At 45.9% G+C, this 57,671-nt stretch carries 53 protein-coding genes, 4 tRNA genes and 1 pseudogene (2 of these 58 cut by a window edge); 25 read left to right on the forward strand and 33 right to left on the reverse strand.

Annotated features, from left to right (window positions below):
* A protein-coding gene (locus DN599_RS03610; protein WP_110456264.1) for an MATE family efflux transporter crosses the window boundary here: on the reverse strand, nt 1–439 show its beginning. Its footprint begins 1,073 nt before the window's first position; 439 of the gene's 1,512 nt are visible here — the first part of the coding sequence; its start codon is at nt 437–439; its stop codon lies beyond the left edge, outside the window.
* A gap of 40 nt (nt 440–479) precedes the next feature.
* The gene (locus DN599_RS03615; protein WP_110456265.1) at nt 480–1,307 is read right to left on the reverse strand and encodes an ion transporter; all 828 of its coding nucleotides are present in this window, start codon (nt 1,305–1,307) and stop codon (nt 480–482) included.
* A 138-nt stretch (nt 1,308–1,445) separates the two neighbouring features.
* On the opposite strand from DN599_RS03615, the gene DN599_RS03620 reads away from it, so the two are divergent.
* Nucleotides 1,446–1,997: a L,D-transpeptidase family protein gene (locus tag DN599_RS03620; RefSeq protein ID WP_110456781.1), complete on the forward strand. Its 552-nt coding sequence runs from the start codon at nt 1,446–1,448 to the stop codon at nt 1,995–1,997.
* A 117-nt stretch (nt 1,998–2,114) separates the two neighbouring features.
* Nucleotides 2,115–2,690, forward strand: coding sequence for a VOC family protein (locus DN599_RS03625; RefSeq protein WP_239473213.1), 576 nt, complete (start codon nt 2,115–2,117; stop codon nt 2,688–2,690).
* Nucleotides 2,691–2,999: 309 nt separating this feature from the next.
* Here the strand turns inward: DN599_RS03625 and DN599_RS03630 are convergent, their stop codons facing one another.
* The 16 genes from DN599_RS03630 to yejK all read right to left on the reverse strand — a co-directional run bounded on the left by DN599_RS03630 (nt 3,000) and on the right by yejK (nt 16,712).
* The gene (locus DN599_RS03630; protein WP_110456266.1) at nt 3,000–3,521 is read right to left on the reverse strand and encodes a DUF3833 domain-containing protein; all 522 of its coding nucleotides are present in this window, start codon (nt 3,519–3,521) and stop codon (nt 3,000–3,002) included.
* The gene (locus DN599_RS03635; RefSeq protein WP_110456267.1) at nt 3,518–4,018 is read right to left on the reverse strand and encodes a chalcone isomerase family protein; all 501 of its coding nucleotides are present in this window, start codon (nt 4,016–4,018) and stop codon (nt 3,518–3,520) included. Before DN599_RS03635 ends, DN599_RS03630 begins: the two co-directional genes overlap by 4 nt.
* A 3-nt stretch (nt 4,019–4,021) precedes the next feature.
* Nucleotides 4,022–4,531: a DUF2878 domain-containing protein gene (locus DN599_RS03640; RefSeq protein WP_110456268.1), complete on the reverse strand. Its 510-nt coding sequence runs from the start codon at nt 4,529–4,531 to the stop codon at nt 4,022–4,024.
* Nucleotides 4,509–5,789, reverse strand: coding sequence for an SAM-dependent methyltransferase (locus DN599_RS03645; protein ID WP_110456269.1), 1,281 nt, complete (start codon nt 5,787–5,789; stop codon nt 4,509–4,511). The genes DN599_RS03640 and DN599_RS03645 overlap by 23 nt, the downstream gene beginning before the upstream one ends.
* 33 nt (nt 5,790–5,822) lie before the next feature.
* Entirely contained in the window at nt 5,823–6,578 is a 756-nt protein-coding gene (locus DN599_RS03650) for a DUF1365 domain-containing protein (RefSeq protein ID WP_110456270.1), read from the reverse strand.
* Entirely contained in the window at nt 6,575–7,828 is a 1,254-nt protein-coding gene (locus DN599_RS03655) for an NAD(P)/FAD-dependent oxidoreductase (RefSeq protein WP_110456271.1), read from the reverse strand. The genes DN599_RS03650 and DN599_RS03655 overlap by 4 nt, the downstream gene beginning before the upstream one ends.
* On the reverse strand, nt 7,828–8,547 hold the full coding sequence (locus tag DN599_RS03660) for an SDR family NAD(P)-dependent oxidoreductase (protein ID WP_110456272.1): 720 nt from the start codon (nt 8,545–8,547) through the stop codon (nt 7,828–7,830). The genes DN599_RS03655 and DN599_RS03660 overlap by 1 nt, the downstream gene beginning before the upstream one ends.
* Before the next feature lie 29 nt (nt 8,548–8,576).
* Nucleotides 8,577–9,011, reverse strand: coding sequence for a nuclear transport factor 2 family protein (locus DN599_RS03665; RefSeq protein ID WP_308444048.1), 435 nt, complete (start codon nt 9,009–9,011; stop codon nt 8,577–8,579).
* A 9-nt stretch (nt 9,012–9,020) separates the two neighbouring features.
* A complete protein-coding gene (gene phrB / locus DN599_RS03670) occupies nt 9,021–10,415 on the reverse strand; it encodes a deoxyribodipyrimidine photo-lyase (protein WP_110456273.1) in 1,395 nt (464 codons plus the stop codon).
* Nucleotides 10,412–11,356: a YbgA family protein gene (locus DN599_RS03675; protein WP_110456274.1), complete on the reverse strand. Its 945-nt coding sequence runs from the start codon at nt 11,354–11,356 to the stop codon at nt 10,412–10,414. The genes phrB and DN599_RS03675 overlap by 4 nt, the downstream gene beginning before the upstream one ends.
* Nucleotides 11,357–11,380: 24 nt before the next feature.
* A complete protein-coding gene (locus tag DN599_RS03680; protein WP_110456275.1) occupies nt 11,381–12,124 on the reverse strand; it encodes a ChrR family anti-sigma-E factor in 744 nt (247 codons plus the stop codon).
* A complete protein-coding gene (locus tag DN599_RS03685; RefSeq protein WP_110456276.1) occupies nt 12,117–12,755 on the reverse strand; it encodes a sigma-70 family RNA polymerase sigma factor in 639 nt (212 codons plus the stop codon). Before DN599_RS03685 ends, DN599_RS03680 begins: the two co-directional genes overlap by 8 nt.
* Before the next feature lie 57 nt (nt 12,756–12,812).
* The gene (locus tag DN599_RS03690) at nt 12,813–13,436 is read right to left on the reverse strand and encodes an LON peptidase substrate-binding domain-containing protein (RefSeq protein ID WP_110456277.1); all 624 of its coding nucleotides are present in this window, start codon (nt 13,434–13,436) and stop codon (nt 12,813–12,815) included.
* Between the two features lie 235 nt (nt 13,437–13,671).
* A complete protein-coding gene (locus DN599_RS03695) occupies nt 13,672–14,460 on the reverse strand; it encodes a M23 family metallopeptidase (RefSeq protein WP_110456784.1) in 789 nt (262 codons plus the stop codon).
* A gap of 102 nt (nt 14,461–14,562) precedes the next feature.
* Nucleotides 14,563–15,444 carry a 6-carboxytetrahydropterin synthase gene (locus tag DN599_RS03700; protein ID WP_110456278.1) on the reverse strand — a complete coding sequence of 294 codons (882 nt, stop codon included), beginning with the start codon at nt 15,442–15,444 and terminating at the stop codon, nt 14,563–14,565.
* 236 nt (nt 15,445–15,680) lie between these two features.
* Complete coding sequence (gene yejK / locus DN599_RS03705; protein ID WP_110456279.1) at nt 15,681–16,712, reverse strand: nucleoid-associated protein YejK; 1,032 nt, start codon at nt 16,710–16,712, stop codon at nt 15,681–15,683.
* Nucleotides 16,713–16,789: 77 nt separating this feature from the next.
* Here yejK and DN599_RS03710 point away from each other — a divergent pair, with 77 nt between their 5' ends.
* The 13 genes from DN599_RS03710 to DN599_RS03775 all read left to right on the forward strand — a co-directional run bounded on the left by DN599_RS03710 (nt 16,790) and on the right by DN599_RS03775 (nt 30,080).
* Nucleotides 16,790–17,005, forward strand: a complete 216-nt coding sequence (locus DN599_RS03710) for a YejL family protein (protein WP_110456785.1) — start codon at nt 16,790–16,792, stop codon at nt 17,003–17,005.
* A 113-nt stretch (nt 17,006–17,118) separates the two neighbouring features.
* Nucleotides 17,119–18,903, forward strand: coding sequence for a DUF3413 domain-containing protein (locus DN599_RS03715; protein WP_110456280.1), 1,785 nt, complete (start codon nt 17,119–17,121; stop codon nt 18,901–18,903).
* 138 nt (nt 18,904–19,041) lie between these two features.
* Nucleotides 19,042–19,118, forward strand: a tRNA-Pro gene (locus tag DN599_RS03720).
* A gap of 228 nt (nt 19,119–19,346) precedes the next feature.
* Nucleotides 19,347–21,509 carry a diguanylate cyclase gene (locus DN599_RS03725; protein ID WP_204165091.1) on the forward strand — a complete coding sequence of 721 codons (2,163 nt, stop codon included), beginning with the start codon at nt 19,347–19,349 and terminating at the stop codon, nt 21,507–21,509.
* Nucleotides 21,510–22,339: 830 nt separating this feature from the next.
* A tRNA-Val gene (locus DN599_RS03735) sits at nt 22,340–22,415 on the forward strand.
* Nucleotides 22,416–22,452: 37 nt separating this feature from the next.
* Nucleotides 22,453–22,528: transfer RNA gene (locus DN599_RS03740), tRNA-Val, on the forward strand.
* Nucleotides 22,529–22,565: 37 nt separating this feature from the next.
* A tRNA-Val gene (locus tag DN599_RS03745) sits at nt 22,566–22,641 on the forward strand.
* Nucleotides 22,642–22,791: 150 nt separating this feature from the next.
* Nucleotides 22,792–23,019, forward strand: a complete 228-nt coding sequence (locus DN599_RS03750) for a hypothetical protein (protein WP_110456281.1) — start codon at nt 22,792–22,794, stop codon at nt 23,017–23,019.
* A gap of 636 nt (nt 23,020–23,655) precedes the next feature.
* A complete protein-coding gene (locus tag DN599_RS03755; protein WP_110456282.1) occupies nt 23,656–24,675 on the forward strand; it encodes a TRAP transporter substrate-binding protein in 1,020 nt (339 codons plus the stop codon).
* 89 nt (nt 24,676–24,764) lie between these two features.
* Complete coding sequence (locus tag DN599_RS03760; RefSeq protein ID WP_110456283.1) at nt 24,765–25,403, forward strand: TRAP transporter small permease; 639 nt, start codon at nt 24,765–24,767, stop codon at nt 25,401–25,403.
* Nucleotides 25,403–26,800: a TRAP transporter large permease gene (locus DN599_RS03765; RefSeq protein ID WP_110456284.1), complete on the forward strand. Its 1,398-nt coding sequence runs from the start codon at nt 25,403–25,405 to the stop codon at nt 26,798–26,800. Before DN599_RS03760 ends, DN599_RS03765 begins: the two co-directional genes overlap by 1 nt.
* Before the next feature lie 89 nt (nt 26,801–26,889).
* On the forward strand, nt 26,890–28,713 hold the full coding sequence (locus DN599_RS03770) for an ATP-binding protein (RefSeq protein WP_420820844.1): 1,824 nt from the start codon (nt 26,890–26,892) through the stop codon (nt 28,711–28,713).
* Entirely contained in the window at nt 28,710–30,080 is a 1,371-nt protein-coding gene (locus DN599_RS03775; RefSeq protein ID WP_110456286.1) for a sigma-54-dependent transcriptional regulator, read from the forward strand. Before DN599_RS03770 ends, DN599_RS03775 begins: the two co-directional genes overlap by 4 nt.
* Nucleotides 30,081–30,122: 42 nt before the next feature.
* On the opposite strand, the gene DN599_RS03780 is transcribed toward DN599_RS03775, so the two are convergent.
* Complete coding sequence (locus tag DN599_RS03780; protein ID WP_110456287.1) at nt 30,123–31,340, reverse strand: MFS transporter; 1,218 nt, start codon at nt 31,338–31,340, stop codon at nt 30,123–30,125.
* A gap of 289 nt (nt 31,341–31,629) precedes the next feature.
* Here DN599_RS03780 and DN599_RS03785 point away from each other — a divergent pair, with 289 nt between their 5' ends.
* Nucleotides 31,630–32,520 carry a LysR family transcriptional regulator gene (locus DN599_RS03785; RefSeq protein ID WP_110456288.1) on the forward strand — a complete coding sequence of 297 codons (891 nt, stop codon included), beginning with the start codon at nt 31,630–31,632 and terminating at the stop codon, nt 32,518–32,520.
* 57 nt (nt 32,521–32,577) lie between these two features.
* On the opposite strand, the gene maiA is transcribed toward DN599_RS03785, so the two are convergent.
* A complete protein-coding gene (maiA, locus tag DN599_RS03790) occupies nt 32,578–33,222 on the reverse strand; it encodes a maleylacetoacetate isomerase (protein WP_110456289.1) in 645 nt (214 codons plus the stop codon).
* An 80-nt stretch (nt 33,223–33,302) separates the two neighbouring features.
* On the reverse strand, nt 33,303–34,289 hold the full coding sequence (locus DN599_RS03795; RefSeq protein WP_110456290.1) for a fumarylacetoacetate hydrolase family protein: 987 nt from the start codon (nt 34,287–34,289) through the stop codon (nt 33,303–33,305).
* Between the two features lie 411 nt (nt 34,290–34,700).
* Between DN599_RS03795 and DN599_RS03800 the strand changes: the two genes are divergently transcribed.
* On the forward strand, nt 34,701–35,756 hold the full coding sequence (locus DN599_RS03800; RefSeq protein ID WP_110456291.1) for a hypothetical protein: 1,056 nt from the start codon (nt 34,701–34,703) through the stop codon (nt 35,754–35,756).
* A gap of 139 nt (nt 35,757–35,895) precedes the next feature.
* Nucleotides 35,896–36,000, forward strand: a pseudogene (locus DN599_RS18830) (IS5 family transposase); the annotation flags it as partial.
* 426 nt (nt 36,001–36,426) lie between these two features.
* On the opposite strand, the gene tyrR reads toward DN599_RS18830, so the two are convergent.
* The 3 genes from tyrR to phhA form a co-directional block, all read right to left on the reverse strand.
* The gene (gene tyrR, locus DN599_RS03805; protein ID WP_110456292.1) at nt 36,427–37,971 is read right to left on the reverse strand and encodes a transcriptional regulator TyrR; all 1,545 of its coding nucleotides are present in this window, start codon (nt 37,969–37,971) and stop codon (nt 36,427–36,429) included.
* Between the two features lie 230 nt (nt 37,972–38,201).
* A complete protein-coding gene (locus tag DN599_RS03810) occupies nt 38,202–38,540 on the reverse strand; it encodes a 4a-hydroxytetrahydrobiopterin dehydratase (RefSeq protein WP_110456293.1) in 339 nt (112 codons plus the stop codon).
* A 40-nt stretch (nt 38,541–38,580) separates the two neighbouring features.
* Nucleotides 38,581–39,378 (reverse strand): phenylalanine 4-monooxygenase, encoded by a 798-nt coding sequence (gene phhA, locus DN599_RS03815; RefSeq protein ID WP_110456294.1) that lies wholly within the window; start codon nt 39,376–39,378, stop codon nt 38,581–38,583.
* A gap of 295 nt (nt 39,379–39,673) precedes the next feature.
* On the opposite strand from phhA, the gene galU reads away from it, so the two are divergent.
* From galU to DN599_RS03835, 4 genes are all read left to right on the forward strand, one after another.
* Nucleotides 39,674–40,597 (forward strand): UTP--glucose-1-phosphate uridylyltransferase GalU, encoded by a 924-nt coding sequence (galU, locus tag DN599_RS03820; protein ID WP_110456295.1) that lies wholly within the window; start codon nt 39,674–39,676, stop codon nt 40,595–40,597.
* The gene (gene galE / locus DN599_RS03825) at nt 40,594–41,607 is read left to right on the forward strand and encodes a UDP-glucose 4-epimerase GalE (protein ID WP_110456296.1); all 1,014 of its coding nucleotides are present in this window, start codon (nt 40,594–40,596) and stop codon (nt 41,605–41,607) included. Before galU ends, galE begins: the two co-directional genes overlap by 4 nt.
* Nucleotides 41,608–41,684: 77 nt before the next feature.
* Nucleotides 41,685–42,176, forward strand: coding sequence for a ferredoxin-type protein NapF (gene napF / locus DN599_RS03830; protein ID WP_110456297.1), 492 nt, complete (start codon nt 41,685–41,687; stop codon nt 42,174–42,176).
* Nucleotides 42,177–42,274: 98 nt separating this feature from the next.
* Entirely contained in the window at nt 42,275–42,694 is a 420-nt protein-coding gene (locus DN599_RS03835) for a bactofilin family protein (protein WP_110456298.1), read from the forward strand.
* A gap of 89 nt (nt 42,695–42,783) precedes the next feature.
* Here DN599_RS03835 and DN599_RS03840 read toward each other — a convergent pair whose 3' ends face one another.
* The 8 genes from DN599_RS03840 to DN599_RS03875 form a co-directional block, all read right to left on the reverse strand.
* A complete protein-coding gene (locus tag DN599_RS03840; protein WP_239473215.1) occupies nt 42,784–43,458 on the reverse strand; it encodes a DUF2982 domain-containing protein in 675 nt (224 codons plus the stop codon).
* Between the two features lie 135 nt (nt 43,459–43,593).
* Entirely contained in the window at nt 43,594–44,340 is a 747-nt protein-coding gene (locus DN599_RS03845; RefSeq protein WP_110456299.1) for an ElyC/SanA/YdcF family protein, read from the reverse strand.
* 93 nt (nt 44,341–44,433) lie between these two features.
* Complete coding sequence (gene mak / locus DN599_RS03850) at nt 44,434–45,339, reverse strand: fructokinase (RefSeq protein WP_110456300.1); 906 nt, start codon at nt 45,337–45,339, stop codon at nt 44,434–44,436.
* Nucleotides 45,340–45,368: 29 nt separating this feature from the next.
* Nucleotides 45,369–46,163 carry a 3'(2'),5'-bisphosphate nucleotidase CysQ gene (gene cysQ, locus DN599_RS03855; RefSeq protein ID WP_110456301.1) on the reverse strand — a complete coding sequence of 265 codons (795 nt, stop codon included), beginning with the start codon at nt 46,161–46,163 and terminating at the stop codon, nt 45,369–45,371.
* 58 nt (nt 46,164–46,221) lie between these two features.
* Nucleotides 46,222–46,857, reverse strand: coding sequence for an adenylyl-sulfate kinase (cysC, locus tag DN599_RS03860; protein ID WP_110456302.1), 636 nt, complete (start codon nt 46,855–46,857; stop codon nt 46,222–46,224).
* Nucleotides 46,858–47,019: 162 nt separating this feature from the next.
* Nucleotides 47,020–48,429, reverse strand: coding sequence for a sulfate adenylyltransferase subunit CysN (gene cysN / locus DN599_RS03865; RefSeq protein WP_110456303.1), 1,410 nt, complete (start codon nt 48,427–48,429; stop codon nt 47,020–47,022).
* Nucleotides 48,430–48,495: 66 nt separating this feature from the next.
* On the reverse strand, nt 48,496–49,401 hold the full coding sequence (gene cysD / locus DN599_RS03870; protein ID WP_110456304.1) for a sulfate adenylyltransferase subunit CysD: 906 nt from the start codon (nt 49,399–49,401) through the stop codon (nt 48,496–48,498).
* 618 nt (nt 49,402–50,019) lie between these two features.
* Nucleotides 50,020–50,766 carry a phosphatase gene (locus DN599_RS03875; protein WP_110456305.1) on the reverse strand — a complete coding sequence of 249 codons (747 nt, stop codon included), beginning with the start codon at nt 50,764–50,766 and terminating at the stop codon, nt 50,020–50,022.
* Between the two features lie 497 nt (nt 50,767–51,263).
* Here DN599_RS03875 and DN599_RS03880 point away from each other — a divergent pair, with 497 nt between their 5' ends.
* The 3 genes from DN599_RS03880 to DN599_RS03890 are packed head-to-tail and all read left to right on the forward strand — an operon-like array spanning nt 51,264 to nt 57,066.
* Nucleotides 51,264–52,694 carry a glycerophosphodiester phosphodiesterase gene (locus DN599_RS03880; protein ID WP_239473216.1) on the forward strand — a complete coding sequence of 477 codons (1,431 nt, stop codon included), beginning with the start codon at nt 51,264–51,266 and terminating at the stop codon, nt 52,692–52,694.
* Nucleotides 52,684–55,149 (forward strand): peptidase associated/transthyretin-like domain-containing protein, encoded by a 2,466-nt coding sequence (locus tag DN599_RS03885; RefSeq protein ID WP_110456307.1) that lies wholly within the window; start codon nt 52,684–52,686, stop codon nt 55,147–55,149. Before DN599_RS03880 ends, DN599_RS03885 begins: the two co-directional genes overlap by 11 nt.
* Before the next feature lie 24 nt (nt 55,150–55,173).
* Nucleotides 55,174–57,066: a DnaJ-like cysteine-rich domain-containing protein gene (locus tag DN599_RS03890; RefSeq protein ID WP_110456308.1), complete on the forward strand. Its 1,893-nt coding sequence runs from the start codon at nt 55,174–55,176 to the stop codon at nt 57,064–57,066.
* Between the two features lie 342 nt (nt 57,067–57,408).
* Here DN599_RS03890 and rfbC read toward each other — a convergent pair whose 3' ends face one another.
* On the reverse strand, nt 57,409–57,671 hold the 3' end of the coding sequence (gene rfbC / locus DN599_RS03895; protein WP_110456309.1) for a dTDP-4-dehydrorhamnose 3,5-epimerase. It continues 292 nt past the right edge of the window; only the last 263 of its 555 coding nucleotides appear in the window; its start codon lies off the right edge, out of view — the gene reads right to left on this strand; the stop codon is at nt 57,409–57,411.

Below are 57,671 nucleotides of genomic sequence, written 5' to 3' on the forward strand. Positions count from 1 at the left end.
AAATTAGTGGCATCGAAGGCACCAAGATATACAGGTAATCGGCAGCTAACTGCGCGGTGCGACCACTGGCACCCACTAAGGCAATAAGCTCGGGAATAAAATAGGTCACCACCATGGCCACCACTATGGCCACAAGCAGTGTCACCACCGCGCTGTTAAGTAGCAATCGCTTAGCTTGAGCAAACTGTTTGGCCCCTATGGCTCTTGACACTAACGCCCCTAATGCGATGGATAGCCCGATACCGATAGAGGTGGTAAAAAATGAGATGGTACCGGCATACCCGACAGCGGCAGCCAGCTCTTGCTCCCCCAATAAGCTGAGAAAAAAGATGTCGATAAGGTCGACCACAAATAACGCCGAGATCCCGATAGCAGCGGTAGAACTCATCACCAAGATATGGCGCATTATCGGGCCTTCGACAAACTTTGCGTTAGTCATGTGTATCCTTTATAGAGGGCAAAATAGACAATATTGCCGATTAAAGATCGGTCTCAAGCTCACTGCCACACTTATCACAATAAAGGGCGTTTAACTCATGCCCGGACTTTAAACAGTTACTACAGCGGCGCAGATCTTTTCTACGCACCACCTCTTGAGAGATCTCAGAGGTTAAGATCCCCGTTGGAATCGCAATAATGGAATAGCCTATCAACATAGTCAAAGCGGCAATACCTTGACCAAGCGGCGTTTGCGGGGTGATATCACCATAGCCCACCGTCGTAATGGTCACTATGGTCCAATAGATGGATTGAGGCATTGAGGAGAAACCATTTTCAGGCCCTTCAACCACATACATGACTGCACTCAACACCATCACAATCAGACTGACCGAGAAGAAAAACAGAAACACTTTACGGCTCGATTGCATCATCGCCCGCAGTAACACGTTCCCCTCGCTTAAATAGCGCAGTAGCTTAAGCACCCGGAAGATACGGAACAAGCGCAGCACTCGGATCACTAAGGTAAAGTTAGCGCCAGGGAAAAACAGCGCCAAGTAACTGGGTAATATGGATAACAGGTCAACAACCCCGTAAAAACTGCGAGCATATTGCCAAGGTTTAGCCGAGCAATATAAGCGCAATAGATACTCGAGGGTGAAAATGCCAGTAAAACCCCACTCGGCAATCCGGATCCATGTGCCATACCGGCTATTAACACTTTCGATAGTATCAAGAAAAACCAACGCCACACTCAACACGATACAGACGATTAAGCCCAAATCGAAATAGCGACCAGCCTTAGTATCTGTACCAAAAATGATATCGCGTAATTTTTCGCGGCGAGACAACTCTGGGGTGACGTCCATCAGAAATTAACATCCTTTTATTGGTATCAGCAGCGGAGAAAATATGCATAATAATGGGTTTAACAAACCGATCCAGCTTAATCTAAAATAAGGTATGATGAACACCCAAACGGCGGTTTTATTTATTAATCAATGACGATGCAGACACTTTTTAAACAACTCTTACTGTGCGCCTTACTGCTTAATACTAGCTCAACTTGGGCGGCGTCGAGCCAGCAACCGGCCACCTTTGGCCATGGTGCTAACCACAATACTGGCCTTATTGGTAAAGTAGATTTAGTCATTGTGAATAAATCTCAAGCGAGCATGCACTTGATGCGCGATGGCAAAGTGCTACGCCGCTATACCATTGCCATGGGCGATCGACCCACAGGACATAAGCTGCAAGAAGGCGATCAGCGTACCCCCGAGGGACGTTATATACTCGACTACAAAAAAGCCGACAGCGCCTATTATCGGGCGATACATATCTCATACCCCAATGAAGAAGATAGATTACGTGCAGCCGCCTTGGGGATCGATCCAGGTGGACAAATCATGATCCACGGCCAGAACCCCAATTCGTCATTAACCCCAGATGAAGCCCAGCGACTCAACTGGACCGATGGTTGTATCGCCTTGAAAAACCATGAAATCGATGAATTATGGCAGGCGATAGAAACAGGAACTCCCATAGAGATCTGGCCATAACTCCCGTCATCACACTAGCACTATGGTGTTAATGCCATTGGTCACTAGTATAGGGAACTCAATCTCCCAGTCCTTTACTTGCCATTATCTTTTATGCCACTAACAGAGCCAAACCCAATGACACAGCCCAATATTACCCTACATGAGCTTGAACACAGCTGGCCACAATTTAGCCATGACATTCAGCAGTTTTTACAAGAATTACAACTCGATACCCTAGGGCTTGCTTGCGATCATGTCGCCGTGCGCGTTAACTCTGAGGCTGGCGCCGACCTGCTTAAAGACTATTTTGGCCATCGAGGCCGTATTATCTCTAACAACATGATTAATGGCCGGCCGATATTGATCATCGCGCTTAATAGGCCACTGCAACTGGCTCATATGCTTATCGACTGTGTAGAGCTCCCCTATCCCAGTGATAAGCACTATCCCAATGAAGGGTGGGAGCATATCGAGGTGGTATTGCCAGGCGAAGCACAAAATATTGAGCAACTCAGCCAGCAACTGCTCAATGCCCTACCCACACTGGCACCTGTATTAGCAGGAAAAACAGATATTAAGGTAAAATGCAGCTCCCCCCAAGGAGAGCATGAACGCTTAGCCAATCCGACCATCGCCTTTAAGCGCGCGAACCTGTGTATCAAGGTGCATGCCCATGGTATTAAAACCATCATCGCATCTGAGGCCAAATAAGCCGATATGATGGCCAAACTAGGCTGCAATCACCCCTTGGCTAAAACATCGCAGGCTGTAGTGATGAATGGGCGATTACAGTGCTACGCGGTGTAGCAACTGTCCACGACAAAAACACACAGTAAACGACGCATTGAGCATACGATCGCGTAAACTAAGATAACGCCAAGCAAAATTACAATGAACTAAATAAGACAAAGGGCGTGTGAGCTCATGAGAAATGCTGGGGAATACTGAATAGGCGACATTAACTGCTATCAAACGCATCGGCTAACGTGTTATCGCCGATGCGCATCTCGCTATCATTGACTAGATTTTTTCAATATAAAGAATCACTTCACCCACTTTAAAACCAAACTTGCTCATGTCTGTCTTGTTAAATAGGCGGCGCTCATCGAGCAGAAACATCCAATCATCCAAAGTCACTTGGTAAGTCTCGCCATCGACCACGATATCTAAATCATACTGCCAAAATAACGCCGAGCCTTGGGTCCTGCCCTTGGCAATACCCATCACATCACCGGCTTGACCTTCATATTGATTATCAGCCACTCTCTTTAGCTGCCAAATTCGAGTGGACTTCTCACCATCGTCAAACTCAAACCACTCTTTGATTTCGCCATTATCGCCTTGCCAATTAGCGACTAAATCGACCTCAAAGCGACGTAATAAATTACCCGAACGATCTAACACAATGCCATAAGCTTTTAACTTGCCATCGAAAAAATGTTCTAATTTTAATTCAGGTTGAGTGCCTCTATGCTCCTCTAAGCTGGCTGAACCACAGGCCGTAACCAGTAACAACAGTAACAGTGACATCAAATATTTCATTGGCTTAACCCCAGAAGTTGTTGCCTAAGCTTGGGCTCAGACGTATTTTCAGACAACCATATCGCTAAAAAAGCCTCTCCAAAACGAGGATCATCTATTTGCCCAATCAATTGATCTGCCAGATAAAACTGGCTCATACCACTTTGATTAACCAACAGGGTTAACCTATCTCCGGGAGTCACATTGGGCCAAATGCGCTGCAGTGGCACGACCCATTGGGCAATATCGGCTGGGCTATAGCCTAGGTGTTGCCACTGCTCTGCGGTGGCCTCGACTAACGCCTGTTTATCTATGGTTTTGTAGTACTCGATGCGCAGCGCTTTAACCTGTTTGTTACCTGCATTGACAGATAATGGCCGCTCACTGGCAAACAGTTCGGCGCGATATAAGGTCCAAAAAAGATAGCTCATCTCTCCTGCGCCAATCTTTTCAAGTTGACCAATGGGAGAGGCATAAACACTGCTACTGAGTAGCATCACGGCTAACCACTTAAACATAAGTCACCTCATTGTATTGGCAAGCGTTCGCGGCTGTAACAAGCGATAGCCAGTGATCAGTAGCGGCATTAATAGCGACCACACCAGCATGAGTGAACCCACCAGCATGAGTTCATTCCAACGGGCCTGCAATACACCAAACTGAATGCCAGCCCAGTAACTGCTGGCACCACCAATGGCGCCAAACAAGACAACAACCCAACTCTTCTGCCGAGTTAACCAATGTAAACTGTGATTAAAACTGATGATAAAGATGCACCAGAGTAAAGCGAGCCAGAGGGGAAAGCCCACATCGACGGTGCTAAAACCACCGATCTCAAGCTGTAGCTTATCCACCGCGATACCAATTGGCATCAACAAGAGTAACTTAGCATCGGCTTTGCGAGTGGGCGACAGTAAAAAATGCAGTGCGATAAGCAAAGTCATAGCCAGCGCTGCATTGTCGCCAAGCAAGGCGGCGCTAAACCAACATAGCTGAAATAACAGTAAGTTAATAATCCAAAATCGCTTCATCGGCTTGTCCCACATAACGGGGTTTTCTGGCAAGCAGATGATGCGTACTGATCACCCGCTCTTTGAAGGCACCTTCGCAATAACAAAAGTAGAATAACCACAAACGTTTAAATTCATCGCTGTAGCCAAGTTTAACTAACTCATCCCAACGCTGCTCGAAAGCTTGGCGCCAATCATTGAGGGTTCTGGCGTAATGTAAGCCGATATCATTTATCTCACTCACCACCAAGTCGGTGCGCGACGCCATATGCGATGTCATCACGGCTACCGAAGGTAAACAGCCGCCAGGGAAGATATATTTTTGAATAAAATCAACTCCTTTACGGTATTTATCATAACGGCTATCGGCAATGGTAATGGCTTGGATCAGCATTTTTCCATCGGCCTTGAGTAACCCTGAGCAGGTTTCAAAGAAAGTGCCTAGGTACTCGTGGCCCACGGCCTCAATCATTTCAATGGAGACTAGCTTGTCATATTGCCCATCGAGTAAGCGGTAATCTTGCTTAAGTAAGGTTACCTGCTCGCTTAAGCCCGCTTGCTCGATACGCTGCTTGGCAAAGGCATATTGAGCATCAGAAATCGTAGTAGTGGTTACCTTGCAACCGTAATGCTGCGCCATATAGATGGCAAGCCCACCCCAACCAGTACCGATTTCAACAACATGATCCGTTGGGCGTAATTCAAGCCCTTGGCAGATGGTGTGCATTTTATTGAGCTGAGCGGCACTTAAGCTGGTCGCTTCACTGCTGTATACCGCACACGAATAGAGCATACTCGAGTCTAAAAAGCGCTCATACAGGTCGTTACCAATATCATAATGGGCCAAAATGTTACGCTTAGAGCCCTGCTTGGTATTGAGGTTTTTGCGGCGTAAAAAGAGGTTTTTGACTTTAGTGACCCAAGCCATCTTGCTTTCGATAGCATCGAGCTTAGCTTGGTTTCTCGCCATAACTTGAATGAGGTGGGTTAAATCTGGGCTGGTCCATTTGGCATCTAAATAGGCCTCTGCTGCACCTATGCTGCCGCCTTGGATAACATCTTTATAGAAACTGCTGTCATGCACCACAATTTGCGCACTCAATTGAGCCGCTCTATCACCCAGTATTTGATGCTTGTCGCCTTCGATAAGCTCGATGCTGGCATCTTGCAGCTGTGCTAAAAGCTTGACAATCAACGCTCTATATTTTTGGTTAGCCCCAGTATTCACTAAGGCATTACGAGGGTTAAGCGTTTGATTTTGTTTTACAAGCTGTTCCATTTCAACCTCGCTGCGCGGACATTACTGTCGCATTTATGTTTTTTCATCTGATCCCGGGTGAGCAATAAAGGGCACCCGTTTGATAAATAATTTCAGTGCTTGCCAATAGATGCCTAGCACCATTTTGAGAGTCATCGAAGGCGCTGCAATCAAAGTTTTAATCAGCTCACCCTGGGTCACTGGGTGTTTGGTTAAAGCCAAAGTCGCATCGAAAACTTTGCTATGTTGGTGATTCTCAATATGCACTAGCGCCTTGTGTGCTGGCGGAGTAATGCGCCAGTGATAGGTCATATCCATCGGCATAAAAGGCGACACATGAAAGGCTTTTTTCACTTTCAACTCTTGCCCCAGCGCCAGCAAATAATAGTGTCGCTGTTGCCATGGCGTGTTGCTCACTTCCGCTAGCATATAACGACACTCACCCGCCTGGTCATAGCAAAAGTAGCAATTTATCGGACTAAAATAGATCCCCATGCAGCGACATTGTGCCAACATCAGTACCCGCCAATCATCAGTCCAATCACCACCTAACGCTCTGACTTTGTCACCAATACGCTGCTTAAGGCTGCCAGGTTCATTTTTGAGATAATCTTTTTCTAAAAAGCGAATAGGATTAAACCAACGCAGACCAAATAAACTGCTGCGTTGCAACAATTGTGGCAGTTCGTCTAAATCGAGCCCCATCATGTACATCTTGTAGTTAAAGGCATGAGTGATATCGCCAAAGCGGCGATGGCGCACCTCTCCTTTGTAAATACCACTGTATTCTATGTTGGCATCTTGGCTCATAAGGTCAGGCCAAAACGTTTGGTCACATCCAGCGCGCTGCGCACGCCATCTTCATGGAAGCCGTTATACCAATAAGCGCCAACAAAATGGGTGCCACGTTGGCCACAGATCTGTGAGCGCCGTTGTTGGGCTCTGACGCTGGCGTCATTAAGCACGGGGTGATGATAAACAAACCGACGCAATACTTTGCCCGGGTCAATCTCGTCGCTCTGATTGAGGGTGACACAAAATGTGCTATCACTATCAATGCCCTGCAAGATATTCATATTATAGGTGACGCAAGAGGGTCGATTAAGATTGTCATCGAGCATGTAATTCCAGCTGGCCCAAGCCAGTGGCCTTTTGGGCAGCAATGCAATGTCGGTATGTAACACCACTTCGTTTCGGCTATAAGGAATGGCGCCTAATACCGACTTTTCTTCATCGCTAGCATCGCCTAGCAGGGCTAATGCCTGATCGGAGTGACAGGCAAAGATCACCTCATCAAATACTAAGGCATCATTATTGATCAGCTTAATCACGACGCCATCAGATGTTCTGCGAATTGACTCGATATGGGACTCGGTCAATACCGGTTTAGACAGTTTTGCCAAGATCGCCTCGACATAGACCCGCGAGCCACCGGGTACCACTGACCATTGAGGCCTGTCAGAGATGTTAAGTAGGCCATGATTATAAAAAAACTGGATAAAAAACTTCAGTTCAAATTGCTTCATCTCGGCCAAACTGGTCGACCAAATAGCGGCGCCCATGGGTAAAATATAATGTTGGCTAAAAAAGTCAGAAAAACCATGTTGTTGTAAAAACTCACCTAAGGTGGCGTTAGGGGCAATCGCTTGCTCGCTATAGGCTTGCTTACACAATTTATTGAATTTCAAAATTTGGCTGATGAGGCGCCAAAATTGAGGCCGCAAGATATTTCTGCGCTGAGCAAATAGTGAATTGAGCCCATGACCGTTATATTCAAACCCAGTTTGACGATTATGTACGCTAAAACTCATTTCGGTAGGTTGACCAGCAATACCTAACATCTCGAGTAAACGATTAAAATGGGGATAAGTTCTGTCGTTAAATACGATAAAACCGGTATCGATAGCATACTGCTTATCTTGGTGGGTAATATCGACTGTAGCGGTGTGACCACCGACATAATCGTTTTTCTCAAACACAGTCACGTCGTACTGCTTATCGAGCAAATAGGCACAGGTTAGCCCTGAAATACCAGAGCCAATCACGGCAATCCTTTTCATTATCTATTTATCCTTCTCGCTAAACGGCGCCAAATGGAAAATGGCAGTAACTGTAAGCATCGCATTAAAAATATAAACACACCGGGAAAACGAATATCTCGCTTACCTTTAGCCACCCCTGCAATGATCTTGTCTGCGGCTTGTTCACTACTCATCAACATAGGCATGGCAAAGGTGTTGCGCTCAGTTAATGGCGTATCGACAAAACCTGGGTGAACACAGCTAACCTCAATCTCATGTTGAGCCAAATCTATCGATAACACCTTAGCCAGATAGGTTAACGCCGCTTTTGATGTGCCATAAGCTTCGGCTCGGGGTAAGGCTAACATCTCAGCGCTAGAACTAACCATCACCAGCCTGCCACCGGGTCTGACCAAATGAAGCCAAGACTGTAAGCCGTAAGCAACTGAAATTAAATTGATATTAATAACTCGCTCAAACCGTTTGGCATCAAAGTGCAAAGCATCGTCAATGTATTCGCAATCTCCCGCATTAAAAATCAACAGATCTAACGGCCAATCGACCTTATCAATCACTGGATATTGCTGATACTGAGTTAAATCGAAACACAATGGAGTGATGTTGGGATATTGCTTGACCAAATCGTCCAGTTTTTGCTGACTGCGACCGCAAGCTAAAATGTGATGACCGGCCTTAGCATAAGATTCGGCTAAGGCCCGACCTATACCAGAGGTGGCTCCTGTTATCATAATACGCATCTTCCCCTCCTGCTTCGTTGGCATCGGCATTATTTAGCCGCGCGCTGTTTGATGGCGCAAATGATACGGCCAATGAGTGGTATGTGTTCATATAACATCTCCCCCACATCTAAGTAGTCGCGATGATAAATCACCTTATTATCTTGCGCTTTGAGGTGAGAATGGCCTTGAACCGATATAGGACTAGCGCCACGCAGCTGTTTATGGCGGAAGGTCATGGTCCAATAAATTGCTGCCTCACGCTCCCCTTCCAGCACATGCTCAATCACAAAGTCACAACTGAGCAATTGCTGGTATAAGCCTGTAAAATAGCGAAGCAGAGCCGGCAGGCCGAACACTTGATGCATTGGGTCGATAAATTCAATATCAGGATGATAGATTTTTTCCAGCGATACTAAATTATCGGTCGAAAGTTCAGTGTATACCGCTATAAAGTTCTGTAACCATATAGATTGCGCCATCATCCATAAGTCCTAATAAGATTTGTAGAATGCCAAGGCCCTTAAGCGTGCTTGTTTATGCTCAACAATCGGTTGCCAATAGTCGCTAACCACGCCATTTTTCTCGATATATTCATGGGGAAAATGAATATATTTATCGGGCACATTTTTAAGTTCTGGCAAATACTTACGAATGAACTCTCCTTGGGGATCAAATTTTTGACTCTGAGTGATAGGATTAAAAATACGAAAATAGGGTTGAGCATCACAGCCTGTGCTTGCCGCCCATTGCCAACCGCCATTATTGGCGCTGAAATCACCATCGATAAGGTGCTGCATAAAGAAACGCTCACCTTTGTGCCAGTCGACTAGTAGATGCTTGGTTAAAAAGCTGGCGACTACCATACGTAGACGGTTATGCATCCAGCCAGTGTGAAGCAACTGCCTCATCGCCGCATCGACAATAGGATAACCGGTTCGCCCTTGCGCCCAAGCATTAAACGCCTCATCACTGCCCGGCCACTGTGCTAGCTGATATTTAGTTTGAAAGTTATCCCCTTTGACTAAATTGGGGAAATGGAATAGCAGGTGGCGATAAAAATCACGCCAGATAAGCTCATTCAACCAAGTGAAAGCGCCATGTTGTTGATCGTAAATCACCTCAGGTTGAGCCTGAATTAACTGCAGCGCCAGCCAACGCGGACTGATGGCGCCTATAGCCAAATAGGGGGATATTCCTGATGTACCTTTAATACTGGGGAAATCGCGAGTTGCGGCGTAATTTAATAGCTTATATTGCCAAAATCGCGGTAGTACCTCGGCCATCACGGTATCGCTGCACGGCCAAGCACTAGAGTCGAGCTGCGGATAATCAAACGTCACTGGTGCGATAGAGGCATCGTTTGGTAATACTGTTGAGGCGGCAGGCGATGGTACACATTCAATTCCCACCTGCTGCACTCTTTTTAACCACGCATTTTTAAACGGCGTAAACACCTTAAACATGTCGCCCTGTTTATTGAGCACACTGCCAGGGGGTAAAATGGTATCGCATTGCCATAGCTTAAGGTGTAAACCAGACTGGGCTATATGACGGTCGCGAACCACCTCATCGTCTTCAGGCTCAGTATTGGCCAGCACAGTATCACAGCCCTTAGCCTGACAGAATTGCAGCAACACTTGTTGTTGGTGAGCAAAATCTGTGGCCGACAAATGGATAAACTCGATGCCAAAAGCATCGAGCTGCAGAGCTAATCTGTCTAAATGTCGCCGCATAAAGTCGGCCTTAATCGGGGCTAAATCATGCTGTTGCCACTGCTTTGGCGTCGAGATAAATACAGCAATGTTTACGCCTTGAGCAATGGCTTCACTCAAGGCCGGGTTGTCATGGATTCTTAAATCACGACGGATCCATAAGATACTGCTCAATATCCGTACCTCAAACGTAACTCTTTAGGATGGGGATTTAAATACACTTGCTCTTGCAGGTACGCATTTGGGTACTCAATCAAGTAGTGTTTAATTAACGTCAGAGGCACCAATAAAGGCTGCAATCCTTGATGATAAGCGGCGATCTCATCGGTGAGTTCTTTGCGCTTAGCCTCATCTAAATCACGTTTAAAATAGCCCTGTAAATGTTGCAAGGTATTGGTGTGGCTTCGGCGAGAAGCTTTGTTTTTTAACGCTTCCATTAAACCAGCGATATAGCGATTGGCGAGTTCGTCCAGTTCAATATCGGCACGGCCCAACAAACGGCCCAGTTCGCGATAGCTCTCCACGTGATGACTCATCACTAAGTATTTGTGCACACTATGGAAAGTAATCAACTTATGTTTGGTTATGCCACTGGCCTTAAGATCGAGCCACTTTTGATAAGTAAATATGCGGGTGATGAAGTTTTCACGAATGACAGGATCGTTAAGACGACCGTTTTCCTCACAGGGTAATAACGGATTGAGCTCCATGACTTGCTGAGCAAATACACCTACGCCCGTTGATTCAGAGCCTTTACCGTGATGATGGTACACCTTCACCCGCTCCATGCCACAACTGGGGCTTTTAGCGCAGAACACAAACCCAGCGAGATCGCCATAATGCTGCGCCGCCTTTTGACCAAACTCGGTGAGCTTGTCAGTCACATCCCCGCTGCCATCGGGACGCGAAACCGTGATGATATTATCACGCATAATTTGCCTAATGGTTGGTCTTGGCACAGGTAGACCAATCGCCATTTCAGGGCAAACAGGCTTAAAATCAGCAAAATCACTGAGTTGATCTACACAGAAATTTGATTTCTTATGGCCTCTATCATAGCGGACAGGCTCACCCATCACACAAGCACTAATACCAATTTTAAGTTTTTTGTCCATTATCTCATCCTCACTCTACTCACTTTAGTAGATGAATCGTCCTATAGGATTAAGCAACTGGCTCATGCCTTGGGTAAAGTGAATTGCATCGCTCGATACCGTTAAACAGACGCAGCCTTCTTGTGTTATCGGTTGATGGGTATGGTCACCGTCAAGCCAAATAAAATCCCCTGCGGTGTAATGCCCCATTTCATCATCGAAACTGCCCTGTAATAGTAAAGTGATTTCAAACCCTTTATGAGTATGACACGGCACACTGCCGCCTTTATCTATGTGCAATAAACTGGCTCTGAGTTCATCGTCATCGAGGGCCAATCGTGCACGTGACAATTTCCCCAGTCCTTGCCATTCACGCAGACCGATTGATTTCATCGCCCGCGGCAGTGAAATACGCTGACCCGCCACTTCGATTTCAGTTACAGTTTGCGCCACGGCAGATTTTACCTGTGCAGGCGATGCAGTAATGGCATCAATCATTGCACGGCTGTCACAAGCCAGCTCCATGTCGTTACTCTCTATGCCATCATGATCTATGTCATTAATGTGTTGTGGCGATGTGTCACCAAGCTGGACTTGATGATTGAGCCAATCATCGTCAGCGGTCATATCAAAAGCTTGCATGGCGGCTTGTTCGGTGAGCTGCTGAACATGGTTAGCACATTCACGGCAAAGCTCGACATGGCTGGCAACAATGATAGCGACAGAAGCAGGTAAATCACCAGCAACAAAACCGCTCAACACATTTGATGTTGGATGATGTTTAATCATTGTACTGTTCTCCCATTTGCTGCTTGAGCTTGGCTAGCGCTAACCTTAACCTCGACTTAACGGTGCCGATTGGCACACCCAACTGCTGCGCTAGTTGCTCCTGAGACAACTCTTGATAATAAACGCCTTTCACCACTGCTTGCTGCGCTGGGGGCAGAGTGTTGACATAGTTCAACATCTGCTTTTCCATTAAGTGGTCGCCAAAGTTAGACTCTTCACTTTGTGCTTCATCTTGAGCCATATCGATGGGCCAAATATCATCGCCAAGGTTTTGTTCATTTTTGGCTTTAATACGCCTTAACATGTCAAATGATGCATTGCGCATCACAGTGTACACCCAAGTGGTTGCAGCGCCCTTGTCGACATTATACAAATGGGCCTTACGCCAAACATTGGTCATGGTCTCTTGCACCAGCTCATTGGCTTGTGCCTCACTACCCAATTGTTTAATGCCAAAACGTCTTATTTTAGGCGCAAAAAATTGAAACAGTGCAGTAAATGCCTGTTTATCACGCTGCATAGCAACCGAGTCAAGCCAATGAGACAGCTCCGGCGGAACCTGAGTCTCGATATTATTGGCGATAATGTTGCTCTCCCTCTTTGGGTAGCCTTTGCTCACTGTTTGTTGCATCTTAACCAACCATTGCAGAAGTATTAAAGTGCATTACGTGAGCTAAAACTAAATGGATCAATTAATATTTTCGTTGCCAAAAATCACGCTGTGGAGAAACACAGTCAATTGCTCAAAACTCGATGGATGAATAAATTTCTCCTTTTCATTCAAAGATAAAGGTAATATCTCTAAAAAGCGAGCACAGACCCAGTCTAGGCGATCAAAATGGGTTGTTCCATACAATTGCGCTAAAGCATCATTGTCTTCAAATAGCTGCTCAAGTAAACGCCCAAGCGCCATAGATGAGCTATCACTGCTTAATCTATCCCAGTGCGACTTATAACAAGTATCGGCCAACAATAAGTTATCGTTTCTATAAACCATGTTATCTAAGCTCACTAAGTGTATAGCCTTCACATCGACCACTAATATGCCATCCTTACCCGCATGAAAGTCTATCACCTCTACCCGTGTTCCCCAGTTAGGCACATTAAATGCTAGTTCGTTATCATAGCGTGCAATCACAAATCCACCACGCTCACCAGCCTCAGCTATCATAGAGAGGTAGCGTGGCTCAAAAATCCGCAGCCGCTGAATGCCATTAGGTAATATAAATAGCGGTAGAGGAAATACCGCCATCTGCTTTGGGCATGTGGGTAGCTTGGTGATTAAGCTACCGCTTAAATGAGTGTCGATCACTGTATGTCTCTTTGTGGAGCAATACCCGTGATACGTATAGGAAAAACGATGGGATCACCCAGTGACATAGCTTATCACTAACGCTTATCATCACTCAGTCGATAAGGCCGCACGCCCAGACTTTGCCATAAAACCTGCCTATTAAGATAATGGCTACATAAGTAAGTGAAATGCAGTATCAATAGAGGGCGGATAAAAGGCATAATGATAAAAAGCGACCTAGGGTCGCTTTTTATCATTTGGATGAACCATTGGCCGTGGCTAATACACTGGCCATTGACGGCACAACCGTCACCGGATCGAGCCGCATCTGGAACCAGTTAATGCGCCAATCTAGGTGTGGGCCGGTCACTCTGCCCGTAGCCCCCACCTCTGCGATGGCTTGCCCCTGTTTAATTGTCTCACCAGGCTTTACATACAACTGACTAAGATGAAGAAAGCTTGAACTGACGCCATAGCCATGATCTAAAATAACGGTGCCGCCAGAATAAAACATATCTGGCACCGCAAGAGTGATCACCCCATCGGCAGGGGCCACTACTACGGTCCCCGTTTTCGCTGCCACATCGACACCAAAATGGGGATTACCAGGCTTACCGTTATAGACGCGTTGACTGCCATATACTCCCGATATTCTACCCGTTAAAGGCCAAATAAAATCTTGAGCGAAAGCCTCTTGAGTTGAGAATTGACTTCTGGCCGCCTTCACCTGCTTGCTATCCTGAGCTGCTCTGGCTTGCGCTTTAGGATCAGGCTTCATGATTTTTTTCGCTATGCCAGTCAGGCTATCGATATGGTACTGTTTCTTACGAATGGTCAGCGGCTTTATTTGCGTCAATCCATCGGGATAAACTAAGGTTAACTCTTGCGAAAGCGCAGCATCTCGTTCAAAACCAAAGACAAAGCCCCCATTAGGAGTCACCTTAATTTCGCTGCCGTTAAGATACACTAAGGTACCTGGCGTGGTTTGAGCACGGATTAACGCCCCTTGCTCTAACGTGCCATTGAGGGTGACTTGCGCCATTGCCAAACCACTAAAACCTAGCGATATGGCGCCGAGCAATACAGCCAAATAGTTCAAATATACCTCCTTAAACAACAACGATGACCATGAACAAGGCCGCGATTACGCCGCGCTACCTTTAACCGAAATCGCCCCTTTACCCACCCCTTCATAGGCGATCACTTTAAATTCACTATCGGGTGCTTCGGCAACCATAGTATTGGCGATAAACTCGGCTAGCAGCTCTACGGTTGTGTCATGGGGGATAATTTCACAACGTTTTTTAGGCATAGCCAACTGAAAATCCCCCTGTGGGGCCACGTAATGAAAACCATAATGGGTCTCATCGTTAACCACTGTTTGAGGTGATAGTTCAAGCTCATCAACCTCGACCATATCATCGGCCGAACCTAAATAGATATCTTTCCAGCGGCGACTCCAGTATTCGTCCCATTGCGGTGCAGCAACGCCATTTTCAAACACATTAATGGGGCTGCGATGGCCGTGAGCGATGCGTTGACAGTTACCATCGTGCTTCTTTAATCCATGGGAGTAATGGTAAAACGGCGTATCGTGCATTTCATTGCGCAGCGTTAATGCGATACCGTTGACATTATCCGGTAGCACCTCGGCAAGAGCCTTTTGCAAGAAAGTGTTAACGCTATCAAAGTCAATAATTTCGGTGGGAATAAGCGCAAAGGCTTGTGCGGGGCAAGCAAGATGAATGTCGCCTTGCAAACTATCAAAATCCATCCATACACGGTTGCCTTGTTGCTGCCAACGCACCTCTGAACAGGCGGTGGGGATCAATAAGCGATGATCCGCAACATCATCAATGGTGTTTTTGATAGTGCGCTTCACCTTGGCAAAGTCCAGCACCATGTTTTGCTCATCTAAACCACCATCAAGCAATACGTCGACGATCCAGCTTTCGCCTACCATGCCACGAATTGGGCACAGGTAAGAAAAGTCGATAACAGTTAAATCTCTAACAAAAAGTTGCATTTAATCTCCTAGCAGAAAAACAGTCTGCCTGCATTCATCCCACCGGCGAACTGCCAACGGATATAGTCATAAGTCATGATTTCACCTTATCGGTGACATTTTAGCAAGTCATGGTGCATGGGTTGCGCAATAAAAACGCGCCAATCCACTATCCGTAATTACAAAAAAGCGCCCATATTTAGGGCGCTTTTGCGAGCTATTTCGTGAGTTTAAGCTTTTAGACTAACTCAAAAAAACTATTGTCCGCCTTTTAGGCGTCGATCTAATTGATCTTTAAGGTTAGCTGGCACGCCTTTTATTAGAATCGAGTCGGAGATAGGATCGTAAATCACTCGCTCGCCTAAATGCTGCCCATCAAAACTTAAGGTTACGCCACCACCAGTGCCTGAAAACTTTTTCAGTTGACGCAGTGTCGGCTTATCGCCAGGAAACTCATCTTCAAGCTCGTAATCGCCACCTTGGGCAAAATCGTAAAACGAGTCCATGCCCGAATCGGCTAATTCATCGGCCAAGTCTTTTAATTGAATATCGGCGCCGGTATCACAACGTTCACTGCAGTAATCAAACACCTTTTCACGACACTGCTGGCGCTCATCTTTAGTCAGTTCGCTGCTGGCAACAAAATCTTCAACGGCATTCATCAGTTGCTTATTTTGTACCTTGGTATTGACCCCTTCGACACAGCCCATAAAGTCGAGGAAAAAATCGGCAACTTTGCGGCCCGCACGACCACGAATAAAGGAGATATATTTAACCGAGTCGGGATCGGCTTGCCATTCGGTTAAATCGATACGGGCAGCCAGCTGTACATTATTTAAATCCAGATGGGTATTTTGCGACAGTTCCATATCGTCGAGCACAGTCATTGATGACTTGGCATTAAGCAATGACACATAAAGGTAGTCACTAGTCATATGGGTATAGCAAGACAATAGCAAGAAACCGCCTTGACTGAAGTCATATTTTGCCAGCTCTTCTTGCAGTAACTTACCCGCCAAACTCGAAAACTCAACAAAGCCCAAATCGCCATTACGATATGCTGTTAACGCTTCTTTAAACTTAGGGTTGGCCTCTCCGTCTTCACCATGAGTACCAAAGTGACCAAAGCCTTTACCCGCCTTAGTGGTATAAGTTTGATGCAGCTCTTCGAGCATAGTTTCTACGGCTTGGCTGTTCAAAAGCGGTTGGGGACGCAATCTGCAGCTCAGTTGGCCTTCGCCATCTTGGGAAATAGCGTGAATAATTGCTTGTTCGACGTTAATACTCATAAGCCTCGATAGTGATAATGGTAGAAATCCGTTATTATATGCTGCTATTTCAAATTAAAGTGAACAATTTTTTAATTATGGCTATCCAATCTAAATATTCGAACGCACAAGTTGAGTCTATTCTTGCAGAAATGTTAGCGGTACTCGACAAACACCAAGCCCCAACCGACCTGAGTTTGATGGTATTGGGTAACTGTGTCACCGATCTGCTGATGCGCAAGGTGCCCAAAGAGGCGCGCGATCAAGTTGCACAGCAATTTGCTAACGCCTTGACCCAATCGGTTAAAGGCTAAGGTTTAGCTTGACTAGTTTACGAGTAATAACCTTGTTTTTATTTGTAAAAAACTAGTAAGTCGAGCAATAGATAATTAAGATAAACTTGTATGTCAATTGATAGCGGATCCCTATGATCGAGCGAAAGAAAGAGATGAGCCGTGACCGCGTGTCACGCTTAGTGAGCTGGGGGCATTGGTTTGCCTTTTTTAATGGCTTCCTAGCTATGATTATTGGTGTCCGCTATATCGAAACCATCGGCGCACCAGACTCTTGGATAGGCTGGGGCTATTTAATTATCAGCACGTTAGGCCACTTTAGCTTTTTAGCATTCATCGTTTACTTGGTGGTGCTATTTCCTATTACTCTGATATTGCCCTATTCCAAAATACTCAGAGGCTTAGCCGCCGTAGCCGCAACCATTAGCCTGTGTATTTTACTCTATGACACCATTATCTATGATGATTATGGCTTACATCTCAGCCCCTTTGTATTTGATATCGCCTGGGCGGATCTGAATGCATTACTACAAGGCACCTCTTATATCGTCACTCCTCTGGGACTGATCATCCTCGAACTGACCGCCGCCAATTACTTATGGAAACGGATAGAAAGTATTCGTAAATCCAATTATGGTTATAAGGTGGTCATATTTATTGGCTGTTGTTTTGTCAGCAGTCACTTAATCCATATTTGGGCTGATGCCGCGGATATCCAAGAGATCACCCGACTTGACGATGCCTACCCATTATCCTACCCGGCAACCGCGCGCTCATTTATGGAGAGTCATGGCATCGAAAAAAGCAGGATAAACGCAGCGGAACATCAGATTCAACCGTCGCTTAATTACCCTATCGCGCCACTACAATGCCAGACAAGCCATCACCCCAATATGTTGGTTATCGCCATTGACGGCTTTAGAGCTGATTTACTCGACCAAAACACCATGCCCTTTTTGCATCAATACGCCCAGCAAAATCATTATTTTAGCCAACATTTAAGTGGCGGAAATGTACATCATAGTGGTATGTTTTCACTACTGTATAGTTTGCAAGGCAGTTACATTAACGCCAATGACTTAAATTATCGGTCGCCGGTATTGACTCAGCAACTCAAACAGCAAGGTTATGCTTTAGCCCATTTTGCACCGCAAATGGCATTATCCCAGCCATTAGCCATGTATCAGGATTTTGAGAGCCATCTCCAAGACACCGACAGCGGTATCGCGGCTGCAGATATAAAGGCTATTGAAACCTTTACACAATGGCAACTGCAGCAGAATGCCGCTTGGTTTGCATTAATCAATTTACAAAGTCCAGACAGCTATGACACGCCTATCGGATTTCTGGGCATTGAAACCGTCAAACCTCAACATGAATTGAAACCAGCGCAAAAAGTGCTGTTTAATCAATATCGTCAATCATTAAACTTTATTGATAAACAACTGGCCAAGCTGTTAAGTGAAACACCCGACGACACCTTAGTCATCATCACTGGGGTGAGTGGCAAAGTTTTTACCAGCAATAACGATGAACCGCGCTCAAATCTGTCACCAGCAAATGTCAAAGTGCCGCTCATCATCAACTGGTCTGGAAATCAGTACGCGAAAACTGTCGATTACCCCACCAGCCATAATGGTATTGTGCCCACATTAATGACACAGATGCTAAATTGTAACAATAAGGCCTCTGACTATAGTTCAGGTGAAAGCCTGCTACAGCCAAGTTCAGCAAGCTGGACTTACGTAGGTGATGATCAAGTATTCGGTATCTACCAAGAAGATGAGATCACTGTTATCGATCGTCATGGTAAATATCGCATCTATAACAAAGACTACAGTCAACAGTTACGTAAAAAAATCAGTGCTCCAGAACTGATAGAGGTGATGCGCGAGGGGCGAAGATTCTATCACCATTAAGGTATCCAAGCGGTTAGCGCCTATAAACTAAGCGATTAACCATTATTAGTACGCTTAATGCTTGCAGAACCTAAATCGGCTTGATAAAGTTCTGCCTGTCTTAAACAGACCCCAAAGTTTTACTGTTTTAGATAAAATCGGTATGTAGCGCAGCCCGGTAGCGCACTGTCATGGGGTGTCAGGGGTCGGAGGTTCGAATCCTCTCATACCGACCAAATTCTAAGAAGCCAGCTTAATCGCTGGCTTTTTTTATGCCATTTTTCGCGCAAGGGTAAGGCCATCACGCCTCGCTGCGCCCCCCTTATAGAGCATTGCGATTGTGTTGATAAATGACTAACTAATTTATATATTTAGTTAGTCATTTATCGCATTAATCACTTACACTGGCTCACGAGAAACAATATTATTACAGCGACTCTAGGATCAATTTCACATAGGGATTTATGCAATTGATAAATAAGCGCCACCTGACATTCGCATTCGTTTTAGGTTTCATGGGCCTATTGCTCAATTTGATGCCGATACCCTTATTTGGAAATCAGCAGCTGATTATCGGCAATCTATTTTTTGTCATTGTCGCCGTCTTCTTAGGCCCCTGGTATGCCTTACTCACCGCCTTAATGTGCGCCAGTGGTTTATATATCGTCTGGGATAGCTGGCATCCTTTCATCTTATTTCCACTCGAAGCCCTGTGGTTGGGTTATGCGCGTCGCAAAGAGTATTATTCTCTGTATGCCGATATTGGCTATTGGGTCATAGTCGGCATGCCATTATTTTATATTTTAGTGCGCTTTGTGCTAGAGATGCCTGATAGCTATATGTTTTTTACCACACTAAAACAAGGGATCAATGGCATACTCTATACTTCATTAGGCGCGATAATTATCACCATGCTACCGCAACGGTTGCATATTGCGGCCAAACTTAAAAACCAACATAGAAAAAGTTTTAATCACCAACTCTCTTATACCTTTACCCAATTACTCACACTCGTCTTACTTGTTTCGGCATTGATCTTTAGTAATCTCTCGATTAACCATCAGCAACTGGATGTGAAACGCCATCTCGAAGATACCGCGCTGCATTTAGGCAAAGCGACCGAAACTTATCTCGATAACCATATTAGTGCTATCGATACCGCCGCGCGTTGGCTGAGCTTCTCTGCATATGACTCAGAACAATGGCAATCCCTGCTGTCAAAGCTACATAAAAACTACCCTGATTTTATCTCTATGTTAATCGCTAACGAACAAGGGATTGTTACCCTATCGAGCCCGGTTACCAACATGCAGCAGTCACAAGATACCCCCGCTTTTAGCATCATAGATCGCCACTATTTCCAACAAGCATTTTTTAATCAGATTACCTATATTTCACCCGTCTTTTTAGGCCGTGGATTTGGCAACGATCCCATCGTCGCGATCAGCGCAGCACTTTATCTTCCCCAAAGCCCAATTGCTCCAATAGGTATAATAGAAGGCTCATTGAATCTAGCCGAATTTTCGCAAATTTATCAACGTATTCCAGATAAGACTCAACATGATATTGTGCTTGTCGATGAAAATAACCTTGTGATCTATGCATCGCCTGCACTCAATAAGTCACCCTTAAGCGAATTTGTTTTTTCCAGTAGTGGATTTAATTATAAAACCAGCCTGGCCATGCTCAATATTAAACAGCTCAAGCATAAAAGCCCCGAATTTGCCTATGCAAAGCACATCATAAAAAATGGATGGACACTCTATGTGCTGACACCATTTTATCCATTAGTAACGCAGGTCGAGAGACAATATTTCACCACTTTTAGTATCTTATTGTTGTCATTTTTGGTCACTTTTGCGTTGATCAAAGTGGTCAGTTTACGCCTGACGAAGCCACTTGAAGCTATCGCCAAAAAATTCCATAACTGGCATCAACTAGAGCAAGATGACACCATCTTCAATGACTCAACACCACAAGAGATCTTTACCTTATCAAGGAGTATTTTAAAGAGTAAACAAGAATTGATTAGCTACCAACTCGAACTCGAAGAAAAAGTCGCTCATAGGACCATAGAGCTACAAGCTGCTAATACTAAACTACGTTTACTCGCCGAAAAAGATGAATTAACCCAGCTCTACAATCGCCGTTACACAGAAACACACTTCCCTCGGCTAAACGATATGTGTCAACGCAGCTGCGCAGCCATGGCATTTTGCATCCTTGACATAGATCATTTCAAAAGTATTAATGATACCCATGGGCATCAGGCTGGAGATAACGCGCTAATTTTTATTGCAGACATGATGAGGCTGTTTTTTAAACGAGATTCTGATGTTATTTCGCGCTATGGTGGGGAGGAGTTTCTGATTATATTACCCCTATGCAACCCCATAGAAGTAAAGCCTCACCTCGATAAATTTAGACAAAGCGTCTCTGACACCCCCATCCCGATCGGCCAGAACGTCAATATTCATCTGACCATTAGCATTGGTGCCGTATACAGTGATAACCACTACCATAGCGATATAGATTATTGGTTTAAGCAAGCCGATATTAATCTCTATCAAGCAAAAACCGATGGCCGTGACCGCGTCATCTGTGATCAATTGACCTCCAACAAGTAAGATAAACAGTCCACAGCCTAGGGCCTGTTGATCTTTCAAGGTTGTTTTTACAGCGAATTGCTGGGTATTTATACAAGGCAGAAGCTTTGTAGTGTAGTTATTCTACATAAAAAGCTGAGAACGCAGTAAAAATACCCAACAAACGCTGCCCGAAGGGTTCGGCTAAAAACGTTTTACTCTTTGTTAAGTGAATTTTGCTTAGATGACTAGGCTGCAATCCACTCGCCTCGAGTAAAACGTTTTTGTCTAGAACAAAATTCAACTAGCAAAGATCAACAGGCCCTAATGTATCAACTTAGTGTATCGACACTTACGAGCCTTAACGCATGAGTGATACAAATCATTAGATCCATTCGCTTAAGGTCGCTGTATTACGCATTTATATAGCGCATGGTGCTTAGTGTATTTGGATGCCGGCGATAAATGCACTTCAATAGCAACGCAGGATGTAGCAGTATCATAGCAATGGCCCGCTGATCCTAACAGGAAAAACGCGCTAAACTCGCCTGACGAAAAATTAACACCGCACCATTTATCCTGACTAAGCAAGAACAGCCAAACAATGCCCCTAATGTAGAACATTCAATAGCACAAGATTAAGTCAGCCTCTATAAGCCTGTGGCTTTATCTGTAGCGTGTCCATTGCCCCACCGATTCAATGCGTTTTCCTAAACCACAACAGACAATATATAATCGTTTCAGGCTAATGTAAGCCCTCCATCTGTTTAACATTAACGCAGTCCGCACAAATTTGAACCGGACTAACGCTTTTATCGAAAAAAGCGTTGACACTCGATCAACGCCCCCTATAATACGGCCCCACACAGCGAGGTCGATTAGCTCAGCTGGGAGAGCACCTCCCTTACAAGGAGGGGGTCACTGGTTCGAGCCCAGTATCGACCACCATTCTTTTCATAAAGAATTAAAACATTATGAGATCCCAGGTCGATTAGCTCAGCTGGGAGAGCACCTCCCTTACAAGGAGGGGGTCACTGGTTCGAGCCCAGTATCGACCACCATTCTTTTCATANAGAATTAAAACATTATGAGATCCCAGGTCGATTAGCTCAGCTGGGAGAGCACCTCCCTTACAAGGAGGGGGTCACTGGTTCGAGCCCAGTATCGACCACCATATTTCCTCTTATGTATTACAATCCCCCTATTTAGAATTAATCAGCATATTAGCCATAAGTTTTGGCCAAAATTGACCATTGCTAAACCACTCACCTGGACTATTCTTCAATAATATTGAGATAAAACCTGTTGAGTATCGGTGGTTCATATGGCAGAAGTCACACAATCAGCCTCACTGGCAAGTATTGCAGCCTATTTAAAGCTCACCCATGAGTGTGATGAACAACAAGCCATGGTCGAAGCCAGAGAGGTGATGCAAAATTTGGTCGCTATGCGGCAAAAAGGCTTTATTACAGGCTGGTATTTTGATGCTCACGGCCATTTAGAATTATTACCTAGTGATGCAATCATGAAACGAATTGAGCCGATAAAATAATACGCTTGCCCTTCTTGGCATAGTATTGCTTTACTCCGTCACAGAAACCACCAAGCTGAATCAGTATCCTATTTTCTATGTATTAATGAGAAAATGGACTTCAAGTGACAACTTCTAGTTGTACATGCTAATCATCAAGAATAAGCAGGTATTTGATCCTATGACGAATACTGCAGTTATTTCCCGCTATAGTATCCCCTATGATTCGCCTCTAAGTAAGCTTAATCCCCAAATAAGGTCACGGCCTTGCTAACATCTCTATGCATTTGCTTAAGGGGTTGTCTTACATGATCACTTTCTCATCTCAAGTTGCTAGCATGTCATGCTTCAGCGCTGAGCCAATCAATTCATGAATACGAAAACCGACCGAGTTTACATTGCAAGTGTGCTATCCATATGTCAGTTGATAAATGGGTCATTTTCCACCCATTCAAACAAATTTAACCGGCGAGATCCGCCCCATTCTCAATGGCACTTAACTTCACGCCAAAATGCAACCTGTTGAGATCTTTGTATTTACCAATAAATAACATTTGTGGCCTACTCCTTGCCTATACTTCCTTATTAAGTTCGTCAGTAAACTCAACCTCTATGGCCTATAAAGCCAAAAGGATTAATAACATAAGGGAAAATAGCATGAGTATATCTAACACCTTTTTCACCCGACACTCACTTAAGCAACTGCTTAAATTGACCTCTGTAGTGACCCTATTAAGCGCCAGTCTGTCGGTATCTGCTACCCCAGTAGAGATTAAATTCTCTCACGTGGTTGCCGAGAACACGCCGAAAGGCCAAATGGCCCTTAAGTTTAAAGCCTTAGTTGAAGAGCGACTCCCTGGCGAGTATCAGGTTAACGTATTTCCAAATTCACAGCTGTTTGGTGACAATAACGAATTGTCAGCATTACTGCTTAATGATGTGCAATTTGTCGCACCGTCACTATCGAAATTTGAACGTTACACCAAGAAGCTGCAAATTTTTGATTTACCCTTCCTGTTTCAAGATATGGATGCGGTTAACCGTTTTCAGCAAAGTGAATCTGGACAAAAATTATTAAACTCGATGAAGCGCAAAGGCCTTGTCGGGCTTGGTTACCTTCACAATGGCATGAAACAGTTTTCCGCCAGTAGCCCACTGATCTTGCCCGAAGATGCTAGTGGCAAAAAGTTTCGTATTATGGCATCTGACGTTTTAGCCGCCCAATTTCAAGCTGTAAATGCGATACCGGTGAAAAAACCCTTCTCTGAAGTATTCACGCTACTGCAAACACGTGCTATCGATGGCCAAGAGAATACTTGGTCGAATATTTACTCAAAGAAATTTTTCGAGGTACAAAGCCATATCACCGAGAGTAATCATGGCGTTTTAGATTATATGGTCGTGACTTCAGATACCTTCTGGAAATCACTTCCAGGAGATAAGCGTAAAGTGATCAAAGCCGCCTTAGATGAAGCCGTTGCCTATGGTAACGAAATTGCTGCTGCTAAAGTCGATAAAGATAAACAAGCCATTATCGACTCAAAGCGCTCAGAAATCACCTATTTAACCCCAGAGCAACGTGCCGCATGGGTCAGCGCGATGAAACCCGTTTGGGCACAGTTTGAAAATAAAATTGGTAAAGATCTTATCGAAGCCGCTGTTGCTTCAAACAAATAATAACGATAACGATTAGCTAACATTAATAGGAAAGTATTGAGGCCTAGCTAACGGCTTACGGCCTCTTTCCTATTTAAGGAGCAACAGAGATGATATCTCGTTTATTTTCATATTTTGAAGAAGGTATGCTCAATGCATTAATCACCGCCATGACAGTGCTGGTGTTCGCCGAAGTGATTGCGCGCTTTTTCTTTAACACAGGTTTTCTGTGGATTCAGGAGCTAACACTCACCCTGTGTGGCTGGTTTGTGCTATTTGGTATGTCATATGGCGTGAAAGTCGGCGCTCACATCGGCGTCGATGCTTTTGTCAAAAAACTGCCCAAAAAAGGCCGTAAAGTCACCGCCATTATTGCCGTCATTGTCTGCTTAGTTTACTGCGCCATGTTTTTACAAGGTAGCTGGGATTACCTTGTAAAAATGTACCAAGTGGGCGTCCCGATGGAAGATATCGACTTGCCGCACTTTTTAGTCAACCAGCTTGACCCTGATAATGCTTGGGAATATTTACGCATCGATGTTGAAGAGCCCGCGATGCCGCTGTGGATGTCACAAAGTATCTTATTAATTGGTTTTTCATTACTCACATGGCGCTTTATCGAATTAGCTATCGCCATTTTACAAAATAAAACCGACGGTTTTAGGTTTGCTGATGAAGCCAAGGAAAGCATGCATCTTGCTGAAAATAATAATGATAAGCCTGATGTTGGCACTAAGGGAGATAAATAATGACCATTGCCATTCTATTTATTAGCCTATTTCTGTGTATGCTCATCGGTATGCCTATCGCTATTGCGTTAGGTTTTTCCAGCATGCTCACCATCTTATTGTTTTCTGATGACTCACTGGCCTCTATCGCCCTAAAACTGTATGAGTCGACCTCTGAGCACTATACCCTGCTGGCAATCCCCTTTTTTATTCTTTCCTCAGCCTTTTTATCCACCGGTGGTGTGGCACGGCGGATCATCGACTTTGCCATGGACAGCGTCGGGCATATTCGTGGCGGATTAGCCATGGCCTCTGTCATGGCCTGCATGCTCTTTGCGGCTGTCTCTGGCTCATCGCCTGCTACAGTGGCCGCCATTGGCTCTATCGTCATCGTGGGCATGGTGCGCGCGGGTTATCCTGAAAAATTTGCCGCCGGCGTTATTACCACCTCCGGGACATTAGGCATCTTGATCCCTCCTTCTATCGTCATGCTAGTTTACGCCGCCGCCACCGAAGTGTCGGCGGCCAGAATGTTTATGGCGGGCTTGATACCGGGCTTGATGATGGGGCTTTTATTAATGCTGGCGATTTATGTGGTCGCGCGTATCAAAAAGCTGCCTTCACGTCCCTTTCCGGGAATTAAGGTGTTAGCGCTTTCCAGTGCCAAAGCCATGGGCGGCCTAGCGCTGATTTTTATTGTTTTAGGTTCTATCTATGGTGGGGTAGCCAGCCCGACTGAAGCCGCGGCGGTGGCCTGTGTTTACGCCTATTTTATTGCTGTATTTGGCTATCGCGATATCGGGCCACTGAAAAATGTCAGCTGGCGTGACCGCGGCGAGTCCCTTATAAAGGCCTGTGCACGTAATATCGGCTTTATCTTGCTTGCCGTGCTTAAAACCCCGGTGGACAAAGAGATCCGCAACGTGGTCAGAGATGGCGCTAAAGTCAGTATTATGCTGTTGTTTATCATCGCTAACGCGATGTTATTTGCCCACGTGCTCACCACGGAGCGCATCCCGCACCTGATTGCCGAAACCATAGTTGGCATGGGGCTTCCCGTATGGGGTTTCCTCATCATAGTCAACTTGTTGCTACTGGCCGCCGGTAACTTTATGGAGCCCTCGGCAATTTTGCTCATCATGGCGCCGATTTTATTCCCAATCGCAACGCAGTTGGGCATTGACCCTATCCATTTAGGCATCATTATGGTGGTCAATATGGAGATTGGTATGCTCACCCCGCCGGTGGGGCTCAACTTGTTTGTGACCGCAGGGATCACTGGGCGCAGCATGGGATGGGTGATTCAATCCTGTTTGCCTTGGTTGGTGTTACTGCTGTTTTTCTTAGCGCTGATCACTTACGTTCCACAGATCTCGTTATTCCTGCCTGAATATATCGATAAGTTAAATGGTTATTAAATAACTTGATTTTACTTAACAATTGAGTGAGTCTGGCAAAGGTAATTTCCCTTGCCAGACTCACTATTGCTGATGCGGACATGCATTTTATGTCAATGAAAATAAAAACAAAAAAATACCTCAGCGTCACTTTGATTATCGCATTAGGCCTAGTACTGGTGTTGAATATCGCCTATTGGTCTCATCTAGATCACGGCTACCAACAAACTCAACGTCAATCTGGCGCTCAAATGAAAGAGTTGGTCAGTTTTCTAGCGGGTGCCCTATCTCGCTATCAAAGCATTCCTCACGTACTCTCTAAAAATCCATTATTAGTCAATGCACTGCAACAACAAGATGACACAGCAACTCTCACCGCGTTAAATCAGTATTTACAAGAGATCCAGAGCATCACCGAAGCGCTCGATATCTATCTGGTTAATGCCAATGGTGATGCCATTGCCGCCAGTAATTGGCAACAAAGTTACTCGTTTATCGGACAGAACTTTGCCTTTCGCCCCTATTTCCAACAGGCGATAAAGGGCCAACTAGGGCGTTATTTTGCCGTGGGCACCAGCTCCAATAAACGCGGCTATTACTTCTCTTACCCCATCTACGCTAGCGGACAACGTCAGTCAACAGAGCAAGTGCAACCAGAAATTCTTGGTGTGATAGTGGTAAAGGTCGATGTTACCGAGATAGAGCAGCACGGTACCGGTATGGCCAGAGCCAGCAATTATGAATTTGCCATTAGCGATCCCGATGACATCATCTTTATCTCAAGCGTGCCACAATGGCGCCTCGCCGCTTTCAATCCGGTAACGCCCGAGCGGCAACGGCAGATTAAGCAATCACGCCGCTATGCCGATAGAACCATCCACGAGTTAGCCATTGAGCCGCCATACACAGATTCAGCGGATGAGCGTTACCCTATCTACCGTATTAACCACAGCAATAACAACACCATTGACTACATGGACAACAAAACAGTAATGGCAGAGGCTGGTTGGAAATTGCATATCCTAGCCCCAATGGCACCAACCTATCAGGCTATGCCCCCTTTATTACTGCTTTATGGCGCCTTATACCTGCTTATTGCCCTAGCCTTGCTGTACGCCGTTGAGCGACGTAAAAACAGCCAACGAATGCGTCACGCACACGAACAGTTAGAGCAAAGAGTACAAGAGCGTACTCAGGCTTTAGAGAGCAGCCATAGACAACTCAAAGAGACTCAAGATGAGTTAATCCAAGCCGCTAAGCTCACCGTGATAGGCAGTTTATCGGCGAGTATCAATCATGAGATCAATCAGCCCTTGGCCGCTATCCGCAGCTACGCCCAGAATACCCAAACCTTACTTGCCAGAGCAAAGTGGGAAGATGTGGGGCGTAATATCATCACTATCATAGAGTTAACCGATAGGCTGGCCGCTATCGTGTCGCAATTTAAAAGCTTCACCCGAAAAAGTGCTGGCAATGAGAAAGCCACCAACGTAGCCCAGTGCATCAACGATGCCTTAACCATTATTCAGCCAGAAGTCGATAAACAGGGGGTTGAGCTGCAACTTAATGTCGCCGATAACCAGACCCATATTTGGTGCGATCCTATCCGGCTACAGCAGGTACTGGTGAATTTAATGAGCAATGCGATTAAAGCCATGCAACACAGTTCACCTAAACAGTTGATTATCGGCGTAATGGTGACGGATAGAGTCAACATTAGCATCGAAGATAGTGGTTCTGGGATTGAAGAGAGCCAAATGAAAAAAATCTTCGACCCCTATTACACTAATTCTCGCCATGGGCTCGGACTTGGTTTGTCTATTTCACGGCGGATCATCGAAACCATGCAAGGGCAAATAAACGTGGCTAACCGCATCGAAGGCGGCGCCATTTTTAACATTACCTTGGCCACATATACACTAGGAACGCCATGATGCTAACCGATGAACTGACACAGTACGACATTATTATTGTCGATGATGAACCCCTGATCGGCTGCGCATTGGTCCAGTTATTTGAGCTGGAATCTTATCGAGCCCTCGCCCTTGCCGAACCACAACAGCTAATGAATGCCTTGCCTCCAAACTGGCCTGGGGTGGTGATCTCCGACGTAAACATGCCACATATCGACGGCCTAACACTGATGGCGAACCTCTTAAGCCAAGATAAGGACATACCTATTATCTTACTCACGGGGCACGGTGATATCGCCATGGCGGTGCAGGCGCTAAAACAGGGGGCATACGACTTTATTGAAAAGCCGTTTAATAACGAACATATGCTCGACATTGCTAAACGCGCCCTTGAAAAACGCAGCCTAACACTGGAAAATCGCAGCCTTAAAAAAGAGCTCGAATCACACAGTACACCAGGGCCACGTATACTGGGTCACAGCCCAGGCATAAAACAGATGCGCCATATTATCGAGCAAGTGCTCGACATGCCCGCCGACATCTTAATTGAGGGGGAGACGGGCACAGGCAAGGAGCTAGTGGCGCGCTACTTACACGATCATAGTGTCCGCAGCGCCGCCAATTTTGTCGCCATCAATTGCGGCGCGATCCCTGAAACCATTATCGAAAGTGAACTATTTGGCGCAGAGGCCGGTGCCTTTACCGGCGCCGACAAAACCCGCATAGGTAAGTTCGAATACGCTAACGGTGGCACCCTGTTTCTCGATGAGATAGAGAGCACTCCACTGGCCTTACAAGTAAAACTACTGCGCGTGCTTGAAGATAGAAAAGTAGAACGACTGGGGTCAAACAAGAGTATTACCTTAGATATTCGCATCATTGCCGCGACTAAGGTGGACCTTAAATCCCTGTGCGATACTGGCGAGTTTCGCCAAGACCTCTTGTATCGCCTCAACCTTGTCACCATACCTATCCCTGCGCTGCGTGAACGCCGGGAAGATATTCCGCTGTTATTTTTACACTTTGCTCGTGTCGCATCGGCGCGTTACCACAAAGCGCTTATTCCACTATCGACAGAAAATACCGCTCAGCTGATCTCTCATGATTGGCCGGGTAATGTCAGGGAGTTAAGAAACCTTGCCGAACGCTATGTCCTGCTTGGCGGCGAAGCGGCCTTTGCCACATCGATGACCCCAAGCCATCAACTCAATGCCAATATGTCATTGCAGCAACGGGTAGAATTTTTTGAGCGTCTGCTGATTGAGGAGGCGCTCAATGTCAATAAAGGCAGTATCAAACTGACCATGCAGCAGCTCGAATTACCGCGCAAAACCCTATATGACAAGATGCAAAAATTTGGTCTCAATCGTAAAACCTTTATTCAATAAGGCATTGGCAGTCACTGTAGATAAACCGCCGAGGTATTTCCCCTAGCCTGCCACATCAATCAAAGATGCGGGGGCGCGCCGCTGGGCGCGTGCCAAATACAATACCAACACGGCCACCAGCGATAGCACCACTAAACTGCCGCCCACTACACCATTCCAGCCCCAATGCTGCCAAAAAGGTAATAGATAAGGGCCACCTATCGCCGCACCAAGATAGTAACTGCACAGATACAAGGCTGTGGCTTTTGCTCTATGCTGCTGCGCGCGCTGGGCCACCCAGGCATTACAGACACTATGAAAAGTGAAAAAACCAAAACTGGATAAGATAAAGCCAACCACAATCGCCTCACTACTATCGACTAAGGTCACCATGCTTCCCAGACACATCATTAATGTCGACAACACAAATAAGGGTTGGCGGCCTAATTTATTCACCCACTTAGCGGAGCGAAACGAGGCATAAGTGCCACTCAAATAGCAGAGGAAAATCAAGGTCACCTCAAAACGCCCCCAATTGAAGGGGGCTTGCATCAGGTGCAGCTGAATATAACTAAATTGATTGACCATCACCATAAAGGCCATGGCACCCAGTAGATACAATTTAATCATGGTGCTATCGCTAAGGTGTAGCCAAAATCCTTGGGCGTCGCTGCGCTGAAAACGTAATTTAATCTCACCACGCTCGGCGCGAATTTTATCGCGATTAGGCAATAGCCCTATCACGACTAAGGTGCCAAGGGCGGTAATGCTTATCAGTAATAACATCGACTGCTGCCAATTAAGGTATTGGGTCATGACACCGCCGAGTAATCGCCCAGCAATACCGCCCAAACTGTTGGCCGCAATGTAAACCGCTCCCGCTTTCAGTAAAACCGACTTATCGAGCATGTCTTTGAAATAGGCCATCGAAATGGCGGGCACCGCCGCCAATAGCGCCCCTTGGATCAAGCGCAGTGCAATCAAATCACTAAACTCTGTCACGAATAGCAACATGACATCGGCAAGTACTAGCAGCCCTAAACTCCACAACAGTGGCTTTCTGCGACCAATTTTGTCCGACAAGGTGGCATAAAACAGCAATGAAAAGGCTAACGAGAAGCTGGTCACCGACAGCAGTAATGTGGCGTGCGCGGGTAATACCTGAAAACTGCTGGCAATGAGTGGCAGCATGCCTTGCACCAAATATAAATTGATATACACAACCACAGAGGCTAAGGACAGCCCCCATATTAACCGGGTTTGCAGTTGTTGTTGACTCATGGATGACGCGCTTCTCTATTGTCTCGATAGACACAGGCTAGCATTAGCCCTAACATAACAAAAATAGATTATTTTGATTGCGTTCATATTATTTTATTATGGACAAGTCTGAGCTCAGGCGGTTTAATTCCAAGAGTGCTTAGATTCACACTTAGATTCAAAAGTGCTTTGGTATTCAAAGATTCTAGTTCTACTGACCAAGATCCAAGTGACCTTTAATAATGAGCCAAGCTATAACGACCCTAGCGATAACAACAATAGTAGCTAACCAACTCAAGCGAGCGATGATGTGGATATCAAACAGCTTAAACATTTCGATGCCTTAGCCACCAGAGGCAGTTTTACCTTAGCGGCAAAACAACTCAATATTGCCCAGCCGGCACTGAGTCAAAGCATTAAACGATTGGAAACCGATTTAGGTGTCACCTTAATTAATCGTAATAAACATTATCGTGGCCAAGATGGCAGTCGTTTGACCCTCACCGCCGAGGGTAACGCCCTGCATCAGCACGCTTGCCTGATCATCAAACAACTTAAACAGGCTGAGGCACACATCAAATCGATGGCGAACCTGACTAAGGGAGAAGTGCGCATTGCGGTGCCCGGCATGCTGGGCTCTTACTATTTACCCTCGCGCTTAATGGCCTTTCGCCATCGTTACCCCGATTTGAAACTGTCATTATTTGAGGGCGGTACCCGCGACAGTTTGCGCATGCTGCAAAATGAAGAGGTCGATATTGCCATCATCACAGGCCAAGATCTGCAGGCCAACTTCGACAGTCACCTACTGCTGAGAGAACAAATGGTGGTCGCCTTAGGTGAAGATCACCCACTGGCAGAACAAAACAGCATCAATCTTACGCAGTTTTTTCAACATGAATTGGTGATGTTCAAACCCGGTTACTTTCATCGAGAGTGGATGCTGTCTCAAGCCACAGAGCTAGGATTAGAGGCCAACATTGCCTTTGAAACCAACTTGATCAACTTGATTAAACAGGTGGTGGCACAAGGCTATGCCATCACGAGTGTGCTAGAGATGGTGATAGAACCGCGGGATAATATTTTGGCGCGGCCCTTTTCACCGGCGGTCTACTTAGATTTACATATTGCTTGGAACAAAGAGCGCCCCGTCGGCCTTGCTGACCGTGCCTTTGTCGATTTTCTGATGTCTAATCGTTAACTGAGCGATTTTGCGAGTCCCGATGCCTTCCTCCTAAGCCAAAAATAGCCTTGAAGCTTACGATGCATCGGCTTGCTGCTCTGGAGAGGCCTGAATAAACGCATCAAGTTGCAGGCAATTGTCATAAATGCGCTCAATATGCGGATAAGCACTCAATGCAACGTTAAAGCGCTTGGCGTTATATACCTGAGGGATTAAACACAGATCCGCCAAGGTAACAGTATCGCCAAAACAGTAACGCCCAGCATAAGTTGCCAATTGGGTTTCAAGCGCGCTAAAACCGCTATGGATCCAATGGTGATACCAGGCCGATTTGGCCGCTTCATCAAGTCCCGCTGGGCCACTTAAATATTGCAACACTCTAAGATTATTAAGCGGGTGGATTTCACAGGCGATAGCCAGTGCCATGGCGCGCACTATGGCCTTATCTTTCACATCATGGGGTAAGAGGGGTGGCTCAGGATAAACCTCATCGAGGTATTCAATTATTGCCAGCGATTGTGATAACGCCAGCTCATCATCGCCCTCAATTAAGGTTGGCACTAACTCCTGAGGATTCAATGCGGCGTAATCGGCTTGATGTTGCTCACCGCCCGCTTTAACTAAATGTATCGATTGATGCTCAACATCGACACCTTTTATATTCAGTGCAATACGCACGCGATAAGCGGCGCTCGAGCGCCAATAACCTAATAATTTCATGCTCCACTCCCTAAGCCGATAAACCCTGACGATAACAACGGGGCGCATTGCTGTCGCCCCGTATTACACGTCAAATCAATTTACCCTTGGTATTTGACTACCTGCTGATCGATAGCACCAAATATCGATTGCTCATGCTCATCGAGCATTTCAATACGCACTCTGTCGCCAAAATGCATAAACTCGGTCGATGGCTTACCATCGGCAATGGTTTCTAACATACGGGTTTCTGCTAGGCAGCTCGAGCCGGCGCTGCGATCATAATTAGAGATAGTACCAGAGCCAATGATCGCCCCAGCCCCTAAGGGACGTGTCTTGGTAAAATGAGCAATCAACTGACTAAAATTGAACGTCATATCCACACCACAATTAGGGCGGCCAAAGAGTTGGTTATTGAGATGGGTGATTAAGGGCAAATGTACCTTGGAATCTTGCCACTTATCGCCAAGCTCATCAGGGGTAACCGCCACAGGTGAGAAACTGCTTGAGGGTTTCGATTGAAAAAAGCCAAAGCCTTTAGCCAATTCAGCCGGAATTAAATTACGCAGTGAGACATCGTTCACCAACATAATCAGCTTGATGTGCTTTGCGGCAGCATTGACATCGACTCCCATAGGCACATCGTCGGTAATAATCGCCACTTCCGATTCAAAATCGATACCCCACTCTTCGCTTGCAAGCTCAATATCGGCCTTAGGTGCTATAAAGCTGTCTGAGCCACCTTGATACACTAAGGGATCGGTCCAAAAGCTTTCTGGCATCTCGGCGCCGCGGGCTTTGCGCACTAATTCCACATGGTTAACATAGGCACTGGCATCGGCCCATTGATAGGCGCGAGGCAGGGGCGACAGACATTTGGCTTCATCAAAATCGATAGCATTATCAAGCATGCCACTGTTGAGCGCTTCATATAGTTCTTGCAACTGAGGCTGCAGTAAGTCCCAAGCATCAAGCAGTTGCTGCAGGGTATGTGCGATGGCTGGCACGGCAACGGTTTTGGTTAAATCCTTACTCACCAGCATTAACTGGCCGTCACGGCGGCCATTGTTGTAACTCGCTAACTTCATAGCTACTCCTCAATATTCTTATTGGCGATGGCACCGCACTGGCCGCGCATCGTTTTCTGGCGTACTTAATTATTCGGTATGGGCATACAAATACCCTAAGCCCACTCAGATAGAAATAGCGTGAGCTAAATCACACTAAAACAGCCCTGATTGGTTGTTGTAAACCCAGCGTTACAATCGGTGTCACTGTCGCTGAAAGCATACATTGACATAACATAACCATAGTTTGACAAATTTAAAGCATAGATTGACATAAAAATAGTTTTTGTAATTTTTTTGCAAAAAAACACTCTATTTTTATCAATAGGTTAAGATAACTTTAAAGCATAGTTTGACAAGTTTTAAAGTGATTGTACGCTAAATGCACTATACTTTTATTTGATAAACTAAAATAATCAAGGAACGATTATAATGTTTAAGACATTTTTATTACTAATTGTAATATCCATACCTTTATCAACTTACGCTGAAGAAGCTTTTTTCTGTAAAGAATGTACCTCACCCGAAAATGCGAAATCTATCGCTAAATTAAAATATGCGCCAAAATTACAATGTAACTCAAGCGACCCCTTCTCGCCACCAACACCTGATGACGCAATTTGTGGTTCAGTAGCTAGGAATATTATTTTAGTTAATCCAGAAACAAAGAATATTTATTCTTATCGCGTTGGCCATAGCAATCAAGCTCCTCGTTATCCAGTTATGGCTTGGGATAGAACATTATCAAATCAAGATATTTCTGGCTACTCAATGGTTGCAGAGTATTTAGCTACTTATGAAAATGGAATTCAGATTGCAACTAGTAATGCCTATATCTCAAAATCAAATACGAGTTATATTGCTTCTCGTTCAGGTACGACTACATGCCCAACAGACACGGCATTGAGCACTTTGGTAAACCCTAATGAGATGTCTAACTTAGAAGATTTAATGACTTTGAGCATTATGTTTGGTATGGAAACCTCACCAGGTTACGGTGTAATGGATAAATTGGAGTCAAGTTCAATTTCAAATACGGGAGCAGGGATAACAATTAATCGTATTAATTATAATGTTGCTTGGAGTGATACAACTAAGAAACCTATTATTACCTGGCCTTTTGCTAATAGCGAAGAATTGAGTTCAATAAAAGATTATTTACTTTTTAATATTGAAAATTTAGCCAGGGATCATAATAACGTACCTATTTTGAAATTCTCTCTAAGTGATGAGTCGAGAGTAGCTGGAGTAAAACTATCTCATTTACGAGGTAAACATGGGCCTTTAACAATTACGAATCCTTGTGTCCTTGATAGGTTAGAAGAGTTGAATGGCACTGGCCAGTTTAGAAATGCTGGGGGTATTGAAGTCCAGTTTAACGGAAGTACCACTCCGGCTGGCGGGAGTATTGAAACCTGTACTTGGTATTTCTATCAAAGTGGAAGGTTATTATATATATTTAACTCTGCTGGTAGTGGTTGTTCTTGAGTTCTGTAGTTTACGTCGCCTAGTCAACTTTAATCTTTAGGCTTGTTTACTAGGGGCTGTTGATCTTTGTTCGAATTTTGTCCGAAGAAGGTAATCTCGTATAATTTACTTCGCCAAAAACAAACTTAACGAGATTACCATGCCCCGATTAATGCTCACTGATGAGATTTGGTCGAAGCTAAAAACTATTCTGCTTGAAGATAGAGTTTATAACAAGCGTGAGCATAGAAATACGATGGTGGGGAATATGAAGATTACTTAGGTAAACGAAAACGGGCAAAGGAAGGTAGAAATTCTTGGTTCGAACCGGTCTTAGCTGCAATATATAGGGTGCTGGGTAACAAAATACGCCTTAGTGGAGGCTTGAGCCGTATGCAGTGAAAGTTGCATGTACAGTTCTTAGGAGGGCGGTACTTGGTAACAAGTGCCGCCTATCCGACAGTAACAAACTAGCCCCCTAAAATTGTGTGTGATAACCAAGCGATTATGTCGTAATAAAAGTACAAGTCATAATTACAGAGCATTAGAGCTCATCTCGATATGTCAGCTTATGGTTATATTTTATGTCAGGTTATGGTTATATATTATAGCTAAGTGATTGAAAGCTGGAAGCTGCCTATGTCAGGTTATGCTTCCAGCGACAGTCACACTTGCATGACAGACTCCCGTCTTAACTGCCTTTGGGTTTACTGATCTTATATTCGCGTAGTTTATTGGCGATAGCGGTATGGGACATACCCAGCTTTTTAGCCAATTGGCGCGTACTGGGGTAAGCCGGATAAAGGCGCCTCAAGATATTAGCCTCAAACTGTTTCATGGCATCATCTAAGCTGCCTTCAAACTCATGATCAAAATAGCCAAAACCTTCCGCATAAGAGGGCAATTTAAGCTGCTCTACCGTTAACTCGGCCGATCCGTCCCACATAGACACTGCGCGGAAAATCGCATTCTTTAGTTGACGCACATTGCCCGGCCACGCATAACTGAGCAGGTGCTCACGACACGGCGCCGAGATGCGGCGAATGGGAATAGATAACTGCTGACTATAATGCTCTAAAAACATCTCGGTGAGCGGGATCACATCCACCTTACGATCGCGCAGGTTCGGCAGATGAAAACTCAGCACATGAATTCGATAATAGAGATCTTCGCGAAATTCACCGCTCTGACACAGTTCGGCAAGGTTTTTCTGGGTCGAGCAGATAATACGCACATCGGAGCGTACCTCTACATCACCGCCCACGCGTCTGAAAGTGCCATCTTGCAGTAGGCGCAGCAACTTCACCTGCGCCGCCTTAGACATTTCGGCCACTTCATCTAAAAAAACCGTGCCGCCCTTGGCTTCTTCAAAAAAGCCGCGCTTGACCACTTCGCCGCCACTGACATAACCAAACAGCTCCTCTTCGGCGGCACTGTCAGGCATAGCCGCACAGTTAATGGCAATAAAAGGATGTTCGCGGCGCATACTGGCATCGTGACAGGCGCGCGCCATTAACTCTTTCCCCGTGCCGGTTTCACCAGTGATCAACAAAGGAGCATCCAGCTGCGCCATCCTTCTGGCTTGTACCAACACCTCTTTCATTTTATCGCTGACCGCCAGCACGTTTTCAAAGCCCGCGGTCTGGTTTTGCAGCGCATTAAATTGCTTACCTAAACGGGCCGGAGACTTGAGTGATACCACGGCGCCTGCAAGAATGCTTTTATCCTGCTCATCGGGCAGATAAATCGGCAGCATCTCGGCCAAGTATTCACTTTGACCTATGTTGACCCGCGTCGCCTGCGCAAGCACCTGTGGCTCGCTAAGCCAACGGGAAAAATTAAACCCTTGTACCCAATGGTTAAGAGACTCGTCGACGACCTCATGCTCGCCCATGTTCAGGGTCATTAATGCCGACTCATTAACGATACGGATGCGCCCTTTTACATCGAGAGAGAACACCGAATCGGGCAGGGTTTTAAGCAGAGTTTTAAGCGCGTAATGTTCTTGTTCTGACGGCATAAAGGAGACAGTTCGCACATCGCTGACCCCTTCAACCTTGCGGATTAACGGCAGTAATTCGCTGAGCACATCAAACTTCACCTCAGCAAATTGGAGATAGAGAAACCCTTGATTGCTGGCGTCAATGGCAAACAGGTTAATCCCATAACCCTCTAACACCACCAAAATATCTTTTGCTAGACCCACACGGTCAATACAACTTACCGCTAAGCGCATACTATTATCGTCCCTTTGTTGTTCTTATTACTGCATTATTGGGAATATCCTTTGCAACCGCCCCACATCACCCTGGTAAAATAAGGGCGGCGATACCGGTGCCGATAAAACGCCTATACGTTAGAATGTTCTGCGATAAGTGGCAAGACTTGTTTACAGCGGAAAATGAACTCATCAAATAAAACAGCGCTATAAAAAACTTATAACGCTGATTCCCAATAATTTTTAACTTAATCCAGCAACTGGTCTGTCTTGGCAGCCATAATGAAATCGTTACGATGCAACCCCTTAATGGAATGTGACCACCAGGTTACAGTTACCTTGCCCCACTCGGTTAAGATCCCCGGGTGATGAAACTCAGATTCGGCAAGCTCGCCCACCCTATTGGTAAAGGCCAGTGCCAACTTAAAGTTTTTAAACTTATACACACGCTCCAACTGCATAATACCGTCACGCACCTGCACGCTCCAATCAGGGATCATCTTGAGTAACTCTCTCAGCTCGGCCTCGCTCACCTTAGGGGCATCGGCCTGACAGGCTTCACACTTCATTTGTGCTAATTCAGACATATATCATCCTTAAATCTTGATAGTAGGGTTAATCCACAGCCTAGCTGACGTTAGCTTTGGGCTCAAATAACGGCGCATGTAAACCGAGTTGGCGCGCCTGATTGACCGCCGACATCACATCCATCTTCACAATTTCATCGAGATAGTCTATTGATTCAATGGTGTAATATATCGGCTGCATAATATCGATACGGTACGGTGTTCTCAATATATCAATGAGATCGAAAGGCTTTACCAACGGCTTTTCGCTCATGGCGTACAAGGTTTCCCCTGGCGAACTTAAAATCCCGCCACCATAAATTTTAAGCTGGTGATCCGCTTGCCTAATTAAGCCAAACTCCACCGTAAACCAATATAAACGTGCCAGAAAGACCCGCTCCTCTTTCGAGGCAGCCAAGCCTAACTTGCCGTATTGATGAGAGAAACGAGCAAACGAGGGGTTGGTTAATAGTGGGCAGTGGCCAAAAATCTCATGAAAGATATCGGGTTCTTGCAGGTAATCAAACTCCTCTTTAGAGCGAATAAAGGTCGCCACAGGAAACGCTTGATTAGCCAGCAACTGAAAAAACCGCTCGAAAGAGATTAATGCAGGCACCGCCGCGGTTTTCCAGCCTGTCGTGCGACTCAAGACAGTATCTATTTCACTCAATTGCGGAATTCGCTCACTGGGTAAAGCCAGTTCATTGAGTCCATTTAAATAGGCATCGCACGCATATCGCGGCACATTGTCTTGCTGACGTTGATACAAGGCTTGCCATGTTTCATGCTCGCAAGAGGTATAATCGATATGACCGTGACGGTCGGGATACTTGGCTTGATATGCTGTCGCTTTGCTCATGATAAATACAACCCTTAACTGCGCTTGCCTCCATAGTTGACGAAAACCGATGATTTGTTAACTGGATCACACTTTAAAATTCCCCAATACCCGAGCCACTTTTGTAACCTAAAATTTACAACACGGCGAGTCTGTACATTAAAACCACAGATTTTCAATAAGCTAAGAGATGTAACGAAATCGGCGCATTAGCGTCATAAAATGGCAATAATTGCCTTTTTACTGCAGTTTAAAATGGCTTTTCGAAGGTTTTTTATTAGAATAAGGCCAATCTCGCCCCACATCTAGGAATAGGATGAAACAGCACAAAGTCCGTAAGGCAGTGATCCCCGTGGCAGGTCTTGGTACCCGCATGCTTCCAGCCACCAAAGCTATCCCCAAAGAGATGTTGCCAGTGGTCGACAGGCCGTTGATACAGTATGTCGTTAACGAAGCGATTGCCGCCGGCATTAATGAAATTGTGCTGGTCACCCATGCCAGTAAAAACTCGATTGAGAACCACTTTGACTCCAGCTTTGAGCTAGAAGCCCAGCTTGAACGCCGGGTAAAGAGACAATTATTAGCTGAAGTGCAGGCTATTTGCCCTGCGGGGGTAACTGTGATCAGTGTGCGTCAGTCTCAAGCAAAGGGGCTGGGGCACGCGATTCTCTGCGCACAAAAAGTGGTAGGAGATGAGCCTTTTGCCGTGCTGCTGCCCGATGTGATCATCGATGAATTTAGCTGCGATGTACGCCGTGATAACCTCGCTGACATGGTTAACTTGTTTGACGACACCGAAACCGGACAAATCATGGTCGAGGGCGTACCGGCCCACTGCGTCGACCAATACGGTATCGCCGATGTCAATGGCCACGCCTTAACCCCAGGCCAATCTGAACCCATCAACGCCTTGGTTGAGAAACCCGATGTGACAGAGGCGCCGTCAAACCTAGCCGTGGTCGGCCGCTATATTCTGCCACGCGAGATCTGGCCATTACTGTCGAAAACACCTGCTGGCGCTGGCGATGAGATCCAACTCACTGATGCCATAGCGATGCTGATGGAAAAACAAACCGTTAATGCCTATTACATGAAAGGTAAAAGCCACGATTGCGGCAACAAACAGGGCTATATGCAAGCGTGTGTCGAACATGCGCTGCGCCACCGAGAAATAGGCCCAGAGTTTACTCAATACCTCAAGACACTGGTTGCCGCATTACCACAGGACAATGATCAATGACCATTTTAGTAACGGGCGGCGCAGGCTATATTGGCAGCCATACGCTAGTTGAATTACTCAATGATAATCAAGATGTTGTCGTTATCGATAATTTATCTAACGCGAGCGTCGAGGCCTTAGCACGCGTCGAGCGTATTACCCAAAAGCAGATCACCTTTTATCAAGGCGATGTGCTCAACAAAGCCTTTTTACACAAAGTCTTTACCGATCACCAAATTACTGCAGTAATCCATTTTGCAGGGCTAAAAGCGGTCGGAGAATCGGTCGCGCAACCACTGCGTTACTATGAAAACAATGTCACCGGCACCTTAGTGTTGTGTGAAGTGATGGCCGATTTTAATGTTAAAAAATTAGTCTTTAGCTCATCGGCAACCGTTTATGGCGACCCCGCTTCACTGCCGATCACCGAAGACTTTCCGACAGGTGCAACCAACCCTTATGGTCAATCTAAACTGATGGTTGAACATATCTTAAGCGATCTGTATCACTCTGATCCTAGCTGGAATATTGCACGCTTGCGTTACTTCAATCCGGTTGGCGCCCACGCTAGCGGACTAATAGGGGAAGACCCTAACGATATCCCCAATAATTTAATGCCCTTTATCGCTCAGGTTGCCGTGGGTAAGCGGGCATTTTTGAGTGTATTTGGCGATGATTATGACACCCATGATGGCACCGGTGTGCGTGACTATATTCATGTCGTCGACTTAGCTCTAGGCCATTTGAAAGCGCTAGAGAAACTCAATAGCGGCTGCGGCTTAGTCACCTATAACTTAGGCACAGGCCAAGGTTATAGCGTATTGGACATGGTTAAGGCCTTTGAAAAAGCCTGCGGCCACAGTATCCCATATCAAATATCGCCGCGTCGACCCGGCGACATTGCCGCCTGTTACGCCGATCCCATCAAGGCGCAAACCGCACTCAACTGGCAAGCGATGCATAGCATCGAAGATATGGCCAACAGCAGCTGGCACTGGCAATCAAACAACCCTAATGGTTACCATGACTAGCCGGGCTATCATTAAAGCCAGCTCAGATTGTTGAGCGCCTAAGTGCTCAACAATCTCAGGTATAGGAGCCTAACAGCATGAATAACACCATGGATCAAAGCCGACGCAGGCTGTTTAACCGCCGTGCTCAACAGGCAATACGCCCGCCATGGAGCCGCACCGATATTGAATTTACCGATATCTGTACGCGCTGCAATCTGTGTATTGAGGCGTGCGAAACGGCGATTATATTTCGCGGTGACGGCGGCTTTCCTGAAGTGAATTTTAGTCAGGCTGAGTGCACCTTTTGCACCAAATGCGTGAGTGCCTGCAAAGAGCCTCTCTTTAACGACCCCCAGCAAGAGCCTTGGCAACTGCGCGCCGTAATAGATAACAGCTGCCTGGCACTCAGTGGCATCTGGTGCCAAGCCTGCAAAGATGCCTGTGATGCACGCGCAATTACCTTTACCCCAGCCATTGGCTGCGCTCCGCAACCTGCCATCATGCTTGATAGCTGCACAGGCTGCGGTGCATGTGTCTCGCCCTGCCCTAGCCAGTCGATATCCATCACCTCTAAAGAGCCCCGCTAGCTTGCCAAAAAACTGACACTCTGCGCCAAATATTAGTGGTTTTACTCGTGGGGTTTTACGGGTACTATCAAGCCAGAATCGTAACAATAGTGACCATTATGTTTAAACGAAAAAACAGTAACACTGGCCTGACTTTTATTGCACAAGGCACCAAAGTTTGCGGTGAAAGCCACTTTACAGGTGAAGCTCTGATCGGTGGAGAACTGCACGGCAAAGTCAGCGCACAGGATAAAATTACGATCGAAGCCGACGGTTATATTAATGGCGAGCTACAGTGCAAGGAGTTAAAGGTCTCCGGCCTGTTTAAGGGTAAACTTAAGTGCGAAAAGCTTAACATCACCAGTACGGGGACTGTGGAAGGCGAGATAGCGTGTAACTCGATGGAGATTTTTTCCGGCGGCCAGTTCATCGGTGTCCGGGTTAGAGAAGAGATAGCCTTACTATCCAATGAGCAGATGCAACCCCAAGCACCTGTCGAGCACAACAGTCATCATGGCGAGCCAGAGCTGGTTAACTAACGGCTTTAAACGTTATCATCAAGGCGCCAAATGTGCTTTACGGCGCCGAGCCTTGACGCTCGATGATACCATCGGGGCTAACACTTAAGCTATGGCTGCGTAACCAGCATGCGTTGTTTATAATCCCTTATTAAAACTAAAAAATCGCGCGGTTCTCTGTCTAAACAATCCACAGGAATATAAACATGATAGCCAAACTGGCTATTGAGCTGCTCACATCGACGTGAAAACATCGCCTGCACGCCTTTATAGGCTTTACCCTCTAGGGTTAACGGCGAAAACTCAGAATTAAGATAACGTTCTAAATCGGCCAGCTCGCCATCTAAGGTCAACGATGACATTAATAATGGCCGCTGCTCTGTTAGTAATCCCGTTGCTAAACGTATCGGAATATCATCGATAAGTGGCGATAAGCGTTTTAATTTAACCCCAATATAGGGCAACTCTTGATTACCAAAGCCTTGAACGTTTCGTGGCATATCTAAACGCTGAATATTGTCCCACTCCAAATAGATGCTGCCACGATGGTGATGATAGACCAAACCTTGTGGGCGCAGTTCGACACTCACCTCTGGCTGCAGTAATTTCGCCATCCCAAGCACAGTAAAAATGGCGCCAAACACAAAACAGGCGAGCCCCAGCCCCATTAACGAACTCGATACAATAAACATCACTATGGCGCCCACTAACGCGATAGTGCCTATCAAAGTAAAACTCCAGCCATTGCGTTTCGATACCGCACGAATAACGATTGATTCTTGCACCTATTGCTCTCACTACCATTCAGTGTGCCATCGAGGCAACAAACTGAAAATTAAAACGATTTATCACAGCCACTGTTATGGCTGCCCATATTACTGCCAGTAAACAATTGCCAAGCCCCTGCAAAGCTCAATAACCTAAATGTCATCTGCAACAGCAAATTTAATCTTAAGCCACAACAACCCCAGATATTCATGAATAGCCCGCTGAGAAATCAGCAGATTTTTGGCATCAAACTGCCAGACATAACCTCGACGAGCAATAAAATTTGCGGGTGCCGGCTGTGGCTGAGTCCCCGCTTGGGTAAAAATCTGCATCGCCCGCGGTAAATGGGTCGCGGAGGTCACCAAGCGAAATGGCACATTGCCAATCTCCCACTGAAGATGCCGCGCCTCTTCGAGCGTGTCTTTAGCCAGCGGCAAACGAATAATACGTGCAGCATCAACCCCAAGTTCAATCGCCGCCTGCGCCATTACTTGGGCTTGCGCTACCTCATCGCCTCCCCTCCAACCGCTTACGACCAACTGACAATTGGGGCCTAATGTTAATTGACGCACCCCTTCGGTTAAACGGGCCAAGGCGGTGGCAGACAACTGTTGAGTCGCGCTGGCATTAATGGTTGAATCATGGGCACTGCCAAGCACCATCACCACGCAGCCTGCCCCCATGGCTTGATTATTCACCGCATATTGCGACTCAAGCGATGAAGCCATCCAATAGCTGCCCCACTGACTGCTGCAAAATAACAGCAGTAAGCACGCACTTACCATTAAGGACTTAACCAGTTTACGCCGCCTTAATATCATAATCGCAATAAGCAACAGGATGAGGGTTAACGGCACTGGCATCAGCAGCTGCGAGATGATTTTTTTTATCCAGAACATGGCTATCCTTGCCTCTCAATATTAGCGTCGCGCAAGTTTAACCGAAGCGATGTGCAATACCAAACGCTAGCGTGGTTTATTGACACTCACTTATCACCAAAGCCAAGCGGCGCCGCGCACACCTGATGAACAACCATATAAATTTTGCACCACTGTCGTGCGGCATTCGCCGCCTAATACATAGCGAGGTAATAAGTCCGGCAGCCGAGGATAGATGGCACTGACATTGGACATGCCTCCGCCTAACACTATGATATCTGGATCAAGAATATTGATCACATGGGCCAAACTGCGGGCAAGCCTGTCGATATAGCGCTCAAAACAGGCCTGGGCCTGCGCATCACCTTGGCTGACTAACGCCATCACCTCAACAGCGCTAGACACGCTACCTTGCTGATGAGGAGCTAGGCTATGGTTATAGTCACGCACAAAACCAGTGCCTGATATAAAGGTTTCGATACAATCTTTGTTTCCGCAAAAACACGCGGTGGAATTAAATTCATCTGCCGTCATCCAAGGCAAAGGATTATGACCCCACTCGCCGCCGATGCCATTACCGCCGCCATGGATCTTGCCATTGATGGCAATACCAGCACCACACCCGGTGCCAATAATCACCCCAAAGACCATCACCTTCCCCGCGGCCGCACCATCGATTGCCTCTGAAATGGCAAAGCAGTTGGCATCATTAGCCACCCGCACCTCACGCCCTAAGCGCTCACTTAGGTCAAGGTCTAACGGCTGGCCGTTGATCCAAGTCGAATTGGCATTTTTAACTAAGCCTGAAAAAGGAGAAATAACCCCAGGGATCCCGACCCCAACCGTGGCCGTTTGCCCCAGTTGCGCCTCTGCCTCATTGACTAACGACACAATGGTATTGAGGGTAGCGACATAGTTAGCAGGCGTAGCCACTCGCTTTCGAAATTGCTCCATGCCCTGCTCATTTAAGGCCACCAGCTCAATTTTAGTGCCGCCTAAATCAACCCCGATCCGCAACATGTTTACACTCCACTGGATAACTTGATGGATCAGTTTATCTGCCAATGTTTAGCAGTGGCAATAAAATAGGGATTTAATATTGTCTCTTTTTGGTTATAAGCCAAGGGCAAACCCGTAGCATGATTGATCACCGCGCCGCCCGCGCTTTCAAGCACCGCCTGAGCCGCTGCGGTGTCCCACTCGCTGGTTAACCCTAAACGGGGATAGATCTCTGCTGCGCCCTCGGCTAACATGCAAAATTTCAATGAACTACCGATACTTAACAAGGTATGTGGCCCAAGCGAGGCGAGATAATCCGCCAGCCCGGGGCTCACATGCGAGCGGCTTCCCACCACCCGAGGCACCTTGGGCACAGGTGGTACCTGCGATGCTAAATCAACCAGCTCGCCGCCCTGAGACAACCAAGCGCCAAGGCCTTTGGCGCCGTAATAGCACTTTGCTAATGCCGGGGCATAGACCACTCCCGCCACGGCTTGATGATGGTCGATAAAGGCGATGTTGACGGTAAATTCACCATTTCGCTTAATAAACTCTTTAGTGCCATCGAGCGGGTCAATCAACCAGTATTGCGACCATTGGCGACGCGTGGCCCATGGGATATCGGCAGCCTCTTCCGACATCACAGGAATATTGGGAGTTAATTTAGCAAGCGCATCGACAATCACATGGTGGCTCGCCATATCGGCCGCCGTCACTGGGCTGTCATCTGATTTTGCCGCGACGGCAAACGTCTCTTGCGCGTAAATCGCCATAATCGCCTCGCCAGCCTGCTCGGCAATGGCGACAATCTGGGGTAACCAAGTGGGATTAAAGGGTGTCGTCAAGCTGCTCTACCTCTGTTGTGGCACGAAAAAGATGAGTGTGCCATACAATTTGCCGTGTCTAACCTGCACTGATGATCTGTTGTGCGATTAAGTAATCAATCACTTGCTGAGCACATTGCTGCACATTGTGGAGCGCGGTATCGAGACGAAGATGAGGTGAACTGGGCGCCTCATAAGCCGAGTCAATACCGGTAAAGTGTTTAATCTCGCCGGCGCGTGCCAGCTTGTATAGCCCTTTGGGATCGCGCCGCTCACAGACCTCAAGCGGAGTATCAACAAACACCTCAATAAATTGCTTGTCGTTAAGTAAACCGCGCACCATGGCTCTGTCAGCACGAAAGGGCGAGATAAATGCCGTCGACACGACTAAGCCCGCATCGACAAACAGCTTAGCGACTTCACCAATGCGACGGATATTTTCAACTCTGTCGCTATCAGCAAAGCCTAAATCACCATTGAGACCGTGGCGAACATTATCACCGTCAAGCACATAGGTACTGGCGCCTCGCTCATGCAGCATCTTATCGACCGCATTGGCCAGCGTTGATTTACCTGAGCCACTGAGGCCTGTAAACCATAATACCGCGGCCTGATGCCCCTTGGCCGCCACGCGATCTTGATGCGACACGCTAGCCTGATGCCATACCACATCGGTGGATTTATCTTCACTCTGTAGGGTTTTATAGGGTGACATCGACTTTCCTTTATAAGACAAAGTATTATTTTTTAAGTTCTAGGTGTTAACAACCCATAACCTAGCCTTCTACTGTTAATTTAGCGCTTATCTTTTATGACTCACAGCAGCACGCGTAAAGTCATGCCAAATACCTGCACTGGCCGATGTTGACAACGCGTCTTAAGCCTTGGATATATCTTTAACCCCCCAATGCGGAAAGTGTTTACGCACTAAGGCATTCATCTCAAGTTCAAACTCGGAGATCGCACGCTTGTTGCCCTTAGCGGCATCAATCGCCTTGCGGATCATTCCGGCACCGACCGTCACATTGGTTAATCGGTCGATAATGATAAACGCCCCGGTATCACGGTTATCGTTATAGGCATCAAACTGCACCGGCTCTGTCAGTGAAAAATGGCAATTACCCATCTCATTAAGTGCTAACTGCTGCGCCGGATGTTGAGTCAAATTATTAATATCGACCTTATAATTAATCGCATCGGCAAAGCCGTATACCGACTTACTGCCGAGCTTAATAGCATATTCACGATCCACACACAGCGGCTCTTCGGTCATCCACACCACATCGGCTTCAAAATGTGCGCTTGAGCTGGGTTTGTCATGTGGACGCACCAACATATCGCCACGACTAATATCAATTTCATCGGTTAGGGTTAAGGTTACCGCTTGACCCGCCACGGCTTTGTCTAGCGCTCCGTCAAAAGTCACAATCGATTTGATGCAACTTTCTTTGCCAGAGGGCAAGGCGGCAATGGTGTCACCCACGCGAATGTCGCCCGACGCCAAGGTGCCGCAAAATCCCCTAAAGTCCAGATTAGGCCGATTGACATACTGCACTTGGAAACGAAATGAGTCGCTCTTATCCTGCTCAACCGACACAGTATTGAGCAGTTTGAGCAAGGTAGAGCCTGGGTACCAAGACATATGGCTGCTTTCATTGACCACGTTATCGCCTTTTAATGCCGAGATCGGCACAAAACGCACATCCGTAAACGCCAAGTCTTGGGTAAATTCACGGTAAGCTTTTTTAATGCCTTGATACACACTTTGGTCGTACCCCACGGCGTCCATCTTATTGATAGCAATGATCACGTGTTTAATGCCAAGCTGCGAGCAAATATAACTGTGGCGCCGCGTCTGCACCTGCACGCCGTGGCGAGCATCGATAAGAATAATGGCTAAGTCCGAAGTCGAGGCCCCGGTCGCCATATTGCGGGTATATTGCTCATGGCCTGGGGTGTCAGCAATGATGAACTTACGCTGCTCGGTGGCAAAATAGCGATAGGCCACGTCAATGGTGATCCCCTGCTCACGCTCAGATTGCAAACCATCGACCAGCAACGCCAGATCAAACGCATCGTCTGTGGTATTAAAACGCTTAGAGTCTTTTTCAATGGCCGCCATCTGATCTTCAAAAATCATCTTACTATCGAACAACAGGCGACCGATGAGGGTCGACTTACCGTCATCCACACTGCCACAGGTCAAGATACGCAACATATCTTTGTTTTCATGCAGCTTAAGATAGGATTCAATATCGGTTTGCAATAACGTCTGTTCTGTTGTCATGGTCTTTCTCATATTCTGTAGGTGAACGGCACACTTAAGGCATTTTTACGGTTGTGGAGCGGCAGCCTAAAAGTAGCCTTCCATCTTTTTCTTTTCCATCGAGCCGGCAGAGTCGTTGTCGATCACTCGCCCTTGGCGTTCCGAGGTGGTGCACAGCAACATCTCTTGAATGATTTCAGGCAAGGTGGTCGCATTCGACTCCACAGCGCCGGTGAGCGGGTAACAGCCTAACGTTCTAAAGCGCACCATTTTGTGCTCCACTATTTCACCGAGATCGAGTGCCATACGTTCATCATCAACCATGATCAGCGTGCCATCACGCTTCACCACAGGGCGAGGCTCGGCTAAATAAAGAGATGGAATATCAATGCCTTCAAGGTAAATGTATTGCCAGATATCTAACTCAGTCCAATTGGATAAGGGGAACACACGAATACTCTCGCCTTTATCGACTTTGCCATTGTAGATATTCCATAATTCGGGGCGTTGATTCTTAGGATCCCAGCGATGCTTACTGTCACGAAACGAGTAGACTCGCTCTTTAGCACGTGATTTCTCTTCATCACGACGAGCACCGCCAAAGGCCGCATCAAAGCCATGCATATCAAGTGCCTGCTTTAATCCTTCGGTTTTCATGATGTCGGTATGTTTGGCACTGCCGTGGGTAAAGGGAGAGATATTCATGGCTAATCCGCGCGGATTTTTATGCACTATCAAGTCGAAACCATACTTTTTCGCCATCAGATCACGAAATGCAATCATCTCTTTAAACTTCCAGTGAGTATCGATGTGCATTAAAGGAAACGGGATCTTACCGGGATAGAAGGCTTTACGGGCCAAATGCAGTAATACTGAAGAGTCTTTACCAACAGAATATAACATCACTGGGTTATCAAATTCTGCGGCCACTTCACGCATGATCTGAATCGATTCTGCTTCGAGTTGTTTCAAATGAGTTTGCGCTGTAGACATATCGGCTTCCGTATAATATTAATAATATCAATTGGCTAATTAGTGTTATCACCTATCCACAGGCTCGTTTATGCACAAGCAAAAAACACCGATAGGCTAACCAGATGATGGCATTGAGAAGATGATAACAGCACCAATATGTTTTAGAAGTTATAAATATTAATTTATCTATACCAAAAAGAAATAAGAAGTGCTAAAAGTGAAAGAGAGGAATGTAAACAACAGCAGAAAGGGCCAGAGAAGTGCGTGATATACCACCGTATCGACAGATGTAAAAGTATTCCTTAAGTTGCTGCACAGACCCAGACACTTAGCCCTCTAGCTCGCAATAAGGGGTTAGGTTTAACGAAGAGATTGTCATCAACATTAAATAGAAGCGAGAGGGCCATTCTTAATGGGTAACATCATCAGCTGACATGAAGCACACTGCCATAGCATATGCTAAAATTCAGCCTATTTCTGTTGATGTTAGCGCTCACAAACTCGCGACAAGCAGCGATAAAAGCATCATCGCCACCCGCTAGCCCTCATAGCGTTTGAGTCCCCAAGCCTGCACCATTTTAAGGGAAGCAAACGAGGTCGCGACTTAACAAGGAGTTAAGACGCGAGATAGAGATATCATTCGATTAACACAGCGTATTCATCGAGCGACTTATGCCCTCTTGCAGAAAGAAAACACAATAACGCTTCGGGGCTACGATTGAGTAAGCGCTCCATTGGAAATGCCACCGCCTCAATAATGTCTATCGCCTTATCAAAGCCCCCTAAGCTAAAAGCAACATGGGAGTCAGAGCCCATCACTAGGAGTCCTCCAGCCGCTTTTACCGCTCTGGCAATCTCAGTGCAGTTATTTACACTGCCTTTTCTGGATGTCAAAAAAGAGGAGTTATTGATCTCCAGCGCCACGTTATGGGCCGCAGCGGCCTCAGCGACACGCTTAATGTCAATGGGATAAGCCGGATTACCAGGATGGCTAATAATGTCGACATGACCACTTTCAATGGTGTTGAGCAGTGCCCGGGTGTGGGCCTCTTTAGTCGAAGGTGGGAAAACGGGCTCATGGAAACCTGCCAGTACGATATCCAGCTCTTGTAAATATTCACCAAAAAAGTCAATTTCACCCTGTTCGTTTTTGATATTGGCTTCGATACCGCGCAGCACACCAATACCATCAACCATCCTAGGTAACACGCGCATATTCACAAAGTGCCAAAAGTGCGGCGCATCGGCCATATCTGGGCCATGGTCGGTAATGGCAAACAGCTTAATGCCCTTTTCTTTCGCCACGCTAAGGTAATCGTGTATTGTGCTATAGGCGTGAGTGGAGGCGATGGTATGCGCATGAACATCAACGAGAAATTTCATGATAAGCCTCATTTCCTGAGTCGAAAAATTGCCTTCAAGTCTACTATTTTAACCCGCCTTTCTCCATGGTTTTTGTAAAAGCAAAACTTGAATTCAGATAATGAATACAGCACTCATGGAAGACGGTAATAGACAATCGACTGCCTGTTGGTGTTTGTTAGCTAACGATCCTTTCAGACACGTAAATAGATAATATGCATATGCACTCACTGTAACCTGTTTAAACCTATCCTCTGCAGTAAAGGAATTAATCTGAAGAGGGGAACGCTGAAATTGCTCAAAGTGTTTTATTAAACCGATTTAATTGATTAATAGGTGACCACGTAACGTATTGGTTATAATGAAATATTTTCAACAAACTCAATCCCTAAACTATGAATAGAGTCTGTTTTAATTTATTATTATTAACTATAAGACTTTAATTATTAATAACGTTTAATTTTATCACTATGGTAAATTACCTATGGAAATCTCGTCGTGGTTGCGCGGCGTTGTTTATGGCACTGCTTGCACTGTCGGGCTGTGCATCCACTCAAAATGAGCTTCCTCCCCCCGCTAAAATTATCCCATATTCATTGGGCCACCTGCCCAGCGACGTAAAAGTCGATGGACTCGATATGGTCGATATTCAGTTGGCGCTGAGCGATCGCAATTTGTACCTTGCCGATAATGGCAATATCAAGATGGTGTCTACAGCCCAATGTCCATTAGATATTTCGGCTCATCGAGGTGACTTTCGTTTACCAGAAAGTAGCGCCAGCGCAATCATCGAAGCCCTGAAGGATAACTATGATAGTGTTGAAATCGACGTCATGCAGCTAAAGGATGGCACCTGGGTTAATCATCACGACAGCCAAACTGGCCGAGCAACGGTGTATTACACTGGCGAGCGCCATAAACTTAAACAAATGAGTCGACAGCAATATGCCAATCTTAAGTTGCGCGATAAAAAGTCGAATACACTGTTAGATGTCCGTCCGATCACCGCTTACGAAGCATTTAATGCCTTTGCCATTTATCGTCGCAGCACTAAGCAGCAACTCAATGTTGAAATTAAATCCGCTGCGAATGGACACGATCTCGCCGAGTTAGATCATATGTTACGCCTCACCATTGGCCTTGGTGGATATTACTATTCGGCTGCAGATCTCGACGTTTTAGAAAAATTAAGAGGGATAAATCCCACCGTTTACCTCGGTTTTGTGCAAGGTGCCCATCCTAGTAGCGTAGAAAAACTGCGTAGTGATCTGCGCAAAGCGACACAAAACGATGCTTTCTATCAAGATAAGCAAAACCACCTAGAGCTAGCCGGTAAATATGGGACTAAACGGTACCGTTCACGCTATCAGAATTACGCCTCCTCTTCAGGCCTTAACAGCATCATTAAGCGCATCGGGCCCAATTCCGGTTTGCATCTTGATATTCGCAGTTATATGCAAAACCCCAGTGTAGTAACCAGCGCTAAGCGCTACGGTATGAAAGTGTACACTTACTCAATTAATGGCACTGACTATCATCAATCAAAGCTTAAAAGCTTATCCCGCACAAAACTGCCCGACGGGATCATTGTCGACAGCACGCCCTATCAAATTTGCCAAAAATTATTTAAAGGGGCGCAACCTAGCAAACGTTACCAACCGGTCAGCCTGACGGGGCAATACATCGCCTCACTGCCTATGGATGCTGACTTCGATCGCTTCAACGAAATGCTAGGATATCAGCAAGAGGGTTACTACATCTCATTAAACGACGGACTGAAAGCGATTGCTAACAACCAAACACCAGCGAAAACGACTCAGGCATCGACTAAGCATACTGCCCCATTAAGCAATCCCCATGCGTTTCCTACCATTGTCGATGAACCGCTGGAAACAAGCGTCAGTAAAACCATAATATTAACTCTACCAAGTAGTCACAATGACCGATAAAAAACACAGCCCATTTGCCACAGAGCTACTTAACACGGCCCCCACACAGAGCAAGATGGCGGCGGCAGAAGAACAGCTAAAAAAGGTGCAAAAAAAACTAGAATCAAAAGCGGTTAAACAACAAAAACAGCAAAAAATTGAGCAGCAGATAGCCAGCACAGGCCAACCATTTTGGTGGATGCTGCTTATGTTCATCTGCTCGGTACTCTATCTCTTTCCTGAAGCGGTATTTAACGCCGCCCTGACCGATATCGCTGGCGGACATAATTCGAGTGATGAAGAGCTAAGGGCAGTCGAACTGTTTGGTCGAACCATTAGTGGTATCGGCGTCACCTTACTGCTTGCCGATCTGCTTTTAAGGGGCAAAAAAGTCGCCAAGGTTGGCCGTGCACTCGGGTATTTTACTGTAATCGCTTTAATCGTCTGGCCGAGCGTATTCTTTGGACAAAAGTGGTTGGTGGATCATTTTATTATCGATGCCTCGACACCGGAAGAGCGTCAACAGGCGTATCTCTCTCAAGTATTGCGCAGTGCCTTAATCGAAAAGTCGATCCAATTTGAAGGTATTCAATACGATCCCGATAAAGCCCACAGTGGTACAGAAAAAGCCTTTTTGTCCGTATTTGGTGGGTTAGTCTATGCGGACGACAAGCTAATCAGTGAGCTATCACAAAAGAAACGCATGATTATGGAGAAGTTTGTCCGTGATAAAGCGATGTCAAACTTCGATAGCCATTACCAAAATTATGACCAGTTTCGCCAAACATTAAGAGACAAGTATCAGGCGTATGCCCAAGGGTCTGCCAAATATAATCAAACAATTGCAAGTTCACCTGAACGTGCAGATGAGTATTGGTTAGATGTCCAAAATCAAATTAAGCAAGGTTGGGAGAAATACCAACAAGGGGTCACCGCCTATGAAGCGCGGGTGGATTCGCGTGCCCAGCAGATCGCTCCTAAGATCTATGACTATTTTGAGCGCCGTAAAAAATGTGCCGATAGGGACAAGGGCCGCAGCCGTGACCGCTGTTTCGAGCGCCTACAAGATGGCTATGACCGCGAGATAAAAAAATACAGTATCCCCTATATCCCTCCTAATGACTGGCTCGTTCGAGAAGAGGTCTCTACGGCAGAAAACATAGGCAACTCTCTCATTGCCGGAGTGATGACCTTTGGGTTATATACCGCCTTGCAGGCGGCTGATGCAGTAACAGGTGGCGACGCTGGCTTTAAAGATCACCGCATGGTGTACACCAATGATGTAAATCACTATAAACGAGTGTTAATGATAAAAATGGAGCCTGACTTTATTAAAGAGTCAGGAGGCTATCCGTTAGGGATCGACTCGCTACACACCTTCAGAATACATGAATTAACAAGCGTTAAGGTCAATAACAAGCTACAGCAAAAGGGGTTAACTCTACCAACCTCCTGGTCGCTCACCGACCGCCGCACGTTCGATAATGCCGTAGCGAGAAAGGTTCGCCAGCAGGCCGATAGCCAGTGGCGTAACAAGATGCGCGCTAAGCACATAGATATGGCCCCTAACCTGAGCTGGACTCAGTTCCAACGCCACAGTGATATCCAGCTGCGTATTGCTAAACGTATGGGCGATCTCTATGTGCAGCCGACCCTAGCAGATTGGAATAATCGTCAATTTAAACAACACATAATTGACCCCAACATTCAACGTAAAACCACCGAGTACCTCAATGTTTTAGAGGCACAAAAAGCAGAGTTTGCTGACAGCGGAGCCTTTGAATCCACAGGTAAGTCTGCACTGCGAGCCACCATCATCCCTCCTATTTCGATGTCGATAAGCTTAGCGTTAGTGTTATTAACCGTACTCAAACTGCCAATGAAATTAATGGAACTGGTGCAAGCCAAACGGGCTACATCCGCCGAGAAGAAAAATAAGCCCTACATAAAACCGGCAATCACCATGATGTTATTGGCATCGATATTCATTGTGCCTATGTCAATAGGGGATAACGAGTACACCATGGATGACTCGGCCATGAACTACTTCTTCGACCAGATGGAGAAGCATGATTCAGCTAGTGTCTCATTCGCACTTAAATGGTTATTAGTAACCCAACCATTGGTACAACCTATCGGCTCCGCTATCGATAAAAATTTGGGGATCACCAAAGGCTTTTATGCTGTCAGCGATCCCCTTAATAAGTTTGATTTGGCCGTGTTACCTGAACACGAAATAACTCAAGTCGCGGCGAATGCCCACTCAGACAAGCTAGGTTTAAAGCTGCCTCTGACGATAAATACCAATGTCGCTAACGCTAAGATTTCTGTGATGAACATTAAGCCAGCATATAAAGCCGGCATGCTTTTAACGCCAGGCGGGTACGACATCAAAGTCAGTGCACCAGGCCATCAAGAAGTACGGCAATGGGTGTATTTAAAAACAGACCAAACCCAATTTACCATCAAACTTTAACCTGTGATCAATAGAGGCAATCACATGAGTCAGTTACAACAGTTTCAAGATTTTATTAGCAATAACGGCGAGAAACTCACCGGAGTGGATGTGCCGGTGATCTTGTCGGATGAACAAGCCAAACAAGCGCAACTGCATGTTACATTTGGCTGGAGAATTGAAATTGGCGTTAACGCCCATGACCATGGCAGTCGTCGCCCCGCGGGCGTTAACTGTGGCACCTCTTCGGATGCGAGTTATGAGGCCAATAAAGCAGCAAAAGAATATGTCAGTGGCAGAGACCCACTGTTCAATGAGCGCTTTATTAATATTTTGGGGCCTGATATATCACAAAACTTTCTAATCAAAAATACCCGCTTAAACTCAGCACCTAATACTTATGTCGGTCAAGATATGTGCAGTCGTTGTAGTGGCACCGGCTGTACAACTTGCCGTAGCTGCTATGGCAGTGGAAAATCGAACTGTTATTCCTGTAATGGTAGCGGTCGCAAGAGTGTGAGTAAGTATGACAGTTATAACGACCGAACCGTGTACACCACTGAGTCTTGCTCCTCATGCTATGGTAGCGGTAACAGTACTTGTTCAAGCTGTAATGGTACTGGTGATATCACCTGTAAAACATGTAATGGCGGGGGTTACCTCTATTACAGCTACACCATAGATGGTGAAGCTAAACGTAGTTCAAAATGGAAATATACCAGCAGCGACTACCATGAGTGGACTGGCGATTTTATCAAACGTACAGGGCTCAACCTTGTTCATGGACTTACCGATATTACAGAGGTCGATGTAGAAGGCGATCTTGATGGTTGCACCTTTGTTTACGCATTCACAGCCACCTTACCGACACTGCAATTTACCGCCAGCATAGATAAAGTAAACACCAAAATGTGCTTCGCAGGTAAACAAAACCTGACCCATGACGCAGGCGGCATCTACGATCCTGCCGTATGGCAAGTAGGCCAAAGACTCGGCGCAGGCAATAAAAGTCATGATGCAGATGCACTCGCGACACCCGCCATTAAAAACATTTTAGAAGCGGATGCGACCAAGAGTGATATAGCCCTGTTAAAGGAAAACTGGGTATCGACAGACATCAAAGATGCCGTGCTCGCTAATTATAACAGTCTAATAGAGCAGCTTAAAAAGCAAAGTGTTAAGGGGATCATCCCTAACATGCTGGGTCGTTTCGTTAAATATGGCTACTGGTTCCTTACCTTGGGCATCATCATCGCATTGCTGTTTCCACAGTTTGCCCATGAGACACAAATGAGAATGGGGATCATGGAATACCCTCAATGGGTTTTAGCCGTACTCACAGCAGACTTTGCCTTGTTTGGCATACATCCCTTGGCCAACTATGTCATGGTATTAGGATTATTTTATCTTAGTTATCAATTGATAAAGCGTTACTATTGGAAAAACATCGGCAAGGGAAAAACCTTAACCTTGGCATTAGGGGTCACACTACTTTTCCCCCATGTCGCTCTGAGCCTCTATTACAACACCTTAAACGCATTTCAACACCCACCACAGCTTATCGATGCGTTAACTGGCGGTGCGCTCTTTGCTGGCCTTTATCTATTAGTGCTTGGTGTCAGCAAACCTAAAAAGTGGTACTTAAAGCCTATTGGTTTAGTCGTCGCAGCGGCACTGTATATTGCGATACAATTTGCGATAGCCTTGCTAAATGGTGCATTTGGAGAGACAGCGGACCAAATTAAGTATCTCGAAGAACTTGGTCGACTCCTAACGTCTGCCTTGCTATTTATTCGCTATAATCTGGTTGAAATTTTATTGCTATCGCTTTTATTTGGCTATTTTTTGACTCGCCGACATTTTTGGAATAATGCCAAATCAAAAGTTGCAGATTACAACAGTCCTGTGCTGCTAAAATCGATGAATATGGAGCGCTAAGAAACTCACGTCTAATAAGTAATCCTAGCTACGCCGCCTCACCCCATGGGTTTTGGCGGCGTTTTACTTTTACTGCAACAAGCGCTATCCCACTGGCGCGCTCATATTGAACAACAATATGAGCGGTGAAATATCCAGATACGGTTATTTCCATAAGGTAATTAAAATCATCGAACACTCACTAATCAAATTACAAGCATACCGCAAGGGTTAACCATCAAGCTCAGGGGGGAATACACATCTTGTGCCTTAATTTAGGATCGGCAAAGACTGCAGCATTAAGGCATCGATAACACGCTTATCAGTGATCAATTTATCGATGGCACCCAAAAGTAATCAGCACTAACAATGCGCCTTTATATATGCTTGTAGGCTCATTGCCGTAGAATCTTTACTCGAGAGAGTGGGGACTTCTGCATTCATAGGCCAGGTTATGCCAATGTCTGCATCATTCCAAGCGATCGAAATTTCACTCTCAGGATGATAAAAGTTAGTGCATTTATAGACAAACTCCGCCTCGTCACTGATGACATAAAAACCGTGGGCGAACCCTTCAGGTACCCAGTGTTGCCGTTTATTGTCAGCCGATAGATATTCCCCTACCC

This window comes from Shewanella algidipiscicola (assembly GCF_900380485.1).
Lineage (GTDB): Bacteria > Pseudomonadota > Gammaproteobacteria > Enterobacterales > Shewanellaceae > Shewanella > Shewanella algidipiscicola.

Bases quoted from the DNA above. Each gene is read 5' to 3' on its own strand.
- DN599_RS03615 (WP_110456265.1), bottom strand. From the start codon at position 1,307: ATGGACGTCACCCCAGAGTTGTCTCGCCGCGAAAAATTACGCGATATC.
- DN599_RS03620 (WP_110456781.1), top strand. From the start codon at position 1,446: ATGCAGACACTTTTTAAACAACTCTTACTGTGCGCCTTACTGCTTAAT.
- DN599_RS03625 (WP_239473213.1), top strand. From the start codon at position 2,115: ATGACACAGCCCAATATTACCCTACATGAGCTTGAACACAGCTGGCCA.
- DN599_RS03630 (WP_110456266.1), bottom strand. From the start codon at position 3,521: ATGAAATATTTGATGTCACTGTTACTGTTGTTACTGGTTACGGCCTGT.
- DN599_RS03635 (WP_110456267.1), bottom strand. From the start codon at position 4,018: ATGTTTAAGTGGTTAGCCGTGATGCTACTCAGTAGCAGTGTTTATGCC.
- DN599_RS03640 (WP_110456268.1), bottom strand. From the start codon at position 4,531: ATGAAGCGATTTTGGATTATTAACTTACTGTTATTTCAGCTATGTTGG.
- DN599_RS03645 (WP_110456269.1), bottom strand. From the start codon at position 5,789: ATGGAACAGCTTGTAAAACAAAATCAAACGCTTAACCCTCGTAATGCC.
- DN599_RS03650 (WP_110456270.1), bottom strand. From the start codon at position 6,578: ATGAGCCAAGATGCCAACATAGAATACAGTGGTATTTACAAAGGAGAG.
- DN599_RS03655 (WP_110456271.1), bottom strand. From the start codon at position 7,828: ATGAAAAGGATTGCCGTGATTGGCTCTGGTATTTCAGGGCTAACCTGT.
- DN599_RS03660 (WP_110456272.1), bottom strand. From the start codon at position 8,547: ATGCGTATTATGATAACAGGAGCCACCTCTGGTATAGGTCGGGCCTTA.
- DN599_RS03665 (WP_308444048.1), bottom strand. From the start codon at position 9,011: ATGATGGCGCAATCTATATGGTTACAGAACTTTATAGCGGTATACACT.
- DN599_RS03675 (WP_110456274.1), bottom strand. From the start codon at position 11,356: ATGGACAAAAAACTTAAAATTGGTATTAGTGCTTGTGTGATGGGTGAG.
- DN599_RS03680 (WP_110456275.1), bottom strand. From the start codon at position 12,124: ATGATTAAACATCATCCAACATCAAATGTGTTGAGCGGTTTTGTTGCT.
- DN599_RS03685 (WP_110456276.1), bottom strand. From the start codon at position 12,755: ATGCAACAAACAGTGAGCAAAGGCTACCCAAAGAGGGAGAGCAACATT.
- DN599_RS03695 (WP_110456784.1), bottom strand. From the start codon at position 14,460: ATGGCGCAAGTCACCCTCAATGGCACGTTAGAGCAAGGGGCGTTAATC.
- DN599_RS03700 (WP_110456278.1), bottom strand. From the start codon at position 15,444: ATGCAACTTTTTGTTAGAGATTTAACTGTTATCGACTTTTCTTACCTG.
- yejK (WP_110456279.1), bottom strand. From the start codon at position 16,712: ATGAGTATTAACGTCGAACAAGCAATTATTCACGCTATTTCCCAAGAT.
- DN599_RS03710 (WP_110456785.1), top strand. From the start codon at position 16,790: ATGGCTATCCAATCTAAATATTCGAACGCACAAGTTGAGTCTATTCTT.
- DN599_RS03715 (WP_110456280.1), top strand. From the start codon at position 17,119: ATGATCGAGCGAAAGAAAGAGATGAGCCGTGACCGCGTGTCACGCTTA.
- DN599_RS03725 (WP_204165091.1), top strand. From the start codon at position 19,347: ATGCAATTGATAAATAAGCGCCACCTGACATTCGCATTCGTTTTAGGT.
- DN599_RS03750 (WP_110456281.1), top strand. From the start codon at position 22,792: ATGGCAGAAGTCACACAATCAGCCTCACTGGCAAGTATTGCAGCCTAT.
- DN599_RS03755 (WP_110456282.1), top strand. From the start codon at position 23,656: ATGAGTATATCTAACACCTTTTTCACCCGACACTCACTTAAGCAACTG.
- DN599_RS03760 (WP_110456283.1), top strand. From the start codon at position 24,765: ATGATATCTCGTTTATTTTCATATTTTGAAGAAGGTATGCTCAATGCA.
- DN599_RS03765 (WP_110456284.1), top strand. From the start codon at position 25,403: ATGACCATTGCCATTCTATTTATTAGCCTATTTCTGTGTATGCTCATC.
- DN599_RS03770 (WP_420820844.1), top strand. From the start codon at position 26,890: ATGTCAATGAAAATAAAAACAAAAAAATACCTCAGCGTCACTTTGATT.
- DN599_RS03775 (WP_110456286.1), top strand. From the start codon at position 28,710: ATGATGCTAACCGATGAACTGACACAGTACGACATTATTATTGTCGAT.
- DN599_RS03780 (WP_110456287.1), bottom strand. From the start codon at position 31,340: ATGAGTCAACAACAACTGCAAACCCGGTTAATATGGGGGCTGTCCTTA.
- maiA (WP_110456289.1), bottom strand. From the start codon at position 33,222: ATGAAATTATTAGGTTATTGGCGCTCGAGCGCCGCTTATCGCGTGCGT.
- DN599_RS03795 (WP_110456290.1), bottom strand. From the start codon at position 34,289: ATGAAGTTAGCGAGTTACAACAATGGCCGCCGTGACGGCCAGTTAATG.
- DN599_RS03800 (WP_110456291.1), top strand. From the start codon at position 34,701: ATGTTTAAGACATTTTTATTACTAATTGTAATATCCATACCTTTATCA.
- tyrR (WP_110456292.1), bottom strand. From the start codon at position 37,971: ATGCGCTTAGCGGTAAGTTGTATTGACCGTGTGGGTCTAGCAAAAGAT.
- DN599_RS03810 (WP_110456293.1), bottom strand. From the start codon at position 38,540: ATGTCTGAATTAGCACAAATGAAGTGTGAAGCCTGTCAGGCCGATGCC.
- phhA (WP_110456294.1), bottom strand. From the start codon at position 39,378: ATGAGCAAAGCGACAGCATATCAAGCCAAGTATCCCGACCGTCACGGT.
- galU (WP_110456295.1), top strand. From the start codon at position 39,674: ATGAAACAGCACAAAGTCCGTAAGGCAGTGATCCCCGTGGCAGGTCTT.
- galE (WP_110456296.1), top strand. From the start codon at position 40,594: ATGACCATTTTAGTAACGGGCGGCGCAGGCTATATTGGCAGCCATACG.
- napF (WP_110456297.1), top strand. From the start codon at position 41,685: ATGAATAACACCATGGATCAAAGCCGACGCAGGCTGTTTAACCGCCGT.
- DN599_RS03835 (WP_110456298.1), top strand. From the start codon at position 42,275: ATGTTTAAACGAAAAAACAGTAACACTGGCCTGACTTTTATTGCACAA.
- DN599_RS03845 (WP_110456299.1), bottom strand. From the start codon at position 44,340: ATGTTCTGGATAAAAAAAATCATCTCGCAGCTGCTGATGCCAGTGCCG.
- mak (WP_110456300.1), bottom strand. From the start codon at position 45,339: ATGTTGCGGATCGGGGTTGATTTAGGCGGCACTAAAATTGAGCTGGTG.
- cysC (WP_110456302.1), bottom strand. From the start codon at position 46,857: ATGTCACCCTATAAAACCCTACAGAGTGAAGATAAATCCACCGATGTG.
- cysN (WP_110456303.1), bottom strand. From the start codon at position 48,429: ATGACAACAGAACAGACGTTATTGCAAACCGATATTGAATCCTATCTT.
- cysD (WP_110456304.1), bottom strand. From the start codon at position 49,401: ATGTCTACAGCGCAAACTCATTTGAAACAACTCGAAGCAGAATCGATT.
- DN599_RS03875 (WP_110456305.1), bottom strand. From the start codon at position 50,766: ATGAAATTTCTCGTTGATGTTCATGCGCATACCATCGCCTCCACTCAC.
- DN599_RS03880 (WP_239473216.1), top strand. From the start codon at position 51,264: ATGGCACTGCTTGCACTGTCGGGCTGTGCATCCACTCAAAATGAGCTT.
- DN599_RS03885 (WP_110456307.1), top strand. From the start codon at position 52,684: ATGACCGATAAAAAACACAGCCCATTTGCCACAGAGCTACTTAACACG.
- DN599_RS03890 (WP_110456308.1), top strand. From the start codon at position 55,174: ATGAGTCAGTTACAACAGTTTCAAGATTTTATTAGCAATAACGGCGAG.